The sequence below is a fragment of the Victivallis lenta genome, assembly GCF_009695545.1.
Classification (GTDB): domain Bacteria; phylum Verrucomicrobiota; class Lentisphaeria; order Victivallales; family Victivallaceae; genus Victivallis; species Victivallis lenta.
The window spans coordinates 1-57,671 of record NZ_VUNS01000026.1; the positions used below are offsets into that span (position 1 = coordinate 1).

Genomic DNA, 57,671 nt, shown 5'->3' on the forward strand with positions numbered 1-57,671 from the left:
CGAAGCACGAACTTCATCATCATTGAGTTCATCGATCTTCAACTCCTCTGCTACATTTTCCAATGTCAGAAACTCCAGTTCCAGAGCGTTCACGGCTTCCAGAACCAGACCGTTCAGTTCGATCCGGGAGGTATGCCGCCGCTTCAGAACCATACTACCGCCGAACATGAGGTTCGCGCAGACTCGAACATTAAGCCCAGCAGCCAGGCCGACGGCAATCGTCCGGTCGTGGCTGTTGCGGATTCCGATGCAACGACTCCATTCTGTGCTTGAACTCCGGTTGATTCGGATCACCCCGAACATCCGCTGGCCGTCGCGGGCCAGACCGTATTGTTCGTCGAGAATCTGCCAGTCGTGCGCCTTGACCACGTCGGTTACTGCGTCGATCACCTCACTGTGCGGCACCGGCTTCCAGCTCGCGGTAGCGGTCGGCGTCGGAACCATTGCGATTTCATCGCGCCCGACGAACTTCCCTTCACTCATCATCAGTCCCATGATTTCACCTCCATTTCTTTAAATGCCACTGTCTGCAACGGTCCCGATACGGACACTCGTTACAGGCGAATGATGTTTCATTGGGCAGGAACACGCCTTTGTTGATCGCATACTGCGCTCGGTTCGCCAGCACCTCGAAGCGCCGGAAATCGTGAAATCCGCGACTGGTATAGTGCGATTCACAACCCGGATTCTTCGTCTTGGTGATGACATCGAACCGAAAGAGCGGAACCGTACCGTTCTGTTTTTCGTAGGCGTAGCTGAACAAGGTCGCCTGAAGATCGCGGTCGGCTTTCCCGGCAGGCCAGCGGCTCATCGAGGTTTTCCAATCTACGATACAGGCGTCCCGTCCGTCCTGAACAATGAGGTCAAACTCACCGATCAGGGGCTTGTCCAAACCGGGAACGTCAATCCTGAACGCCTGCGCAACGCCCTTGACAGTGTAGTAATCCGACCAATTCGCCAGCGCCGCATCCAGCATTTTCGTTGCAAGATCGATCACCGTGTCGAAGTTCTCGCCCTCCTTGTAGATCAGGTTCGGCGTCGCTTCGGCTTCGATTTTGAACGCCTCTTCAAACCGGTCAACGATTTCATCGCGGGTCAGCGAGCCGCCCATCATGCACTCCCACGCCTGAGCGGTCAACGCCGAATGAAACGCCTTGCCGAACGGGAAGCAGACCGAAGTCCGTTCGACTTCGGCCTGATCCACGTAGCGGTACATGAATTGCGCCTGACAGATGTTGAGGTACGTATTCAGCGCCGAATACGACCAGTGCGGTTCCTGCCGCAGTTCGCCGATGGTCGCCATTACGCCGCCCTCCATTCGTCGATCTGATCCGAACACTGCTGCCGGGTCAGATGCTGGATGTCCGGCACCTGAAACCGGGCCGCGATCTGCTGCGGAGTGATGCCGCGCTGCCGGGCGAGGTCAAGCAGATATGAGAGCTGTTTCGGACTCGCCGGAGCGTCATTCTGACGGCCCCCTGACCGGTTACCTTGAGGCCCGTTTTTACTGGGCTTTTCCGACCATTTTCTCCCGTAATTCGCGGGACTTTTTCCGTGTAATTCGGCTTCGACGGAATTCCGTACCAGATCGAACGTTTCGTGAATCCGGGCCTGAAGAGCCTCGCCGGACAACCCGTCCGGCAGTTCCACTTCGACTGACGCATGATAGCTCTGGCTGGAATATTCCTCTCCGGCCGGAACCTTCTTTGAATATGACGCATTGAGTTTCAACATAATCATTCCTCCATAAAAGACGGATAGCCGGGAGCCTCGCAGCTCCCGGCTATCCGTCCGTTTGTATTTGTGTTTTTATTTGGCTAAATCGCCATCCTGATCCGCTCGATGGCGCGTTTCGCCTGAATGAAATCCCGCTCTTTCTGCTTTTGCGCAAGCTGAACTTCCTTGACTTTGCGCACCAGCAGGGTTGATTCATCCAGAGCAAGTTTGAGTTTATTCCGGAACGTATCGATGGTATTGCAGAGTTCATCCAGCGGATTGGTTTCGGGTTCATGGTTCGGGGCGACCGTCTGCACCGGGGCAGACACCACTTTGTTTTCGACGTTTTCCATTTTCGTTTCCTCCTTTTCGGGTTGATGTTTGGGTAATATGTGAATCGGCATCGCGAGATACCGGCCGCTGCCGCCCTCGGCAATGACCGGTATCCTGCCGTCCGAATGTGCCCGGAGCTTCGTGTAGCCCTGCTGAAGCATCCGCAGCAGGATATACTTGTTGAGCGCCAGCACAGCACGGGGCTGGGCGCCGATCACCGTAGCCTCCAACCGCAGTTCTATATCCGGGAAGTTGTTCGGAATCACAGTGACGCCACCCGAAAACACGTTCAGCTCGATCGCGTGAAACGGCGGGCAGTCGGGAACTGTTTTCAAAAACGTGATGAGCCGCTCCGGTTCATGAATCTCGATCTGATAATCCAACGTCTTGTCGGCTGGAATCACCTGCTTCCAATCGGGGAAGTTGTCCGGCAACGCGTTGCCCTGCCACTGGAAACCGCCGATTACGATGCGGAACAGCCGCTCGTTCCGGCAGCGCCAGATGTGCAGCGTTCCTGCTCCCTCCGGTCGAGCGGTCAGCAATGCCAGCGGAAACGGCAACGTCATATCTTCCGGGATTTTCAACGGACACGGCAGGTTGAGCAGTTCTTTACCGTTCGTTGCGGTCACACCGTCACGGGAAAGGTTGATCCCCCGCAACGCAAGCCGCGCTTCACGCAGATCCACCACCGGGGCCGCCAATGCCAGCAGTTTGCCGAAATCCGGTGGCAACTCGACCGTCACTGCGTCATCCGGAACGACCTCCATTTCCGGCCATTCAAGCTGCTTGCCAGTCACTTCGACCTCGCCACCGCGCGTGGAACGGATCAGCTCACGCAACGCCTTATACTCGACCGTGAACTCCTCCATCTCCCCGGCATCGCTAGCCACTTCGACCGTGACGGATTCCACGCCGTCAGTTGCAGTCAGCCAGACCTGTTCCCCGACACCGAGGAACCGCACCGACCGCTGTACCTCCACCGGCGAAGTCTGCGACACCACCTTGCCGAGCACCTTCAATACATCCAGTAACACACTCTTTCTGATCTTCATTTTCATACCTCCATGATGTTAAAACACAACCGGCCCCGGCAGTTTCACGACCGCCGGAGCCAGTAACGAACAGGATTGTCCTGATTGCACGAAGGTAATATATAAGTGAAAATCCGTTGAAATACATGAAACTGAAGCTGTTCATTCCCGTATATGTGCTATGTTGAAGGAGAATATTGACTGCGTAGTTTGGGTGAAAATGGGGGTTTAGCAAAGATTGCCGACAGGCGATTGAGCACCCGATGGCATTTCCCAGTTTCAGAATAATAAGCAGGAACTCATTGACTACTTTTGTTTTTCTTTTTGGATTAGTGATCAATTTCACGGATTTAGGAGAATAGTTATAGACTTGGAGCCTCAGCAGCTATAATCGCTTTTGAACGACATATGTGATTTGCGGAAGCGACTTGGTGAGTTGTGCTGAAGTTTGGCGAATGTCTTGGAAAAACAGTACTGATCGGCAAAACCGAGCTCCTTCGCAATCTCCTTGATGGAAAGATTGCTGAAATGCAGAAGATAACAGGCACATTCGATTTTCCGGCGACGAACGAATGCCTGCGGACTCTCTTCCATCGTCGTGGAAAAGAGCCGGACAAACGCATTGCGCGCCAGGCCGCAATGATTCGCCAGCATATTGTTGTCCAGCTTTTCATTCAAATGCTCTGAAATGTATTTCAACGCGGCATGAATCCGGCGGTTGATGGGCAGTTCCTTGATCTCCATCTCCTCCGGGCAGCGCAACAGTACATGCCCCAACACCGTATGCGCAATCATTTCGCAGCGGATTCGCTTTTCATGCTGTTCATACAGCTGAATAAACTCCTTGATATGCTCCACCATGATCGAATCTTCGGCGATCTCGTAAATCTGCGTACCGGTGACTTTCGCAGAATCAATGAAGTTGAAATGAATGAAAAACTGTTTGAACGGTTTTTCCGCATGCGTTGAAAACTCATAATAAGCCGGAATCAGGTAAAAGCGTTTTTTCTGCATCCGCAAACAGCCGTCTGCGCTTTCGATAATTCCCCCTTCCTCCATATTATAGAAAAGGCGCCAGAAGGGAGTATGCAGCTTAAATTGCATCCAAGGATAAATGTTGGTCATCCAGCCGCAAAACTGAATTTCAAACGGACAAGTTAATGTCCTGATGTCATCTGGCGCTAACAAACTCATCTCATGTCTACCAATTTATTTTAGTTTTGTTATAAGAATATAATGTACTGGTAGAATTTTTCAAGACTTCCATAATACCAAAATCTTCATATTGCGAAATGTTATGTTACAATTAGACATCTTTTTTATCATCAAGCCATTGGAGGAGCTTTTATAATTGTGTATAATATAAACAGTGAAGAATATAAATTTATTCTATTGAGAGTGTAATCCTCCCGCAACTTGCGGTGAGGTAACTTGCCCAGAGTTAAAGTTTAGTTCAACTAGCGTTTGTAAAGGTAATAAAATAATGTCTTTTTTGATTCTACGTCACATGCCGTCGCTGAATCATTCGTTAGAGCTTGCACGCAAACTGTTTGAATTTCATGATCGTTATCCCAACTCAATTGACGAAATTTGGTTTGGTTGTGGCGCATTTGACGGCGTAGAGGAAATTCGCCGTCAGTGCGATGAACTTCTGCCGCTTCGGGAAGAATGTCGCCGCCGAGGAATTGCTTTTTCGCTTCAGCAGGGCGTAACGATCGGTCACGGTGTTGCCGGACCGATAGCCATCAGAAAAGGAATTTTCATCGATAACGACACACTGGTCGATCAAGAAGGAACATTTCTTTATGGTATGCTCTGCCCGACTTCGCCAAAAGTCTTCGACTACCTTACAGAACAAACCGCGATTTACCTTACTGAACTTCAACCGGAGTCCTACTGGCCGGATGATGATCTGCGCGTAGGAACTTTCAAGCCGGTCGGCTGTTTCTGCAACCGCTGTATAGCACTTTTCAATAAAGAGATTTCAGGCTCGTTTACTCGTGAAACGCTCGCGATACGGCTTTTTAGCGACAAGCCGGAACTCAAACTGCGCCGTACATGGCAACAATTCAATGCTCGAAACATTGCCCATCTTGCGACAGCATTCCGCAAAGGGTGCGACAAAACCATGCCGGAGTGTCATCTTGGAATTCAGTCGACCTTTTCAAGTCGTCTTTATGATATGGAAACGCCATATCAGCTGCTTTATGCGCTCTCCGACAACGGGCGCGCGAAAGTAGGGATCCGTCCCGGCGCCCTCTTTTACAGCGAAAGTAATCCGCGTGAACTACTCTCCAAAATGCAGGAGACCGCGCGTGAAGCGGCGCGTTGCCGCAAATACGGTTTCGTTTCGCAAATCTGTTACGAGCTGGAGAATTATCCGCATATTGCGATGCTCAAAACGCCCGAAGCGATGATGACCGAGGCGGCGATGGCACTCTTTGCCGGAGCGGATTCGCTTGCACTCTACTATCATGACGTGAACAACCGCGAAACCGATGAAAACTACCGTTACTATTTCGAAACGGTCGCAAAATACCGCCCGTTTCTCGAAAAGATCCGCGATATCGGCAACCGGAGCGATCTTGCGGGCGGCGCGTTTTACCGCGGCAAAGATGCGGTTGGTCAGCCGGAGTGGCACAGTTGCTCGTGGACTCCGCCTGAGGAGCGCGATGAACTTCATTTGATGGAAAATGCCGTGCCAATCACCCAGTCTGAAGCTGTTCCGGAATTCTATATTTTGAACGAACACTGCGTCCGCACGCTTGCTGCGGACGAACTTGGAAAGCTCTTCGCCTCTACGATTCTGATGGATATTACGGCATTCAGCCGTTTATGTGAATGTTTCCCTGAATTGCAGGCGACAAAGAAAGTTCGGTTGCATCCCGATGTTCCCGCCGCAGTCGGTGTATCGTGTGAATTCTATGAAAAAAATTCCGCAATGGGTATGACTACCCCGATCGAGATTCTGAGCAATGATGTCAGACCGTTCAGTACAGTTTCGATGATGATGGAGGCTGCTGGAAGCGTCATCATTCCGACGGAGTTCGGCGGCAACATTGTCCTCATCCAGCAGTTTGAAAACTGGACAGGGTTTCGCCGCATGGCGATCCTTGATGTACTCGACACGCTCATTCCGGGTAAAATGAGTGTGCGGCTCGATGCGCCGGGATATGCAGTCAACGTCCAGAGTCGGGTTGATTGCGAAAAACGATGCATTGCGGCAATGTTGCTCAATTTGAGCATTGGCGCAATCCCCCCCGCGGAACTGCGGTTGCGTCGTCCGGCGGCGAAAGAATACGAATTGGTCACAGCGGCAGGAAGTTCCAGCGCTCCGGTCGTCCGGCAGAGTGCCGACGAGATCGTCATTGCAGTTCCGGCGCTCGCGCCGTGGCAGATTTTATTGATTCAGCAAAAAGCAACCAACTAGGAGGGTATATGAATTTGAGCCTGAAAAAAACGTTTTTGATGATGACAGTGTTCATCGCGTTGCTACCATTCAGTAGTCCAGCTGGCGAAGTTTCTGATCGACACATGATCTGGGCGCATAATACGCCGTGGTTCAACCCGTCGGATTACTCGGTATACACGCAGGTCTTCTACAACTTCCCCCTGCAGCGTGCGTTGGAGACCGGAAACAAGTGGGAAGACGGACTTCGCGATGAGATCAAAGTGGCATTGAATTGCGGCATTGAAGGATTTTTTGTCGACTTCGGCGGTGACCCGAATAAAGGTCCGGCGCACTGGAGCCATACGCTGAAATTTTACCTCAAAGCCGCCGAGGGTACGCCGTTCGAGGTCGCGCTCTGCATGGATACCAAGATCAGCAAGGAGTATTGGGTCGGCGAACTGAAGCGTCTCTTGAAAGAGAACGGCGGCCATCCGAATTATCCGAAATTCAATGGGAAATATGTTGTTTGCACCTACCAGTTTCTGCAATGGGAAAATCAACAACCCAACGGCTGGACGATCGGAGAGTGGAAAGAACTCCGCGCCGAGATGAAAAAGGCGGGGTTCGATCTTTATATTATCGCCAACTTTGCCCCGCTGCCGAATGAGAAGCTGAATATTGACCGTCTCGAACGTGCCAAAGAAACCTTCGACTGCGTTTATCTATTTGATGCTCCGGGACATTGCGATGAAACACCCGAAGTGAACAACAAGAAACTTGTAAAGTTCTGTAAAGAAAACGGTAAACTTTTCATGGGCTGTCTGCATCCCGGATACTACGGTGCGTGGCTGTGGGGATTCAACGACTTCTATAATCCGTTTCGAGGAACCGATATGCTCCACCGCATGTTCATAGACGCGATGAAGCACAAATCGCAGTGGCTTCACGTCACCACGTGGAACGACCTCGTGGAAACAGCGACACTGCCGCGCGTTTTCACCTTCGGTGTCGCGCATACGCTGAAAAACTACAATACGTGGATCAAAAATAAGCCGGAATTTTCCGACACGCCCGATCTGACCGCAGCATATCTGCGCGAAGTTCTGCCGGGCGAAGTGCTCCGTCTCGAACTGCTCAATCTGCCTTCCAAGGTCAAAACACCGCTGACGGTCACCGGCAAACTCTACGACATGAATGGCAGAGCGGTCTGCAACCTGCCTGCGAAAAAACTTGCACCGAATCAGTTTGGTACCCTGGAGTGGGTCGTGCCCACGGCGGAACTCGCCTTTACCCCGACGCTGGTGCCGGAATTCACTGTGGCGACCGAAGGCTATACCCGTACCGTCCGCACCCCGGCGGTTTATCTGGTCACGCCGTGGTTGCAAAACGCGGTGACGGTCAACGTGCCTCTGTCACAGATGCTTGAAGAGTTCCCGAATACACTGACGGTCAGTCAGAAGGACTCGATCCTCGAAGCAAAGGTCGATTTTGACGCGCCCGAAGAGATCGCGAACATTCTGCTTTTCCGCAATGACCGCCCGATCGCGACTTTTTCGCCTGAACTGAAGGATGGCGAGATCCAGCTTGTCACCGCGCTTTCCGGCTGCCCGAAGGCGGTCAGCGTCACCGTTGAAAACGGGCGCATTTTACGTGCGATCAAAAAAGGTATGCAGAACAATTCGATCTGGCAGGGTGAAGTACTCTTCCGCTGGACGTCGGAAAAACTCGAGACTAGCAACTCCAACTTCGGCGGGCACGGCGTCACCTTTGCCGGTTCTGAAAATATGAAGATCATCGTCACCAACGCCAAAGGCGAAAAGAGCGAATTTTCTCCTGTTAAAATCGCAAACAAACGCCGTGTTTCCAATGCCGACGCGCTTTTTACTGCCGAACCGGAAATGACCTGGTTGCTCGATCCTCCGCTCGCGATCAAAAAGGGTGAAAAGACGCTCCAACTTTTCATGCGTGCGCCGCAGGAAACGGATAACTTCTATGTCCGCATTGAAACGATGAGCGGAAAAGTCTACTTCAGCAACCCCATTTATCCGTTTGCCAAGGAGAACAGGATCGAAAAACGCAAGATCCTCGGCACCAATAATACGCTGGAATCGACCTCCGGCGGCAGCGGCTACGCGTTCCGCAACGAGCCGGAATTTAAAACGCCGCGTCAGAGACTGCCCTATCAGAAGAATCAGCTGTTGACCCGCCCGGTTTCCAGACTCGTTGCGCGCACCGGCATCTGGCACTTCGACGGCGCGGTCAATGGTGTGGAGATCGATCACTACGGCGACCGCGACCTCAACATCAAGCCGGAGTTCTACGTTGACGGCGGCTTCGACGGCAAAGGCAAGGCTCTCTCGTTTGACGGCAACCGGACGATCCTCTTCCCGGCGCGTGTCTGGCCGCTCTCCGGATTCGGCACGATGAGTGTTTATCTGAAGCCGGAAATGATCGGTACGAAGCAGTCGGTGATCTTCAAAGACGGCTGGTATGACGGTCTGCACCTCAACATTCTTGCCGATGGCCGTGTGGAGATCATGCGCGCCTATCTGCAGGATCTCACCAAGCAGAACCAGCTTTCGTTCGAGTACCTCACCAGCAAGACGAAGCTCAAGGCAGGCGAATGGGTGAAGGTCGAAGCCAGAGCGGATGCCGAAAAGTTCCAGCTCTACATCAATGACAAACTGGAAGCCACGGAAAAACTGGGCCGCTTCCGTTCGCATGGCAACGGGCGCGTCACCCTTGGCGGTAAGAAGCACATCGACTATGTGCCCTACCGCGGTCTCATGGATGAACTGGTGCTCTACGGCTGGTAAGCAATCTGGAACATGAAAGAATTTCCACTCTCTCCATTACCCTATGTAGAGGGGCGGGAAGCACAAAAAGGATTTTTGGGTATAGCAGGAGACATTGAGGCAACCAGCCGGCATGTTCGTCGTCATATTCTGACTTGCAGCGAAGAGTATTTTTATGAAACCGGCCATAAAAATCTTACTTGTTTTTTCGAGGAGGAAAAGAGTGTAGTTATACCATTCGATCTAGGATTTAGCGTTGCCGAATATCGCGGACAGATCGTTCTCGGTGTTCGTCCGGGAGAAAAACCGCAATCATTATGCGTCTACTGCAATACGATTCATTGTAAACAGACGGAACAGGGAGTTTTTCCGTGGTTTATTCCGACACATGGAGTTGATTCCGAAGAATTGGAACTGGTGTAATATTCTGCATGACCGGATAAACACCTGCGAAATTGCAACAGATGTTCCAATGCACATCCTTTGGATGGAATTAGATTTACGGTAGACCCATTGATAGGCGAAAAAAAGGAGGCATAGCGCCAATTGTTCACCGTTTATAATTTATAACTTTACAAAAATTCAACATTGGAAAATCGACATCTATGTGGAAAAATCATGCTAAATTATTTCATCTGCCGCTGGGCGCAATCACGGCAGAAGGGTGGCTCCGTGAACAACTGCTCCGCAATCGCGAAGGAATGGGCGGTCATCTCGATGAACTTGAACCGATCATGCTGCTTGCGCCTTACACCACGAAAGATACTGATGAAAAATGGGGTGATGTCAAAGCGGGCTGGGGTGCAGAAATTTCCGGCAACTACTGGCTCGGTGTCATCAAACTGGCTTTTACGCTTCAGGATCACGAACTGATCGCAAAAGTGACCGCGTGGGTCGACCGGGTACTCGAAAATGCCGAACCGGAAGGATACCTCGGCGCCTACCGCCTCGAAGATGACCGGATGGAGGATTTCAACGCCTGGGGGACCTCCGGCGCGATGCGCGGTTTGCTCGATTTTTACGAAGCCACCGGACGCAGTGAGGTTTTCAGTGCCGTTTACAACTGCATGCTCTGGTTCACACGCCACTGGGCGGGCGACAAAAAAACACGCTATGCCGGACAGGCGATCATCGACCCGATGATGCGCTGTTATTACAAAACTGGCGACAAGCGTCTGCTTGATTTTTGCGTCGATTATTTTGATTTCCTCGACCACAACGATCTTTATCAAAATTCGCCAAATGCATTTCTCGCTTCAAAATTGCGCTACAACTCCAACCATACCGCCGGATATTCGCTTCAGGTGCGTCTGCCGTCAATGGTTTACTGCGGCAACGGAGATCCACGGCTGCTCCGGGCTTCAGTCAACGGTATCGCGAAACTGCGCAAATTTGCGATGCACACCACTGGGGCTCCGGTCTGCAACGATGAATATCTCTCTCCGGTCTCGCTCTATGCAGAGAGCGAATATTGTTCCTTCGCCTACCTCGGAGCCAGCTATGGCGCGATGACGGCGGCAACCGGAGATACGGTTTACGGCGATTATCTCGAGGAGATTGCCTTCAACGCCGCACAGGGGGCGCGCAAAAAAAATGAACGCGCCATCGAATATAACAGTACGCCCAACCAGCTCTGTGCCTCGATCCACTCCTCGCACTGTCAGCCGATTCACGGGGCTTACGCGCCGATTCATCCGGTTGCATGCTGTGCGGTCAATTCGATCGTTGTACTGCCGGAATTCGTTTCCAATCTCGCTTTTGCCGACGCCGAGGGCAATCTTCATATCAATGCTTATGCGCCGTGTTCGATCCGGCACCACGGCATGACACTGACAACGGAAACGCTCTACCCTTTCCGCAACACGGTGACATATACCGCGCATACCGATGAACCGCAGACGTTTGCGATCTATCCCAAGCGTCCGCGCTGGAGCCGGAGTATCCGGATTCTCGTCAATGGCAAACCCGCCGCCGAACTTTACCGGACATGGCGCGATGGCGACACGCTGACCGTTGAATTTCAGGCGAAAGTCGAAGTCGAACGAGTTCAGGATCTTGCTCACAACGAACCGCTGTCGGTTCGTTACGGCGCTCTAAATTTCTCGCTCCCCGTCCCGGCACGTTGGGAGAACATCGGCAACGGCAGTGCCCGCACACCGCTTCCGGCAGGGTGGGCCTGGTACGATGTCTGGGCCGATTTCAAGGATGCCGATGTGTCAAAGTTCGATATCATGGGGCTCCGCAAAGATCAGATCAGCTGGAATGTCGCTCTCGCCGAACGGGAACTCGAATTCGAGATCGAGGAGCTTCCGAAAACAGGATACGTCTGGGAGAATCCGCCGCTGAAACTCCATGTTGCAGGGGCATACAAAGCGCCGTATGCCTACGCGCCCTACCCGATCCGGACCAGTGAAATCTACGAACCGGAACTGGAAGTCACCGATCCGATGCCGCTCGAACTCGTTCCTTACGGCTGTACAAACCTGCGCATCACCTATTTCCCGCGCGCCGCAAAATAAGAGAGAAAGGAGGTGTACAAATAATCTCCCCGTTTATAACTCACAAAGTAAAGATTTATCCTCAAAAAGTTGAGGCGTCAGTGAATGGGAGACTGGGGGCGTTCCGCTCGCACAGCAACGGGCGCGTCAGCATCGGCGGGCGCGAGCATCTGGGATACGTCTCCTACTGCGGTCTGCTCGATGAACTGGTCATTAGGGGGTGGTAACGGCGACGTCGCCGGGAGGTTTAATCAATGCAGCAAAAAATAAACATGTAACATTCAATCAAATGAAAGGAAGTCATCACATCAGAATTTATTATCGTTTGCAGTTTTACAACTCGTAGAATGAAAGGATTCAAGATGATTTATCGTAAATGTTTTACTCTTATTGAGTTGCTTGTTGTTATCGCAATTATCGCAATTTTAGCGGCAATGTTGTTGCCGGTATTGAACAAGGCGCGCGCTTCCTCCAAAAGCATCAGTTGTCTGGGAAATATCAAACAATTCGGAGGGGCAGCTGTATTTTATGCGAATGATCATAATGATTATTTTTTAACCAGTGATAATTCCTGGGCCGGAGACCGTGCTTTGAACCTCTACTTCAGGTATTTGGGGGGGGATGCTTCCGGTAGTAATATTGGCTCTCTAAAAGTTGGCTTCTGCCCAGCCGATTCAAGTGCGAGCAGAAAGATGGGCATACCTTCTTATCGTGCGTTCGACTGCACTTGGAGCGCTTGGGCTGATAATGAGGGGATTGGTTATTCACCATTCGCTCAGAGCTTGCAATATTGGGCTCTTAATCCAGCCTATCCGGATAGTAGGGCTAATGTTCGTACGGAAAAACTCAGCAAGCTGTCAGCATATCCGAACTACGCCAGAGATCTTCGGTTCAAGCTGGCTCTCTTTGCCGACGATCCTGTTTTACCGAATCATTATTCCGGCGAATCATCATTCCACATCAACGCTGCTCGAGCTGACGGCAGTGCCAAAAGTTGTCGGATTACTCTCTGGAAACCCAATCCTCTTTCCATAGATGATTGGCTGATACGTCTGGAGGGCAGGACAGGCCATTCGTTACAGGCTTTCATGGAAGCCTCCAATCCGCAGCTTAATCCCTGACCAACCAACTCCTGGGAAATGGCGGCAGAGAACCATTTCCCCGGTATTTTGTATTATCATGTCTATTGCAACCCTAACTCCTGGAATCTTCTGGTATTGGAATTCTGATCCTTCCCCTGCGGGCATCAGAAAACAGCTTGCCCATATGCGTGACGTCGGTTATCGTTGCGTTTACCTGCACCCGATGCCCGACAACTATCACAAGTATTTTTTCTACAAGGGCATGAAAATCGCCTATCTAGGGAAACGGTACTTTGAATTGGCCCGCGTGATGCGGGATGAATGCCGGAAACTCGGCTTGACCATGATGCTGTATGATGAAGGCGGCTGGCCCAGCGGCGGCGTAGTCGATACGCTGGTCGTGAAATATCCCCGGGCCCGGGTATGCGCTTTGCGCAAAAAGCAGGATGGCTCTTTGGAAGAATTCCGGCTCGATGTCCCCGACCTGACCGATCCCGCCGTCACCGATCGTTTCATCGAAATGACCTATCAACGGTATTACGAAGAACTGGGAGAATCTTTCGGAAAGGAGATCAGGGGAATCTTCACCGATGAGCCTTTCTGGGAGTGTTATCTGCCCAAAGCTTACGTCGCCATTCCGGCCGGACTTGAGGCCGAACTGGTCAAATGCTACGGTATTCGGCTCCCGGACATTCTGCCGCTGCTCTTTGACGATGCCGCAGACACTCCCGAAACCAGGCGGGCCAGACAACAGTATGTGGACTGCTGTACGGCGCTTTTCGCCCGTAATTACACCGGAAGGCTGGCGGCCTGGTGCCGAAAACATGGTCTGGAATTCGAAGGGCATTTCCTTTTTGAAGACCTCTATTTCCGTACCGGATTTTTCTATGATTTTCCGCGAATCCTCGACGCGATGGATGTACCCGGCGTTGATGCGATCTTCCGCATGGTATATCCGCACGGCGGACGCGGCAATTTCGCCCGTTTCGCGCAGTGTGCCGCTATCCGGAACAAACGCCCGGAAGCGCTGGCGGAATGTTTCAACGTCTACGGCTACGCGATGAGCACCCCGGCCATGGCGTATGTGGCCAATCTTCTGCTGACCAAGGGAATCAACCGCATATTGACGATGCCGTATCTGTACAGCGACCGCGGCTTGTGCAAGGTGAGCTGTTCCACCGATTATTCACCGCGCACCCCGATCTGGCGTCATCTGGCGGCACTGAACCGTCATCTGGAGTTCGCCGGGCAATATCACGCGGGCATGCTCGAACCGGTAATCCGGGTGCTTGGCGTCACCAACTGCTTCGGCGGCAGCGACTATCAGAAACCGACGCCGGAAGCGGAGGCTTTTGCGGAAAAGGTCGAGCAAATGCAGGAAAACTTGGACGATGCTCTGGTCTTCTGGCGTATCTGTTCGGTCGACGAACTGAAGTCGGATGAAAACCGCCCTGAAGTTCTGATCGTGCCGGGTGAATTGGAAATTCCGGAGATCAAAGCCGCGGTGGAACACTGGCGGCAGGCCGGTACGCAGGTTATAGACGGCTTTCTGCAGCGGGATTTCCATTCTCTGAGCTATCTTGCGACGGATACAGCTTACCGGGATGTCCGGATTCTGCCTTGTCTCCGCGAAGAAGGCATGAGTCTGCTGGTCTTCAACGCCGGCGACAAGGATATCACATTCTCTTTCGCCGCCGCCGGAAAACACTACCGCGAATTGCCGCCGCCGGACGGAACGCTGGCGGTGTTTGCGCCGCTCCGTTTTGAAAACGGCCGCTATCATCTCCCGCTGCCGGCCTGGAACATGCGTATCCTGACCGTTGCGGACACCGCGCCGGCGGCACAACCGGCACCGCGCGAGTTCCGGAAAATCCGTCTTGACTGGAAACTGAAAAAGGTCGAGCGTCTGCGTTACAGCAAAGACGGCATCACAAAATATGAGAAAATCACCGAAAAACGGCCGCTTCCGTCAAGCGGCATGTACACAGAACTTGAACCGGAGTTTTCCGGTTCGATCGAGCTTGCGGCTTCATTTGAATCCCCCCTGGCCTTTTCCGGCTTTTTGAAATTCGACGATATCTGTTCCGGCGGTGAACTGTTCTTCAATGGCGTCAGCGCCGGAATGCGCGCCCAGCCGCCGTGGCTCTGGCGCGTCGAAGTCAGGAGGGGAACCAACCGGATTGTTTTGAACATCAATTCCACCGCGGGCAATGAATGGAAACGCTGCTTTCGTGAGGAACTTGAACCGGCCGGATACTATAATGATTATATCAAGGAAATCAGAACCTATGAAAACGATTTTGCCGAATGCGGAGCGGCCCCCCGCCTCACACTCTATTGCTGAAGCCGCCCCGCTGATCATCGAAAAGGAAAAATTACCATTTTTCGCAGCCTGGATCACCCACCCGGAAGTAGCGAAACGGTGGCAGAAAGAGCAGACCTGCGAGGAAAACTTCTTTTGTGAATTTTACAGGGAATTCAACTGCGACCAGCTCCCGGAATCCATTCTTCTGCGGATTACGGCGGACAGTTGTTACCGCTTGTCGATCAACGGGAAAGAAGCCGGTTTCGGCCCGATCCGGGGAAGCGCCGCGCTGCAATATTTCGACACCAGGGAAATCGCCGGACTTCTGCGGCGCGGACGCAATGAGATAAAAGTCCTCGTCCACTCTCCCGTCCGGGAGAATTTTACTGCCGTAACCCGTTTCCCCGCACTGCTGGCGGAAGCGCCCGGATTATTCAGAACCGACGAAACCTGGCAGGTTTCCCTGTGCCCGGAATTCCGGCGCGACGTGCCGGTTTATACGATGCAGATCGGTTTTATGGAGATGTGCGATCTGCGTAAACGCCGCGAACGGGAATATCTGCCGGCTGCTGCCCTCCCGGAACCGCTCCCCTTCGGCGCACTGACGCCGCGCGACATACCGGCACCGGAAATCACGGAATGCCGTCCGGAAAAACTCACCGCCATGGCCGCGCTTCCGGCAGGCGACGCCCCGGAACTTTCCCGCCTTGCGGAATTTCTGAACCATGAACAATGGACTGCGCTGAATCCTGAAGATTTTAACGGAAAAATCCTCCCCTCCGGCAACAGTACGGCACTGGTCTGGGATTTCGGCAAGGTACTGAACGGCAGAATACAACTGGAAGTCAACGCTCCCGCTGGAACCGTCGTCGACGTGGTTTACGGTGAAACCCCGTATCGGAAAGACGGGCGGTTGCGGGCGGCATTCCCCGGCGAATTTTACCGCTTTACTGACCGCTATATTCTCGATGCCGGATGCAACCGGATCGGCACGACTCTTTTTGAGCGCGGTTTCAAGTTTGCAGAGTTCATCTTCCGCAATGCCGTCGATACGATTGAAGTGGTCGACGTCCGGGCGGAAAACAGAGTTTATCCGTTCCGGCAGAAATGCTTCTTCCGGTGCAGCGATGAACGGCTGAACTGCATTTATCAACAGTGTGTGGAAACACTGCGTGCATGTACGACCGATGTTTTCACGGATTGCCCGTGGCGGGAACGGGCGTTCTGGATCAATGACCTGCTTGTGGAAAATCGCACCTCACTCGTTCTTTTCGGCGCAACACCGGTACATGCCAGAGCGCTCAGACTGGCGTTTTCCCAGCAGCGCCCCGACGGGAGTGTCCCGAGTCTTTGCCCGATGCCGAAACATGAGAATTTCGTATTCCCGGCAACCGAACTTTTTCTTGTGTTGATGCTTATGGATTATTACCGTTACGGCGGCGATCCTGAAACGGTCGGAGAACTTCTGCCCAAAGCGGAACGTCTGCTGGAGCACTTCAATACTCTGCTGGATGATGAAGGATTGATCGGAATTACGCCGGGAATCTGGAATTTTATCGACTGGAGTTTTGAGTTGAATGGTTATTCTTTCAACGATTGCCGGGAATCCATGGTCAATTCACTTTACGTTCTGGCATTGCGGACGATTGTTGCGCTGGCGAAACAAAGCGGTTGTCGATTAAAGCGGAACCCCGAATTCTATCTGGTGCAGAGTGAACGCACGGCAGAGGCGATTGCCGGAAGGTTTTATTCTTCTGGAAAAGGTTTCCTGACCGATGACGTGCTGTTTCATTCGGAAAAAAAGCAGCTTTCGAGCCTGATCGCGCAGGCTTTGGCATTGCTCGCCGGAATCGGCGATGCTACAGTACGGGAAAAATTGAAAATTTCTCTGGCCGATGAATCACTGCTGAAACCGGAACTCTATTTATATTCATTTGTTCTGCAGGCGATGGCACGGCATGGCATGATCCGTGAAGCGTTGGCAGTCATCCGCCGTTATTGGGGGAAAATTCTTGACAGCGGTTATCCCACCGTCTTTGAAGCGGGCGTTCACCAGTTCGGCAAGGATGCTTTCGGCGGCGCCGGAAGCATGTGCCATGGCTTTGCAACCGCTCCGGCGGCGTTTCTGCCGGAAAACATACTGGGCCTCACTCCGGGCGTCGAAGGTAATGGAAAAAAATTTGCATTTCACCCCGCTCCAGGAGATCTGGAATGGGCGGAAGGGGAATTGCTCCTCTCCGAAAATACGTCCGTACAAGTCAGATTGACCCGGGAAGAAATCCGGCTTACCCTGCCGGAAGAACACTCGGCTGAACTGCCGGACGGCCGCATACTCGAAGCCGGAACACATCTACTCAAATGGGAAAACATAAACGGAGGACTTATATCATGAAAAAACTGAAATTCGGAATCATTGGGACCTGCTGTCGCGGCGAATTAGGAGATTACGCCCATCAGGCGGCAAACGGAGTGGAGATCGTCGCCGGTGCGGATATTTATGAAGAACAACGCCGGAGCTTTGCCGAACGCATGAAGGCAAAGCAGGCCGTCGTCAATATTTATGCCGACTATCGGGAGATGATCGAAAAAGAAAAACTGGACGGCGTATTCATCACTTCGCCCGATTTCTGCCACGAGGAACAGGCATGTTTTGCCTTGCGGCGCAAAACCGCGGTTTATCTGGAAAAACCGATCGCCATCTCCATCGAAGGCGCCGACCGGATTCTGCGGACGGCCAAAGAGAACAGAACCCATCTGATGCTCGGCCACAATATGCGCTACATGGAATTTACGAATCGGATGCGAGAAATCATTCTGTCCGGCATGATCGGTGAAGTCAAGGCGATCTGGTGCCGGCATTTCGTGAGCTATGGCGGCGATGCCTATTTCCGTGACTGGCATGCCGACCGCAGGAACACCTGTTCGCTGCTGCTGCAGAAAGGCGCACATGACATCGATATCATCCACTGGCTGGCGAATTCCCGCTCCGTCAAGGTGAACGGCATCGGTTCCCTGAGTGTTTACGGCAGCATCCCCCGGCGTCCGGCCGGATGCGAGCGGCTTGACACTTTGACGGTTCAAGGCGTCTGGTCCAATTCCCACTGGCCGCCGGAGGCGCAGAAAGATTATTACCCCGAGGTCAATAACGAGGATCTCAATATGATCAATCTGCAGCTTGCCAACGGCGTGCAGGCATGTTATCTGCAGTGCCATTTCACCCCGGACACCTGCCGCAATTATACGGTGATCGGTACGCGCGGCAGGCTGGAAAACTATGGCGATTACGGCAAAGACTGTTCCATTCAGGTGTGGACAAGACGCACGGACCGTTTTCAGCTCGAAGGCGATATGACTTACCGTATGGCTTCCCCGGAAGATCAGCCCCACGGCGGCGCCGATCCGAAAATCGTTCAGGGCTTCATCGATCTCCTGCGTCATGGGACCCCGCCGGAATCGACTCCGCAGGGAGCCCGTTATGCCGTTGCCGCCGGTGTCAGAGGGGCGGAATCCATCCGCAGCGGCGGCATGATGCTGGATATTCCGGCATTGCCGGATGATCTGGAGAATTATGATTTCGCCGCGTTGCAATAATGGATGGAACCGTTTTATCTATAAAGGATTGAAAAATGGCCCGAATTGAGAAATGTTATGAATTGGCGCGTGAGATTTACGCGGAGCATCAGGTGGATGTCGACGCCGCGGTGGCGCGGCTTGAAAAAGTGCCGGTATCCATTCATGCCTGGCAGGGGGATGATGTCACCGGTTTTGAAAACACCAGTCATGCGCTGACCGGCGGCTGCCAGGTCACCGGCAGTTATCCGGGACGCGCCCGCACAGCCGATGAACTGCGTGACGACCTTGATGCCGCTTTAAAGCTGATTCCGGGACGCCACCGGGTCAATTTGCAGGGGCATCAGGTGGATAAAATGCTTCCGGGCGTTGATCGTGACGGCTTTACTCTTGAGAATTTTTCCGGGTGGCTGGACTGGGCCGCAGCACGGAATTTGACGGGGCTTGACCTCGCTCCGGCGTTTTATTCTCATCCGAATCTGAAAGACGGGCTTTCGCTTTCGCATCCTGACGCAGGCATCCGCCGCTTCTGGATCGACCACGGCAGGGCCTGCCGGAAAATCGGCGCCGATTTTGCGAAAAAGCTGGGTTCTGCCTGCATCTGCAATTTCTGGGCCCCGGATGGTTTCAAAGACACCCCTTCGGATCGCCTGGCGCCGCGGCGGCGGCTGCTGGCCTCGCTGGATGAATGCTTTGCCGAAAAAATCTCCGGTGATCTGGTACGCGACGCCATTGAGTCAAAACTTTTCGGCATCGGGGCGGAATCCTGTACCGTTGGTTCGCATGAATTCTGCATGCTTTATGCCATGCGCAAAAAGAAAATGCTTTGTTTTGATTCGGGGCACTTCCATCCGACGGAATCGATCGCCGACAAACTGTCCGCCATTTTCTGCATGATGGATGAAATCCTGCTGCATGTCAGCCGGGGCGTCCACTGGGACAGCGATCATGTGACCGTGCTCAACGACGAACTGCTCTCCATCGCCCGCGAAGCAGCGGTTTACGGTTATCTGGATAAGGTTCATCTGGCGCTTGATTACTTTGATGCCAGCATCAACCGGATCGCCGCCTGGGTCATCGGCTGCCGCGACCTGCAGAAGGCGCTGCTGATTGCATTTCTGGAACCTCCCCGCGCCTGTCAGTTGGAAAAGCAGGGAGACTTTACCGGACGGCTTGCGGCACAGGAAGATGCCAAATCGCTGCCCTGGGGAGCCGTCTGGGATTATTTCTGTTACAGACATGACTTGCCTGCCGGCATGGGGTTCATGGACGAGATCAGAGCTTATGAGAAAAAAATAATGGAAATACGCAAATGACTTTTATCAAAGGAGAAACCGTGCTGTTCGCCGCTTCGGCCGATGCTTCACTGGCATTCCCGCCATTGAAAATACGGCGAATGTACAACTCGGCAGCCGGAATCGATTTTCAGATTGGCAGAGATATCGAGTGGACGCCCGGCAGTCTCCGGCTGACGCGCCCCGCAGGGTCGGCGGTGCCGTATCTGACGCATGATGATTTGTATCCTCCTGCCGATCAAGCCGTATTTTATCCCGCGCAAGGAGCGAACGCGGTTTCCGGTGGCCCGAATGGTGCGGCCATTCGCTTCGACAGTCGTGATTTTTTCGCCCGGCATCAGCTTGAGGTCGATTACTGGACGGAAGCCCCCATTCCGCCCCTGACGGTGTTGACCGGAAAATTACCCCGTTTCCGCAGCAACCCGGCTCTGAAGCTCGCATTCGTCGGCGACAGTATCACCGAAGGTGCAAATGCATCGAAATTTGTCGGTGTTCCTCCCTTCCAGCCATCCTATGCGGAATTGACTGCCGCAAACCTGCATGCGGCGGAAACGCGTAACTTTGCAGTGGGAGGGACCGGCTGTCTGCATGGAATCATGCATCTGGAGTCATGGCTGAACGATTTTCTTCCTGACCTGATGTTCGTTGCTTACGGCATGAATGATCTCACCGGAATGACTCCTGCAAAATTCCGGTCGTCGATCATGGAACTTATTTTGATTGCCCGCAGGTACAACCCGGTTATGGAATTCGTGCTGATCGGTTCCATGCCGGGCAATGCGGAGTGGAAGTGCACGCCGCCCGCCGCGACACGGGCTTTTGCGGGGGAACTTGACGCGCTGGCAAAGACAGATGCCGGAATCGCCTTCATCGATATCGGAGGATATTGGGAGAAATATTTTGCCAATAAAAAATTCCGGGATCTGACAGGCAACGGCGTCAACCATCCGAATGATTTCGGGCATCGTTTTTATGCAGAGACGATTGCCGATGCCCTTGCTTTGAATTAAAACCGGCTACTCTTCCCGCCATTCCCGACAGGAGTCACTGGGAATGGAGTGGCACCATTTCGGCTTCCTAGAACTCAAATCAGGAGATAACGTAATGGAACGGGAAAGGCATGGTCGTGATACTGGCGAGAACAGTTGTCGGAATATTAGGATGACGGTTTAACGATCCAGAAATATTGTGAGCTGAAAGATTTGCTGTATGAGAATGTACGTTGCTGGATAGGAGAACATGAAGGGAAATCATCCCTCCGTGCTAGAAGAAAAATATGAGAAAACAAAAAAGGAATGCAGAGTTTGCTGACTTCTGGTAAAAGTATGGTCCATGATTATTTATAATAAAGTCACAACATCTAGGAGGTATGACAATGGCACAGAAGACGCCAGGAGCTTCTATCCCCATTACAAATTACAGGCGAAATATTTGCCCGTCAGAGAAGATGCTCTTTGCGAAGGTTGCAGAAGATTTTTCAAAACAGAAGTTGACCTTGTTAAACTGCGACTGGAAACAATCGGCAAAAATTATTCAAATGTCGCGTGTGAACGAGCGTCTTTCGAATCAGCTATATCAACAAAATACAAATCCACTATCGGAACCAACTTGCTTAGAAAATTATAATGTTTCTATCAGCGATGTTCCCCAGGCGTTAACAGTACTTTGCCATTTTCCATTTACCTATAGCTTTAGCGAAAACCTGATGATATCACAGGTCGATCAAGGTGGAAATTATTTGGCAGTAACTCTTCCACGCTTGCTGCATACTCCTTTTTATTTTTTGCGTTTATTTGTTCATGACAAGACAATAACAGAATATAGTTATGACGAATACGGATTTCAAAAGTCAGAATATCTGATGGCTGAAAAACTTGCATCCGAGTATGGATATGCAGGAAGTTGGGGAGGGGATTATCCCGAAATTATGGCAGGAGGCTTCCTGGCTTCGCCTTATTTGTTGGCTGAACATAGCGAATATGGTCGCCTGTTTTATATTTATGATTGCAGGGATAAGATAAGTTGTTTATTTGAAATGATTCCTGTGGGGAAAGATGTATTAGTCTTGCCGTGCAGTTATCGAAACCGAAATGGTTTATCAGGACTTTCCAAGGTATATTTTCAACAAAGTGCCAATGTTTTCATTTGGGGCATGGATAAAATCTGTACTCCTGCGACTGGGCATGTGATCCTCTATCATAACCCCGGCATTATGCGTTTGAAATTTCCGAATGATTCAGTAGCAACAGGATGTATTCTCGGTGGACTTGATTCGATTCCCTATGTATCCTGTGAAGGGCTGCATAAAAAACAAAATCATATTTTGATTTCTGAAAATACATTTGATCTTGCTTTTGCTTTGAACCTTGCAGTTACCATGAAAAGACAAGGCGTTCCTGTGGTTCGCTTTATGAAAATTGAATCTGCCAACCGGAACGAAACAGATTATAACTGGGACGGGATAATGTATCCGGCAACGCAGTTAAGCGATATGCAAATTCAAAAAATCACTCCTGCGGAATTGCGGTTACTGGCTGAATCCAATGGAGTTCAAATTCCGGAAAATTTTGTAAATTACTTTGAGCAGGTTTACTGATGGATACACAAAATGGACTGAAAGAGTTCTTTGTAAATTTTTTTGTGCCGATTGACAATATTCCGGAGGATACAGCCTGGCGTAATTCTATCAGCATGGAAGCACGTGCTTCCATGCTGATAGATAATGCTTCTCTGGAGGATTTGTCTTCGCTTTTCAATGTATGCATCAATGAAAATGTTCTTACTCTTAAATTGCCTGCCCCACTGTCGGTTCAAGTTACTGCACCGACGACTTTTCCCGCACCCACGACAGTCGGATACACCTACGTAAATGTATGTTATTCTTGGAATTTTTCCAGTTACTGCATAACGAGAACAGAAACAACAACTGACTACTTCCAGATTAGTGGACGCTGGCATATAAAAGATTCATTGTTTGAGAGAAGTAAATGCGAAAATCTCTTGACGCTAAATTTACACAATGCAAAACCCTCTTTTTACTGGAATGACTCCGGAGCTGTAAATATTTTGCATGATTGTTCAGGTAAACTTCAAGAGGAGTTGAAAAAGCATTTTGCTGAGCATTCGACTTTCCAGTTGGCAGAATCATTAACTTCCTATAATACTCCGGGGAAAATCTGCCGTTTCTTTCGTAAGGAAGCATTGCCGCTATCACCGATTTCTTTGTCTCATCATCTCTCACAGCTTGAAGAGGGTGTTTCGACAATACCATTCGAGCCTGTCATTTCTGGACAAAGTGAAGCTGAAAGTGTTCACGATTCCTTAAAAAGCATGTTCTCGGCAAAGCGATTGCCAAGTCCATTATTAGAATATCAACCCAAAGTGTATGAGAAATCGCAACAGTTTCTTTTTCCGTTCAAGGATGAAGATAACTATACGGTTATGACTGTATTGAAATGTTATGATGATACTTTTCAGCGGAAAAATTTCCTGCCTGTGACACGCTGGCGGGTCAAGCATACTCTTCAACGATATTGTATGGCTGTTCCGGGGGAAAAGAAATTATCCTTATTCAATTTGCAGGAGCTGGCTGCTTATCCGGAGGCCCCTGTCATATTGACCGACAGCCTTGAAATAGCCGCCCTTAATCAAGCAAAGATAGAGCCGGAGAAATTGATTTTCACCAGTTTTATGTGTGATGATGGACATTATGATCAGGTGGATTGGAAGCCGTTAAAAGGTCGTCTGCCTTATCTGCTTGTCACGAATCATTCAGGCAGAACATTCGAAGAAGCCTGTTTGAAAACCGGTAAGCTGGCAGATTATTTGAAGGAATCTCAAGCAATAGAACTTCAGTTCGTTCGCGTTCCTGTCTGGTATCGTCCTCTTCCTGTTCTGCATAGTATTCAAGAGTTGATCTCGGCATATAAAGCAGCTCCCCCGCTGCCTTATAAAGAAGATATACGGATATTGACGTCGGAAGAGTTTGAAACGATTCGAGAAACGGCAGAGCAGAGGATTGACATACCGCCGGAAGCATGGTGGAAAACAGAACGGGAGCGGCTTGCCTTATCGCCACAAGCTTCAACAGATATTCTTGAAGTGACAAATATGAATCGGTTGGACTACATTCTCTGGCCTTTTCTTGTCCGCGGTAAAGGAACTCTGCTGTATGCGAGCAAGGGGATCGGTAAAAGTGCGTTAGCTCACAGCATTGCTGCTTGCTTGAGCAGTCGGCAAAAGAGACGGTTGTTTATAGAAAACAGCTGGGGAGCAAGCAAGGGAAACTTTGACTCTTATAAAGTTCTGTATCTTGATTTTGAAAATCAGCCTAATGAACATCAGGATTTTTTAAAACGGATGTGCCGAAAGTATTGGCATACTGAAAAAAACGAAACAGAGAAAGATGCAAAGAACTTTCTTTGGAAAAACATGCCTGAAATAGGGTTGTCAGGAATCAATTTTACTCTTCCCGAAAATCATCAGAAGTTATTGGATTTGCTTGATAAAGCTCAGAATGAAGGAGAATCAAATCATCCGGTGGATGTACTCATTATCGACACTTACCATGAATTTACGAGTTTGAGTGATGAGGTAAACACTCATCGCGGTTTGCGGGCGCTTTTGCGGATACTCAATGAGCGTAATTTAGCCACTTTGATTTTAAACCATGCCAAAGCGTCAGACTCGCAAAAAATGTCGGGTTACAATATCATCAAAGAATCTTTTGCATATGTGATGAAACTCAGGCGGGAAGGTGAACAATCCCGACCTCTTTCGGAACCGATAACAGTCAGCTTCGACGCTGTCCGAACAGGCTGGCTGGGACGGGAACAAACGGTGTTTAAAATATATCAGCCGGAGTCACCGGGCAGATGGCATCTCTACTCGCCCGGATGTTCTGCAACGGAAGAACGGAATCGGATAAGAGACTACTACATCAAGGTAGAAAAGTTTGGAAAAGAGGAAATGGCAAAACTACTCGGAACATCTCCAGCTTCGTTATATCGTGATGTAAAAGATGCTGATTGATCCGATTGCATTTTTTTGTTGAGATGATATAGTATTTATAGTTGTTTGATTTCAGGATTGGAGCCGGGGTACCACTCTTTTTAAAGGGTGCCATCGGGTGCCGTTTACAAGGGAAAAAGTGCCGAAAAGTGCCGTTTTTACGATCTTGGAAGCCTTGCAAAACCATCAGGTCAGAACGATAGTTTTTCGTTTCAGACCAATGGGTTGTAACTTATTTTGAGCTCAAGCTGCGGGTAGTTGGCTCTACACTTTGGGTGTACCACCTTTGTGCAAGCTTTGTGTAACTTCCGATCTTTATTGTCTCTCTGCGTGCGACTAACGTAAGGACAGCGGCCGTTTTTGTGCAGGTACGGCAATTTCTGCTGCGAGGGCTGCCGGGGCGCGCCGGTTTCGCGGTTCAGGCACGGGGGGCGGCCGGAGGGAGCGCGTTGGAATTGTGCCGGTATTCGCGCGGGGAAAGTCCGTATTTCTGCCGGAACACCCGGGAGAAGTAGGCGAGGTTGGAGAAACCGCAGCGGAATGCGGTTTCCGTGATGGAGCACTCCGGGCTTTTCAGCAGCTCCGCGGCGTGTTCCAGCCGTAGCCCGGAGAGGTAGGCGGCCGGAGAAACGCCGGTGTATTTCCTGAACAGCCGTTCCATGGTCTTGAGCGTCATATTGTTCTCCGCCGCGATCCCGGAGATCTGCAGCCGCGGATCGGGGTAGTTCGTTTTCAGAAAGCCGATCAACCGGTTCAGCCGCGGTTCTCCGGCCGGCCGCGCCGGTTTCGAACCGAGAACGGCACGGGAGAGATTCAGCAGCAGCTGCAGGAAATTCGCATTCATCGCCAGCTCGAAATCGCTCTTTTTCTCCAGCCGTTCCCGCTTCATCGCCAGAAGGAGCGGCCGGATTGTGTCGAAGGCCCCGGCATTCAGGCAGGGGGGAGCCCCGGGAGCGGAGCTTCCGTCTGGGGAGGGGACGGAGTCGAGCAGCCGGCTGATCCCCGGGTCCGCCTCCGCTTTTTCCCAGGAGAACAGCAGCAGTTCCGGAAAGAAGAGCACATTGACCAGTTCAAAATTCCGGCAATCCGCATAACCGTGCGGACTTCCGGGGCGGACCACGAAGAAGTTTCCCTTGCCGAGCGGACATGAGCCGCCCGGATAAAGATGGCGTCCCGTTCCCTCCCGCACGATGACCAGCTCGTGAAAATCATGATAGTGCATCAGCTCCGAATCCGGGTTCCCCGGGTAACGGATCGATGAAATGGAGACGCCGCACCGGCCGTAGAAGTGCCAATGCGTCTCAACTTTCATGCAGGATGGGCTTTTACTTATCATGAATTGTCTGAAAAATCCAAAAGTATGGCTGAAAAAGTAAAGATTTTTGTTTTTACTCTAGTATAATATATAATAACGCCGGTATGAATTAAAAGCAAATAACGCCGGTATGAATTAAAAGCAAATCTTTATGGAGACATTCCAGCAGGGACAATTAGGGCGTTCAGTATAATAACGACTGTTGTTTTATAGACCTTTACCATAGGATGATTTGATTGCTATGAATCCATTCTCTATTCGCAATTACCGAGGCGCTCCGACTTTCTTCAAAAATAATACCCCCATTTTCCCATTACTTTTTTGGCAGACAGAAATCGAAGAAGAGGATGCAAGGGCGTTTTCTGCGGCAGGAATTGAACTCTTTAGCTTTTTTCGTTCTATTCCGCATTATGACCATCCATACTGGATTGGAGAGAATCAATACGATTACTCCAGAATTGACACAGCTTTGCGCCGCTTCCATCAATTACTTCCAAAGGCATACTGTATTCCACGTATATACGTTTCTGCCCCTGATTGGTGGTTGCAAGAACATCCGGAGGAGCGTTGTCGTTTTTTCAAAGAGGCGCCGGATTCCCGTTACGAAGGCCTTTTGCAAGGGACGTTGCATGAATCTTTTGCTTCAGAACGTTGGAAAAAAGAAATGGGAGAAGCGTTTAGACTTCTTATTCGCCATATTGCAGAAGCTGATTATGCCAGCTGTGTAATTGGAATTCATATCTGCAATGGCATTACCGGGGAATGGCATTGCTGGTCTCCGCAATTGCGGCCAGATACATCTCTTGCAATGGAACGTTATTATGGGCATCCCATTCCTCCGCCGGAAATGCGTGATCCGCAATATTATCGTATCCAGCAGAATACTGCCGTAGATGCGATTGATCATTTCTGCCAGATAGTCAAACAGGAAAGTGATTTTTTGACCGTTGTTTTTTACGGTTATATGCCAGATATGCCCAATTCAGCACAGTGGGGTATTGAAGGAGATCATCGCGCAGTATCCCGGTTGCTCAACCTGAAAAGTGTTGATATCCTTAGTGCACCACATTCTTATGAACGACGCGCGGTGGGTCAAGATGGGTATTTTCGCCATTATCCTGCAAGTGTGGCGCTCCATAACAAGCTTTTCATCGATGAGGGCGATGATCGTACTTGGCTTGACGGAAGAGTGAATAATGGTGTCGAATATGTTCCGGCGAAGGGTAGTCCTGTTGATTGTGAGGAGTCGCTGGCCATTCTCCGCCGTGAATTCGGAAACATGCTTACACATAATATCGGAATGTGGTTTATGGATCTGAATGGCGGTAATTTCCATGATAAAAAATTGATGGAGGAGATTGCCAGATTGAAGCGTTGGGGCGATTACAGTATGCGTCTCCCTCGGAAGCGTATCGCGGAGGTTGCAGTAATTATTTCTCCCGAAAGTGAATTCAATCTTCCGCCACGTGGTTGCGAAGGTAACCTTCTTTCTGAACAACTTTATAATATGCAGATCGGAGAACTTTGCCGCAGTGGAGTACCCTTTGATCTTTACCTGACCAGCGATCTTACTTCATTAGAATTAAAGAAGTACAAAATCATCGTTGGTTTGGATGTTCGTTTTCTATCTTCACAGGAGAATGCTCAGCTTACACGCCTGCTGAATTCTAACCAGTGCACATTTTTTTACTTCCGCCCTCCCGAAAATCCTCAGGAGGCATTCGTTTCTCTGCCGCCGGGCACAGAATTGATTCCGACAATTTCTGCGCGTGAGTTACGTACGCGGTTCGCCGAGGCAGGAGCTCACGTTTATCTCTCCTGCGATGATGTATTTTCCGTCTCGGAAAGCGCTATCATGATCCATGCAGTTACCACTGGAGATAAATGCCTGACTCTTCCGAGAAAACGACGACTCATTGATCTGATTTCGAATGAAGTGCAAATCGTAGATCGTCTTATGTTTCACATGCAACACGGCGAAACCAAGTTATTTTTACTGGAGAATCCATAGTGAGTCGTGACCGCGCAAGTAAAATGATCGGAATACGAGCATGACGATGGGTGGACAACAAAAAAACTCCTTACTGTAACGATTCACCAATACCGGAGCATGGAGGGACTACTGACAAAACATATGGAAATTATCAGTAACGTCGTTATCGGCGTTGGAAATTACAAATGTGTCTCACAACCTTTGGGACAATAACCAATTTTAAGGAGGAATACGAAATGTATCAGGTAAATAGAAAAGAATCCGTATGCTTCAGATCATCGGCGTTTCGTTTTTTTTACATTTTCTCCGCCGGGCGGGGAGGCGGCGGACACGCCCCCGCATACTGTCGTATAAGGCAGTTTACTCTTATTGAGCTGCTCGTTGTCATAGCGATCATCGCGATTCTGGCGGCGATGCTGCTGCCGGCGTTGAATAAAGCGCGGGAGAACGCCCGTACCACACAGTGCGTCAGCAATGTCAGGCAGCTCGGCACGGGCGTAACCATGTATGCGAACGACAACCGTGAACAGCTGCCCAAAACCGGTAAAAATTCCGACGGCGGCGCGACGCCGTGGAGTCTTTACGCCAGTGAAACCATCGGCCTGGGGCGCGTCAGTTCCTATGTCGGCGGGCCGCAGATCTGCGACGGAACGGACTCGCGTCCGCGGCCGCTGATCTTTCGCTGTCCTTCCGGCAACGGCGATCCCGAAGCGTGGATGCACAGCAGCAGACGCCGCACCGATTACCTGTTTCTCCGCGACAGCCAGACGGGCAATGTCTGCACCAGCTGGAGCTTCACGGGGCTGGGCAGGCCGTTGAACAAGCTCTCCCGCGAGATGCTGATCATCTGCTCGGCCGGAACCACGCTGTTGTGGCGCGATGCGTATATCTCCCACTCCAATCGGGAGGCGCCGCTCTTTCGCGCCAACGGCTCCGTGCGGAAAATCCGCGCAGCGGAGTACCAGAACGGCACCGGCAACGGCGGCATGGCCAAAATCGACGAACTCTGAGAAAAGGTGTTTCCATGCAAAAATTCTTCTGTCTTTTTATTCTTCTTCTGGCCGGAGCGCTTTCGGCTGCCGGGACGGCTCCGCGGCTCAATGAATTCGGCGCCCTGGAACTGGACGGCACTTCCTGGCTCGTCACTTTCGTCAACAAAAGCTGGACTGCGTTCTCCTACGACGGCCGCTGGCGCGATGCCGTTTTTCACCGCCGGGAGGGCGGAACTGATTCCGCCGCCTTCCGGGTCACGATCCCGGATTTTCCGGCCGGAGAACTCAAACTGGCGCTGACGCCGGAAGGGGAGAGTTTCCGTTACCGGGCCGATGTCTCCTTTACCGAACCGGCGGAACTCGCTTCGCTCAGCCTCGAAACACGGCTGCCGGTAAAAGAATACGCCGGGAACACCCTGAAAATCGATGGAAAGCCTTTCATGCTGCCCCGGGAGGAGCAGAAAGGGCTTATTGTTCACCGGCGGGCGGCGATGCTGGAAATTCCGGCCCGGAACGGCTGGATTTCGCTTCGCGGTGACTTTGAACTGCATATTCAGGACAACCGGGCCTACAAGCTGCCGAGCTATACCGTGCGGATTCGACTGACGCCCGGTTTCGGCAGAATCACTGCCGCTTCGCTGGCGCTGACGGTCCGATGCGGCGAGGGGAAAGGCATTCCCCTCGACCTGCGCAGGGTGGTGAATGCCGGATTTGCCGACGACGTTGCCGGTGACGGCAAAGGCGGCTGGACCGATCAGGGGCCGGAGAATGATCTGCGGATGCTGACGCCCGGCAGGCAGGTCATGAAGGGGATTACGTTTGACGTCATCGACCCGGCAAAAAACGGCGGCAGAAGCTGCATCATGCTCGCCGGCAAAGCGCGCCCGAAGTTCCCGGATGCCGCCGCATGCGAGGTGCCGGAGAACGTTTCCGGTACAACGCTTTATCTGCTCCACGCGATCGCCTGGCCGGGACCGCAGGTCGGCAGCGTGAAGGTGACTTACCGGGACGGCTCCGCCGACACGTTCGAGGTGCGCGGCGGCCGCGAGGTCGGCAACTGGTGGGGGCCGGCGCAGTATCCCAATGGGGAGGTGGTCTGGACGGCGGAGAATGCTGTCGCATACGTCGGGCTTTTCCGCTCCCGTTTCGCACTTCGTCCGCTCCCGGTCGCCCGGGTGGAGTTCCGTTCCGCGAAAGAAGCTGTCTGGGGGATCGTCGGCGCCACGGTGAGCGACTGGGAGGCGCCGCGCTCGGAGGTGGCGCCGTACTTCATCATCGCCGGTGACGAATGGCGCGAAATCCCATTTTACAAGGAGATCGAAAAAGGGTCGATCCTGGACTTCTCCGACACGCTCGACGCACCGGCCGGCAAGTACGGTCCGCTGGTCCGCCGCGGCGACAAGCTGGTGTTCCGCGATCGTCCGGAGACGCCGGTCCGCTTCTACGGCACCAACATCAGCGGGACCTCTTTTTATCTGGACAAGGCGCAGGCGGACCGCTTCGCCGACCGGATGGCGGCCTGCGGATTCAACCAGATCCGGATTCACCATCACGATGAGCCGCTGACCGATACGGTGAGCACCCGCCTCCAGCCGGAGCGGATGGACCAGTCGGAGTACCTGATCGCGGCGCTGAAGAAGCGCGGCATCTATGTCTCTACCGACCTCTATGTCTCCCGGGTCCCCGGCCGGGGAGAGATTCCGGAGTTTCCCGACCGGGTGATCGCATACGGCGAATACAAGGGGTTGTTCTGGATCATGGACTCGGTGTTCGAGAACTGGAAGGAGTACTGCCGGGCGTTCCTGAACCATGTGAACCCTTACACCGGGCTGGCGCTGAAGGATGACCCGGTGCTGATTTCGATTAATATCATCAACGAAGGCAATATCGACAAGACGGCCGAAGCTTCGCCGCTGGTGAGGGAGCATTACCGGAAAGCGTACCTCGAATGGCTCGCCGCAAAGAAACTCCGGGAGCCGGACGACAGAGACGGGCGGCAGCGGCTTTTCAGCGCCTTTCTGCTCGAAACCTACCGCCGCCGTTCCCGGCAGATGGTCGAGTTCGTCCGCGAACAGGGAGTGACCTGCATTCTGGCCGATTCGAACATGCTTACCGGGCCGATGCTTTCGGTGATGCGCAGCGGATACGATTTCGTGGACAACCATGTCTACTGGGCGGGGCCTTCCGGTACTTACGATGTACCATCAGCGTGCAGCCAGCGTTCGGCGGTCAGCCACGGCACATCGCCCGATGAAATCTTCCTGACGCGACTTTTCGGCAAACCGTTCAGCGTCTCGGAATTCGATTTCTGCAAACCGAATGTCTTCCGGGCCGAGGGGCCGCTGATGATGGCCTCTTATGCCGGACTTCAGGGGTGGGACATGCTCTGCCAGTTCGCCTGGTCGCATTGGAATGGAGACATCACGAAAGATCTTGTCGCCAACCACTTCAATATCGCCAACGACTGCGTCAAGGCTTTGTCGAACCAGCTGGGGGCGGCGCTGTTCCGCTCCGGTTCCGTCCGTCCGGCTCCGGCGGCGCTTGTCACGGTGATCGGCAGTGCGGATGGCCTGATCGCCGGACAGGAGTATTCGATGTCGCTGAGCCGTCTCGGCCGGGTGGTGCGGCTGGGAGGCATCGTCGGAAACGGTACGGACGATCCCATGAAAAGTCTGCCCCCCGATACGGTTGCGCTGATCGACACCGGCGACAACTTCCCCGAATATCGCGGAAAACTGCCGGTTCTGGATGCGCGGCGGAAAGGGAACGATTTCCTCGCGAAACTGAAGGCGCTTCGTGTGGTGCCGGACGATCTGATCGATTTGGAGTCGGGGCGGCTGGACGGGGCAAACGGTCAGATTTTCTCCAATACCCGGAAACAGACTTTTTCCGTGCTGACGCCGGAGTGCGAGGCGTTCATTCTGCCATCCGGAGAGAACTGCTCCGGTAAATTCTGGCAGGTAAGAAACCTGAAAGGGAGAGGCGTTTTCGCCGCGCTCTCCCGCGACGGCCGGCCGCTGGCGGAGTCCCGGCGGATTCTCCTTTTCCACCTGACCGACACGCAGGCGTTCAAGGCGAAATTCTCTTCGCCGGAGATGACCCTCATCGAACGCTGGGGGCAGCTGCCCCACATGGCGGCGGCCGGAACGGCGGAGGTCTCTTTCCCGGCCGGGGAGGGGGCGGAGCTTTATGCGCTGGATACGGCGGGGCGACGGCTGGCTCCGGTTCCCCTCACGCTGCGCGAGGGGCGCGCTTCCGCCCGGTTGAATGTCTTCAATCCGTTCGGCCAGACCATGCTTTACGAACTGGTCCGGAAATAAACGGCCCGGCGGCGTGTCGAACATCAGATTGACACTCCGCCGGGCGCAGCGCTGACGCGCCTTGACGGTTATTTGAACACGAGAACGCTCGGATCGTAATCGGCGGGCGGCTCGTAGCCGAGCAGCTCGATGCAGGTCGCGGCCAGCGAGCTGATGCCGAGCCCTTCACGGAGCTCGGGCTTGTATTCGTTCTTCGATTCCGGATCGAAGACGATGCACGGAACCGGGTTCAGCGAATGGCTGGTTTTGCGGGCCGGGGCGCCGGCCTTGTCCAGCTTGACGTTCCCCTTCTTGTCGTGCTCAAGCATATCGTCCGCATTGCCGTGGTCGGCGCTGATGACGAGGACGCCGCCGGCTTCTTCCACCGCTTTTTTGATCCGGGCGAGGCAGAGGTCGAGAGACTCCATCGCGACGATGACCGCTTCCATATTGCCGGTGTGCCCGACCATGTCGCCGTTCGGGAAGTTCAGGCGGATCATGCCGTACTTGCCGCTGCCGATCGCTTCGACGACGCGGTCGGTGATCTCGGCGCACTTCATCCACGGGCGCTGCTCGAACGGAACGATGTCCGAGCGGATCTCCTCGTAGTCGTCGAGCGTGTCGCTGAATTTTCCGGAGCGGTTGCCGTTGAAGAAATAGGTCACGTGGCCGAACTTCTGGGTTTCGCTGACGGCGAGCTGCGGAACGCCGGTGGCGCAGAGATATTCGTCCATCGTCCGGTCGATCTCGGGCGGATTGACGAGATAGAGCTTCGGCGCGTGGAGGTCGCCGTCATACTCCATCATGCCGGCGTACATGACGTCGGGACGGATGCCGCGGTCGAACTCGGCGAGCTGTTCGGCCTCGAACGCCTTCGTGATCTCAAGCGCACGGTCGCCGCGGAAGTTGAAGAAGATGACCGAATCGTGATCTTTCATCGCGCCGACCGGAGTCCTGCCGTCGTCGGAGATGACGAAGGGCGGCAGGTCCTGGTCGATCGCGCCGGTTTTTTTGCGCAGGGCCTCGACCGCTTCATGGGCGTTCCGGAACATTTCGCCGCAGCCGTGGACGTGAACCTCCCACCCTTTGCGGACCATGTCCCAGTTCGCGCCGTAGCGGTCCATGGTGATGACCATGCGGCCGCCGCCGGAGGCGATCCGGGCGTCGAAGCCGTCTTTATTCAGTTCGGCCAGGAACGCTTCGAACGGATCGATGTATTCGAGCGCCGAGGTTTCGGGCACGTCGCGGCCGTCGAGCAGCGCGTGGATGCGGACGTGCTTCACGCCGGCCTTCTTCGCCTCTTCGACCATCGCCTTCAGGTGATTGATGTTGCTGTGGACGTTGCCGTCCGAAAAGAGGCCGAGAAAATGCAGCGTCGAATCGTGCCGCTTTACATTTTCGATCAGCTTTTTCCAGACTTCACCGGCGAACAGCTTCTTCGATTCGACCGCCTCTTCGACCAGCTTCGCGCCCTGCGAGAAGACCCGGCCGCAGCCGATCGCGTTGTGGCCGACTTCACTGTTGCCCATATCGTCGTCGGACGGCATGCCGACCGCGGTGCCGTGCGCCTTGAGCTTCGTGACGGGGCAGTTCTTCATGAACGCATCGAGAACGGGCGTGCGTGCCAGCTTCACGGCGTCGCCGTCGGCGTATTTGCCGTAGCCGACGCCGTCGAGAATGGCGAGCACCACCGGACCGCGGCGGGGCGTGAACTTCGGATTCTTTTTCAATGCCTGCAACATGGTTCAACTCCTCAAAAATGGTAAATGGTTGTCTATGGTGATCAGCTGCGGTGCCCCTCGACCTGGGCCGAGATGACGCCTTTTTTGCTCGTTTCGCAGAAATGGATGAATTCACGCACCTCCGGGATCTGCGGCAATTCGGTCCGGATCCGTTCGAGCGCGTTGGTCGGGATGAGCCCGCTGCGGTAGTAGATCCGGAAAATCTGCTTGATGACCGAGATCGTCTCGGTCGAAAATCCGGCGCGCTGCAACCCGACCTTGTTGATCATCTTCACGCCGCCGTTGCGCCCTTCGGCCATCATGAAGGGCGGAATGTCCTTCGAAAAGACCGAGCCGCCCGAGATGATCGCGAACCGCCCGACCCGGCAGAACTGGTGGATGCCGACCAGGCCGGAGATCAGGACGTTGTCGAAGATTTCACAGTATCCGGCGGTGCCGGCATAGCCGACGTAGATCACGTCGTTGCCGACGATGCAGTTGTGGGCGACGTGGGTTGCGTTCATGAACATGTTGCGGCTGCCGATCCGGGTTTCGCTTCCGGGCTTTGTGCCGGTATGGATCGTGCAGCCTTCGCGGAAGATGTTGTTGTCGCCGATGTTCAGGTAGGTCGCTTCGCCTTCGACGACCGCATGGTCCTGGGCCGGCTGGCCGAGCGCCGCGAACGGGTGGATCACGTTGTTCCGCCCGAGCGTCGTATGCCCGTCGATGTTGCAGTGACCGATCAGGCGCGAACCGGCGCCGATCCTGACGTTCGGACCGACAAAGCAGAACGGACCGACTTCGACGCTGTCGTCGAGCTCGGCGCCGTCGGAAACGATGGCGGAGGGATGAATTTTCGGCATACGCAAGACCTCACATTTCAAGGGCTGATGATTGATATGATGTTTATTTAATATACCATCAAAATCCCCGAGTATCAAACCCGGCTGCTTGCAAAACCGGACAAAAGCGTTATTTTAACAGGCGGGGCGACCGCAAATCCGGTTTTTCGGAGCATTTTCACGCACTCTCCCCGGATAAAGGATTTTACGGGAATGAAAATCTGCCTGATTCTCGACCGGCTGCGCAGTGCGCACAATACCGGCAACATATTCCGCATCGCGGAGGCGCTCGGCGCCGAAATCATCGCCTGCGGCTACACCCCGGCGCCGCCGCACCCGAAGCTGGCCAAAACCGCGATGGGGGCGGACCGGATGGTGCGCTGCCGCACGATGCCGGACGCGGCCGGCGCCGTCCGTCTCCTGCGGACGGAGGGATATGCGATGATTCTCGCGGCCGAACCCGGGCCGGAGAGCGTATTCGCATGGAACATGCAGTATGAATTCCCGCTCGGCCTCGTGTTCGGCAACGAAGCGCTCGGCGTTTCTCCCGAGGCGCTGGCCGAGGTCGACGGCCTGGTCGGGCTGCCGATGCTCGGGGAAAAAGCGTCGATCAATGTCGGCAACGCGGCGGCGGCCATTCTTTATGCGGTCGCCGCCACGGCCCAATACGGAGTGAAATTATGAAGATCAGACTGGTCGGCAAAAACCTCGAAGACATCCGTCCGCTGCTGGCTCTCGCGGATTTCGCCGAAGCCGGGGAGGGGGAGACGCCGGAGCTCGTCGTCACGCACGGCGGCGACGGCGCGCTGCTCGGCGCGGCGCGCGATTACCCGCAGCTGCCGATCCTGCCGGTCCGCGATGCGCGCACGGCGCCGCTCTGCCCGCGCCACGAGTGCCGCATCCAGCTCGAAGCGTTCCGGGCGGGCCGGACCCGGCTGCTGCCGCTGCCGATGATCTCCGGCGCGGTGCGCGATGTGACGCTCCATGCGCTGAACGACGTTTTTCTTCATAACATGGACCGTTCGAGCGCGCTGCGTTACCGGGTCCGCATCAACGGCGAACTTTATGCGAACGAGGTGGTCGGCGACGGCGTCGGGCTGGCGAGCGTCCACGGCAGCACGGCTTATTACAAGAGCATTACGCACAGCATATTCCGGGTCGGCATCGGGCTGGCGTTCAGCAATTCGACCGAGGAGGTCAGCCACCTCGTGCTCTCGGAGAGCTCGGTCATTGAAATCGAAGTCGTGCGCGGTCCCGGCATTCTGATCGCCGACAATTCGCCGGTGCGGCCGGTCGTGAACGAGGGGGAGATCGTGACGCTGCGGCAGTCGGACCGGACGGCCCGGATTTACGGGCTCGACAACTTCATGTGTCCGGCCTGCCGCGCGCTGCGCCATCCCGGGGCCAACCCGCGGCCGGTCGGCTGGACGTTCTGACCATGCGGGAGAGGAGTGCGGCAAAACTGCTGCTCTGGGGCGCGGCCGGAGTCGCCGCGGCGGGGGCGGCGGTGCTGCTTTACTTCGTCGATCCGGCCGAAAGCGCCTGGCTGCCGGGCTGCCCGCTCCGCACGCTGACCGGGCTCAACTGCGCCGGCTGCGGCGGCACGCGTGGAATCCACGCGCTGCTGCACGGCGATGTCGCCGGGTGTTTCCGGATGAACGCGCTGCTGCTTCCGCTGCTGGCGCTGGCCGGGCTGCTGGCGTGGAAGCCGCGCCTGGCGGCGAAGCCGTCCGTCGCGCTCTGCGTCGCTGCCGTGATCATTCTCTATTCGGTTGCCCGGAATCTGCCCTGCTTCCCATTCCTCGCTCCGCACTGACCCGGCGGGACGGTGCGGATCAGTAGATGACGCCGCCGAGCTTGCGGTAGAGTTCGAACGGTTTGCGGGCGGCCTCCCCGAGCAGCGGCCCGCATACGCGGATTCCGCGGAATTCGAGCGAGTTGTGCCAGTCCGGAACTTTGTCGCCCTCATCGAAGCCGGTTTCCGCGGCCATCCGGCCGGGAGCGCCGTACAGGAGAGCTGAGACGCCGCTCCAGAGGATTCCGCCGAAGCACATGACGCACGGCTCGCAGCTCGATACGAGTTCGAAGCCGGCCAGGTCGATCCGCCCGGTTTTCCGCTGGGCGGCGGCGATGGCGGTCATCTCCGCATGGGCGAAAGACTGCCCGGAACTCAGCACGACGTTGATTCCGATCGAGTGGAGCCGGCGGTTTTCGCAGTCGAAGAGGGCGGCGGCGAACGGGCCGCCCGTACCGCGCCGGACATTTTCCGCCGCGAGCTCCACGGTCAGGCGGACCCGCTCTTCAGGGGAGGGGAGCGGCTGGCCGTAAAGTTTTTCCGCATAAGTTTCGAGCCACTCCGGGATCCGGATTTCCGGGACGAAACACTCCATCTTTTCTTTCATGCTTTTCTCCTCTCCTGGCTGACGGAGAAATATAGCATGCGCCGGGCCGCCTGTCAATGTTGCATTCCGCCCCGGTACGTGCTATTGTAAGCCGGGCGCCGGAGAAGAGACGGTTTCCCGGCGGAAAAACAGAGGAGGAGGAACGGATGAAACTGAAGAAAAGTCTGGTCGTGCTGGCGGTTCTCGGAGTCATGGCGGCGGCCGGGTTCCGGATTTACGCGCATTGCGAGATCCCGTGCGGCATTTATGACGACCCGATGCGGATGAAGATGATTCACGAACATATCCGCACCATCGGCAAAAGCATTCATGAGATCGGCCATCTTGGGGCGGCGGAGAAGCCGGACGCAAACCAGCTGACCCGCTGGATCATCAACAAGGACGATCATGCGGACCAGCTCCGGGACATCGTGACTCAGTACTTCATGACCCAGCGGCTGAAACCGCTTGCTCCAGGCGATCCGGGGTATGAGAAATACATCCGGGAGCTCACGCTGCTGCATGCGCTGCTGGTCGAGGCGATGAAATCGAAGCAGGGTGTGGACCCCGCGACGGCGGAGAAGATGTCGGTGCTGGCGGCGGAGTTCGAAAAGAGCTACTTCGGTGAAGGCGGCAGGTAGGCGGCAGCCCTCCGGCGGCGTCTCCGTGAACTGCGGCGTGCATTTTGCGGAGATTTTTTTCATTCCGGGCTGGAATTTGCCGAATCCGGGATTATACTTTTTAAAACCCCGGAGAAAATCATGAAATTCTATTATTTCAACTCGACCCATTGGGACCGCGAATGGTACCAGCCGTATCAGGAATTCCGCAAGTATCTGGTGGACGCGGCGCGTGAGCTGCTGCGGATTTTCGACACCGAGCCGGAGTTCCGCCGTTTCACCTTCGACGGGCAGACGATCGTGCTCGAAGACATCACGGAGATCCGGCCGGACTGGAGACCGAAGCTTGAGGAGCTGATCCGGAGCGGCCGGCTCAGCGTCGGCCCGTGGTACGTGATGCCGGACGAGTTTCTGGTTTCCGGTGAAGCGATGATCCGGAATCTGCAGGTCGGCCGCCGGATTGCGGCGGAATACGGCGCCCGGGCGTGGCCGGTCGGCTATGCCTGCGATATCTTCGGACACATCGCCCAGCTGCCGCAGATCTTTGCGGGATTCGGCTTCGAGGGCGCCGTGGTCTGGCGCGGAACGCGCGGTGAAGACGGCGGCCATTTCGTCCTGTGGGAAAGCCCGGACGGGACGCGGCTGAAAACGCTGAATTTGTCGAGATGGTCCGGTTATTCGGATTTTACGCTGAATGTGCGCGGCATGCTGCCGGTGCCTCTCGACGAGGCGGCGTTCAAGGAGAAGTTCAGGAAGTTCGTCGAGGAGGATACCGAAAACTGGGGCGATGTCTTCGTCCTCTCCGACGCATTCGACCACGCGACGCCGTTTGGAGAGACGGAGAAGATGTTCCGCTGCATCCGGGAGCTCTATCCGGAGGCGGAGATCATCCATACCGATTACACGGAGCTCTTCGACCGCGAATTCGGTGCGGAGGCGCTGCCGGTGATCGTCGGCGAGCAGATCTACCCGGCCGACGGGATACGCAACGGCGGCGGGCAGATCAGCTCGACGTTGAGCTCCCGCTGCGACCTCAAGCGGGCGAATGATTTGTGTCAGAATGAGCTGGAACTCTCCGTCGAACCGGAAATGGCGATCCGGACGGCGGCGGGGGATGTGGAGTCGCTGCCGCTGCTGCGTTACACCTGGAAGCATTTTCTGCAGAATCATGCGCACGACTCGATCTGCGGCTGTTCGGTCGATCAGGTTCACCGCACGATGCTCTGCCGCTACGACGAAGTGCGGAATCTGGACCGGATGCTGGACGAAGAGTTCCGGCTCATCGACCGCGCCCGCATCACTGGGAAGCATATTTATGCGAGCATCCGGCAGAATTTCAAGGACGACAAGGAGTGCGAGGCGGTCGCCGCGGACGGCTGCTACACGCTGCGGCTGTTCAACCCGCTGCCGCGTCCGGTCCGGCGGACGATGGAGCTTGAGCTGCCGTTCCCGGCCCATGCGTCCTATCCGTATCCGAAGCGCCGGGGGGAGCTGTTCGGGTATGAGTTTCTGAATTGCTTCCGGCTTTACGATGCTGCCGGGAATGAAATCCAGTATCAGCTCAAATCGGTGCGCAGCAATCAGCTGCGTGCATTCTACCGGCAGGACAGCCGCCGGTACGACATCTATACGGTCATCTGCGCGCCGGAACTGCCGCCGTGCGGCTGGTGCGGCATCGAGGTGCGGCCCACCGACGCATTCATGCGGAGCTTCGACACGCTGACCGTGACGCCGCTCTCAGCCTCGAACGGATTGATCCGGCTCGATGTCAACCCGGACGGCACCTTCGACCTGACCGACCTGCGGAGCAAACGCAGTTATCGGAGGATGAACGACTTCCGCATCGATCGCGAGATCGGTGACGGCTGGAATCATGTCCGGCCCGTCGGCAACCGCCGCGTGTGCGGGGCCGGGAACGCGCAAGTCGTTCTGACCCAGGATGGTCCGATCCGTGCCGAGTTCGAGATCACCCGCCGCTATGACGTTCCGCGCGCGCTTCGCTGCGAAGGGACGAACCGGGAGGCGTATGCCGGACTTGCGGAGAGCGACGAAATCGTTACGCTTGAAATCGTCACCACAATCTCCATCGACCGCGGCAGCGAAGTGGCGAACTGCCGGACCGTGGTTCGGAACAATCTTTGCGATTACCGGCTCCAGCTGCTGGTTCCGACCGGGATTTCCGGCGACTATTTCCTGAGCCAGAGTTTTGCGCACTTGGAGCGTCCGGCCGGACGGACGGAAGGCAAGTGGTCGGAGTCGTTCGGAGAGCCGGAGATGATCGAAAAGAACTTCGACGGCGTTCTCGGCAAGCGCGACGAGAAGGGCGGGATCGCGTTCCTGTCGCGCGGCGGCATCCATGAGGGCGGCGCCCTGACCGATGAAAACGGGTCGCTGGTCATCACGCTGCTCCGCGCCTTCGGGCGCACCGTCCAGACCAACGGGGAGACGGAAGGGCAGGTGCAGGGCGACCGCTGTTTCGAATATGCGCTCGACTGCTTCGGGCCGGAGAGCTGCTTTACGGAGCTCTTTTCGCGCATGCAGGAGCTGCGCGCGCCGGTGTCGAACTATATGCTCAAAACGGAAGAGATCGCCGGGCGGAATGAAGAGAGCTTCATCACCGTCTCCGGCGGGCTCGCCTTCACCAGCCTGAAGCCGGCGGAGGACGGTGCGCCGGGCGCGGTGATCCTGCGTCTGGTCAATTTCGAGCGCGGGATGCGTTCGGCGGCGGTTTCGACGGCGCGCCCTGTGAGCCGCGCGGTACTCTGCCGCCTCGACGAAACGGAGGTGAGCGAGCTCGGCGGCGGCGAGTTCGCCGTGACCGCGAAACCGGGCGAGATCGTCACGCTGAAGCTCGAATTCGGGCAGTGACGCGTTGGCCGGAAAGAGCCTCCCGCGCGCCGGCGGCTTGATTTTGCCTGTTTCGTTGCGGGAGCGGGGCTTTATCATCCGGACCCGGTTGCTCCCGTCTGCGGTTTCCCGCCGCATTCAGGAAAGGGCCGAGACGCCGGGGCCGGTGATCCGGCTCCGGCCGCTTCTTTCTGCCGGAGCGAGCCTGATCTGAAGCGGCACAAAGGTCTCGATGTTCGGAACATGCGTGATGATGCCGATCAGCTTCCCTTCGCTTTGCAGCGACTGGATCTGTGCGAGGACGTGCGACAGCGTTTCCTCATCCAGTGTGCCGAAGCCTTCGTCGAGGAAGAGCGTGTCGATCCGCAGCTTTTCGCCGGCCGTCTGCGACAGCGCCAGCGCCAGCGACATGCTGACCAGAAAACTTTCGCCGCCGGAGAGGTTCCGCACCGAACGGATCTCGTCGCACTGATAATGATCGATGACGTTGAAATCGAGCGGTGAATCCTCGATGCTGACCAGCCGGTAGCGGTCAGTGAATTTCCGCAGCGAGCGGTTCGCCAGCGCGATCAGCTGTTCGAAGATCAGCGACTGCGCGAACTGCTGGAACTTGCCGCCGTCCTGTTTGCCGATCAGTTCGTTGAGCAGCCGCCAGCGCTCGACTTCGCTGCGGAAGGCGCCGATTTTCGCCTCTTCGGCCTGCCGCCGCCCCCTCGCTTCACGGTCGGATTCGAGTTTCTGCCCGAGCGCGCCGGCCTCCTCGTCGAGCCTGCGCGCTTTCTCCCGGAGTCCGGCGGCTTCGGCGCTTTTTTCCTCCGGGAGCCGCGAATCGGCCGGGAGCGCGGCCAGCTCGGCTTCGGCTGCGGTCAGCCGGCGTGTCGTTTCCTCGAAACGGGTTCGGAGGACGGTGTGGAGCTCGCGTTTCCGCTGAAGCCCCGCCTCGGCCTCTTCGAAGGCGCGGCGCGCGGCGGCGACGGCGGTTTCGTGCTGCCGCTCGGCCCGGTCCGCCGGGAGCCCGTCGAGCATCGCGGCGCGTTCCTGGCGCAATGCAAGAAGCTCCGTTTCCTTTTTCTCGTGCTCCGCCGCCGTTTCGGCGAGGCGCCTGATCCGCTCTTCGCGGAAGCCGGAACGCAGCTGAAATTCATTCTGTTCTTCGCGCAGGCGGCTCGCCGCCCCGGATGCCCGTTCCTGCATGTCGCGGCTGCGGCGGAACATCTCCTCCACGGCTGCGACAGCATCCGGGAGCTGCGACAGGTCGTTCCATGAAAGGTGGAAACGGGTGAATTCGGCGCGCAGTTCATCCAGCGACTCCTTCTGCCGGCGCCGGGTCTCTTCAAATTGGCGGCGGAGCGCGGCCAGCTGCTGCTCCGCCAGCGCCGTTTCGTGTTCGGTGGCGATGAGTTCGTCCCGGTTCTTCTGTTTTTCAATTTCCAGTTTCCGGAAGGCGTTTTCGAGGCGGGTCCGCTCGTTTTGAAGGCGCTGCGCGGCTTCGAGTTCGTCCGCGCAGCGTTGGAGCTGTTCCGACAGCTTTCCGGCGAATTCCGCGGGATCGGAAGAACCGCATTCGGTTCGGAGGCGTTCCGCCGCCGCTGCTGCTGCGATCCGCAGCCGGACCGTTTGCTCGTCGAGCGAACGCAGTTCGCCGGAGATCGCCGCGAGCCGGATCTGCTGCTCCTGCAGGTTCGTCCGGATCGCTTCCGCACGGGCGCGGGATGCGGTCGGCGCCGGTATTCCGGCATGCGGATGATGGGTGGCGCCGCAGAGCGGGCAGGGGGAACCCTCCCGCAGCGCGGCGCGTTCGGCCGCGAGGTTCGGGATGCGGTTTTCGGCGTCGAGCCCGGCCAGCTCCGTTTCGAGTGCGGCGCGGGCGGGGGCGATCTGTTCCTGTTCCGCCGCAAGCTCGTTTTTCCGCCGCGCCGCTTCATCGAGCTGCCGGAGGCGCTCCGCCTGCTCCGCCGCGAGGCGGGAGAGCTCTTCGAGCTTGAGTTTGCGGACGGTCAGCTGCAGAACCGTCCCGGCACCGGCGTCGGCGTTGCCGCCAAGCTGCTCCCGTTCCGCCCGGAGCTGCTCAAGCCCGGCCTCCGTTTGGGCAAGCCGCTTCTGCAGCGGATCGCGGCGCTGAGCAAGCCCGGCCAGCGCCGTTTCGGCCTCCCGGACCTGCCGAAGCTCTTTTCGGAGGAGCGACTGATTGTTTTCGGACGCTTTCAGGCGGTCGAGCCAGACCGGGTAACGTTCGAGGCGGAGATTCTCTTCCGGGCGGGCTTCGAAGTAGGCAGTGACGGTGGCGAGCTCGCTTTCCGTTCCGGAGATTTTCTGCCGGAGGAGCTCGAGTTCCCGGTCCGCCTCCCGTTTCGCCGTTTCCCCGGCGCGGCGGGCGTCGGCCAGCTTCCGGAGTTCCTCTTCGCCGCGCAGCAGGGCGGCGTCGAGCAGCCGCGCCGCGGCGATGGCGGGACGCGCGGCCGCCTGCCGTCCGGCGGCGTCGTCGTAATGCTTTTTGGCTTCCACGGCTGCGGCTGCGGCTGTTTCGAGCTCCGGATCCGCCGCTTCGAGTTCGGCTGCGAGCTTCGAACGCTCCGTCCGGAGTCCGGCGAGGCGGCCTGCGAGGTCGACGGCGCGCTCCAGTTCCCCGGCGCGCGCGGCGAGGCCGGCGGCCTCTTTGCTCAGCCCGGCGCGTTGCGCGGCGAGGGCGTCGCGCTCTTCGTCCGGCAGCAGCCGGATCGCCTCCGCTCCGGCTGTCAGGCGATCGAGCTCCTCCTGCATCAGATGATATTTCGCATAGGCTTCGGCCGATATCTGCTTGTAGACCGTGCTGCCGGTGATCTGTTCGAGAATGTCGGAGCGCTCTGCCGGAGGGGTCTTGAGAAAAATCGCGAATTCCCCCTGCGGCAGCAGCATGGCCCGCGAGAAGTGTTCGAAGTCCATGCCGATGAGGGCGCGGATCGCTTTTTCGGTCTCTTTGCGCCGCTCGGCGAGGAGTTCGAGCGAGCCGTCCGGTTTCATGCGCTCGAGCGTGTGGCGGTCGGGCTGAAGCCGCCCGTCGGCCCTGCCGCGCGAACGGGTCTGGTGCCAGGTCGCCACATAACGGCCGCCGGGGATGCTGAACTGAATCCGCGCCATGCATTCGGCTGTGCCGCGGGTCATGATCTCGTTTTCCCCGGCGAAGCTGTCGAGCCGGTTCGTGCGGCGGAAGAGCGCGAGGCGGATCGCATCGAAGATCGTGGTCTTTCCGGCACCGGTCGCGCCGGTGATTGCGAAAATACCGTTGCGGGAGTAGGCCGGGCCGGTCAGGTCGAGTTCCCACTCCCCTTCGAGGGATGCGAGGTTTTTCAGGCGGATTTTTTCGACTTTCACGGCTGTTTCTCCCGTTCCCTCATTTCGGCCAGCAGTGTCCGGAAGGCGTCGATGAGCTGTCTGCGTTCGGTTTCGCCGGTGATGCCGCGCCGGTCGAGCAGCAGCCGGAACACCTCGGTTTCGGTCATGGTCCGCAGCTCTTCCACACTCCGGACTTCGCGCTCCGTTTCGTGCGGCGCGACGAGGGAGCGGGCGACCAGCGGGTAGTTGTGCCGCCTGTCGGCGAACATGTTGCCGAGCGCCGCGGCGAGCGCGTGCGGCGGAAGATCGGCGGCCAGTACCCGGCAGAACACTTCGTCGGGCCGTTCCCGGAGCGCTTCGAGTTCGGGGGCGATCTGTTCCCAGTTTCCCCGCAGCGTCAGGATCTCCCGGGTTTGCGGCACCGGAACCGGCGTCACTTCGGCCTGCCGCCCGTCGAAATCCACCAGCAGGAGCTCCCGCGGCTTTGTGTCGGCGAAGCTCATGCGCAGCGGCGATCCGCAGTAGCGGATATGCTCTTTTCCGCCGATGCGCTGCGACTGGTGGATGTGTCCGAGCGCGATATAGTCGGCCGACGGCGGCAGGTCGCTTTCGTCCGCCTGCCGCAGCCCGCCGACGAACTCCCGCACGCCGTCTCCCTCGAAAACCGGAGCGCCCGCCGCCGCGAAGTGTCCGGTCAGCACGAACGGAATCGGCCTCCCGGCGCGGAGCCGTTCGGCCGCTTCGGCGACCCGGGCGTAATGTGCGCGGAATCCCCGGCGCCGGGCGGCGTCTCCTTCGGCCGGACTCTCCTCCCAGTTCGAGATATGCAGATCTGCGTCCCGCAGGTACGGCACGGCGCCGATGATCAGCGCCGGAACCCCCGCATCGTCAGGCACCGGAACAACTTCATCGGCAGGATCTTCCGCCGCTTCACCGAACACCTTGATGTCGAATGCCGCGTCGAGCAGCCCGCGCGGCGCATTCAGGAATGAGGGGGAATCGTGGTTGCCGCCGGTGATGACGACCCGGCGGCAGCCGCTTTCGCGGCGAACCCGGGTCAGGAAGTCGTAGTACATTCCGGCGCAGGCGTTTCCGGGAGTGTTCGTGTCGAAGAGATCCCCCGCGATCAGCAGCACGTCGACCGATTCCCGGGCGATCAGCTCCAGGAGCCAGGCGAGGAAGTCGCGGAACTCCCCGTCCCGGCGCCGGCCGCAGAACAGGTGGCCGAGATGCCAGTCGGACGTGTGCAGCAGTCTCATATCAGATCAGTTGAAGCTCCGTTGCGATGACCTTCGCGCGGTTGGTCGTGATCGAGTCGACGCCGATTTCGACCATGCGCTTCGCCTGAGCGGGATCGTCCACGGTCCAGACGTGGAAACCGAGGTTTGCGGCGTGCAGCGCATCGCCGTACTCGCGGGTCAGGAAATCCGTCGCGCAGATGTCGACGCCGTCGACGCCGAGCTCCTGAAGCTTGGCAGCCAGTTCTTTCGGAGAAAGTTCCGCCTCTCCGTGATTCTGCCAGTCGCCGGTCCAGTTGCAGGTCAGCCAGTAGGCTTTATGGGCCGGGAACAGTTTTTTGACCTCGCAGATGGTCGCTTCGTCGAAGGCGATGAAGGTCAGCTGTTCCGGCCGCCACGGGCCGGAGGCGAAAACCGCTTTCAGGGCGTCGACGATCGGTCCGACGCTTTTCAGTTCGATATAGATTTCGCCGTATTCCGGCATGGTTTCGAGCACCTCGCGGAGCGTCGGGACCCGGGTGTATTTCCAGACTTCGTCTTTCCTGACGCCGGCGTCGAGCGCCTTGATTTCCGCGAGCGTCATCGCCGAGACCGGGCGGTCCACGCCGCAGGTGCGCAGCGGATTGTCGTCGTGCATGCAGATGATTTCGCCATCCTTCGAGAGGTGGAAATCGCCTTCGATGCAGACGGCGCCGCGCGCCCAGGCCAGCGTGAAGGACTCCAGCGTGTTTTCCGGCGCGATCAGCGATTCGCCGCGGTGCGCCACGATTCTGACAGCCATGATCGGTCAAAGCTCCCTTGGTTATTTCAGACAATCACAGGAAAATATAACATCGATTCCGCTGTTTTCCACGTTGCGGATCAGGACTTCGCCCTTTTTGACCGGAATTTCGACTTTGAGCCGGTAGAGCCGGTTCAGCAGAGCGTCGATATGCCGTTTCGGCAACGCCTCGCTCGTCCGCACCGGGATGCGCGGCATGAGCGTCGAATTGCCGGACACCGTCGCGGTCACGACCCGGCGCGGATCGGTGAGTTCGTTCTGCGCATAGACTCTGCCGCGCGGGCAGCGGTTGCCGGAAACGCTCCATTCGCCGGAACCCTCTTCCCGGACCGCCGTGAGACGGCAGCCGATCGGGCAGCTGATGCAGATCAGTTTCTTTGCCATACTCTTACGCCTCCTCCTTCAGCCGGAACACGAGCGTTCCGGGTTCGTTCAGCTGCTCGGCGGAGAGGTCGATCTTCAGCATCTCCGCCGGCTTGATGTACGTGAATTTGCGTTTCCAGATCGGCCGGCCGTTCAGCTCTGCTTCGAGTGTGGCGGCGTCGCTGACGATGAGCGGCCGGAACGAGAAGGTGCACTTTTCGCCGTGGTTGAACCGGTTCGGAATCACATATTTCAAATTCGACTCGACCGCGGCGCGGTTCTCCTCGCTTCTGAGTTCGCCGGCGAGGTACTTCACGATCGACCGCCCGGCTTCGGCGGACTCCTCGGAGACGAAGTCGACAAGGTCGTGCACGTGCAGCACATTGCCGCCGGCGAAGACGCCGGGCACGCTGGTCTGCAGATTCGCGTCGACCACCGCTCCGCCGGTCGCCGGGTTGAGTTCGACACCGAGCCGGACCGAAAGCTCGTTCTCGGGGATCAGCCCGACCGAGAAGAGCACGGTGTCGCAGCCGATGCGGAACTGCCGGTCAAGCTGCGGGATGCCGTTGTCGAGCGGGGCGACGTCCACATGCTGAATTCGTTCCCTTCCGGCGATGTTGACTACGGCATGCTCGAGGTACAGCGGAATTCCGAAGTCATTCAGGCACTGGACCACATTGCGGGTCAGGCCGGACGGATACGGCATGATCTCGATGACGGCTTTGACCTCGACGCCGCTCCAGCGCAGCCGTCGCGCCATGATGAGCCCGATATCGCCCGAACCGACGATGACCGCGCTCCGGCCGGGCAGCATTCCTTCCGTATTCAGCAGCTTCTGGGCCGCCCCGGCCGTGAAAACTCCCGCCGGACGGCTGCCCGGAATCGCAAGGTTGCCGCGGTTTCGCTCGCGGCAGCCCATGGCGAGGAAAACTGCCCGGGCCTTCAGGTACGTCACTCCGTCGGCCGCCGACAGCGTCATGAGTTCGAAGCTGCTGTCGGGCAGCCGCCTGATCTCCGTCACAGTGCATCCGGTCCGGAACGCGACATTCGGTTTCGAAGCCAGCTCCACGACCCGGTCGGCATATTCCGGCCCGGTCAGCTCCTCCCTGAAGTAGCGCAGCCCGAAACCGTTGTGGATGCACTGGCGCAGGATGCCGCCGAGCTGCTCCTCGCGGTCGAGGACGACGGTCCGGTACGGATGTTTCGCAATCTCGGCCGCGGCGGCGAGTCCGGCTGCGCCGGCTCCGACCACGGCGACGTCGCAGGTTTCCTGCTGGATCATTCTGCCTTCTCCTTTTCACTGGTGTCGACGGTGATTTCACCGAGCCTGCCGCCGAGGAGGCGGCTGTTGCCGCCCTTCTTGGTCAGCTCCTCCATCGGTATGCCGCTTTCGCGGCTGATGATCTTCATGATTCTGGCCGAACAGAAACCGCCCTGGCAGCGGCCCATCCCGGCCCGCGTGTAGAACTTGACGCCGTCGAGCGTCGTGTGCCCCTTGCGGACCGCTTCGACGATTTCAGCCTCGGAGATTTTTTCGCAGCGGCAGACCATGTGGGTCCAGGCCGGATCGGCGTCATGGAGCCGGTCGAGCGCCTCGGGTGTCTCGTTGCGGAGCTCGTGGCGCGGCGGATTCCGGTACTCGATCCGCTCCTTTTCGACCAGTTCGAGGCCGTCCTGCTTGAGCAGGTCCTTCACATACTCCCCGATGGCGGGGGAGGCCGTGAGCCCCGGCGACTGAATTCCGGCAACCTGCACGAAATGAGGAACTTTTTTCGACAGGTCGATATAGAAGTCCTCGCTGTCGAGCACCGGGCGCAGCCCGGCGAACGAGGTGATCACGTCGCGGGTCGAAATGCCGTTGACCATCCGGCTCACGAGCGAAACGATCCGCTGCATATGGTCCGCGCTCGTCGTCGTGTCGAGCTTGTCTTCGGCCGGATCGGCGGTCGGGCCGATCATCGTGGTGCCTTCGGCGGTCGGAATCACGAGGATTCCTTTCGACTCCCGGCTCGGAACCGGGAACACCACCCGCTGCGGACGCGCCTTCGAGTTGCGGTCGAGCAGATACTCTTCGCCCTTGCGGGCGTGGATCTTGAACTCCTCCGCGCCGCAGATGTGCGAAACATTGTCGGCGAACAGCCCGGCCGCATTGACGACGTAACGCGCCTTGACCGTCCGTCCGTCCGCGGCGGTCAGCGTCCAGTGGTTGTTTCTGTATTCGCCGGAGACGGCTTCGAAATTGCAGAAGAGCTCCACGCCGTTCCGCTTCGCGGCTTCGACCAGGCTGAACACATAGCGGTACGGTTCGATCGTACCGCCGTTCGGCGCGTAAAAGCCGCCGACGACCTCGGGATTCAGCTTCGGTTCGAGCTCGAGCAGGCGGTCGCGGCCGCACATTTCGAGATTCCGCACGCCGTTGTCGAGTCCCTGCAGATAGAGCTTGCGGACGGTCGGCATCTGCTCCTCCGAAAAGGCGACGACGAGAATTCCGTTGCGGTGGAACGGAAAATCCAGCTCGTACTGAAGCTTGTCGAACATCAGGTTGCCGAGAATTTCGAGTTTCGCCTTCAGCGTCTTCTGCGCCGAGTGGTGGAAACCGCCGTGGATGATCCCCGAATTCGCCTTCGAGACGCCGAAGCCGACGTCGGCCCACCGTTCGACCAGCGCGACCTTCAGGTCATAGCGCGACAGCTGCCACGCGGTCGACGCGCCGGAGACTCCGGCGCCGACAATGACTGCATCATACATGTTCCCAGATCCTTTTGAGTTCACCGAGGTTATTTACCTGATAATCGGGGCGGATTCCCTCCGGCACAACGAGATCCGCGCCCGGGGCGAGAATGTGGCAGGTCAGCGCTCCGGCGTTGACGCCGAGCGCGATGTCGGTTGCCAGCCGGTCGCCGGCCATCAGGCACTCGCCGGTTCCGACGCCGCGGCGGGCCGCCGCTTCGACGAGCATGCCGGGATCGGGCTTGCCGAGCACTTTGAGTTTCACATTCGTCGAAGCTTCGAGACATTTCGTGACCGCGCCGCAGTCCGGCAGCCAGGTCGGGAGGTCGGTCGGGCAGAAGACGTCCGGATGGGTCGCATAGCCCGGCACCCCCTGCCGCAGAAACCAGGCCGCCCGGCAGAGATCGCGGTAGTGGAAGTCGCGGTGGAACGCGACCACGACCGCCTGCGGCTCCGTGTCGGTCAGTTCGAAGCCGGCCGCTTCGAATTCGGGCCGGATGCAGGGCATTCCGAAGAGGTGGAGTTTCCTGATTTCCGGACACTTGCGTTTCAAATAGTCGATCGTGTAGCAGGTCGAGGTGTAGAAATTCTCCGGCCCGCTTTCGATGCCCATCCCGCGGAGCTTTTCGACATACTCCGCCGTGCTGAACGAGGAGTTGTTGGAGAGGAACGCATAGCCGATTCCGCGCTCCTTCAGGAAATCGAGAAACGGGATCGTGGTCGGGAACAGCGTCTCGCCGTGGTAGATGGTTCCGTCCATGTCGAGAAAGACCTGGCGGACCTGTTTCAGCCGTCCGGGCATTTCAGCGGCCCTCCTTCAGCTTCAGCAGCCGCGCGGGGCAGTCCGTGTAGAAGCGGTAGACGCCCATGTCGAGAAAGCGGCGCATGGCGGTTTCGTCGTTCACCGTCCAGACGCCGGGCTCAAGCCCTGCTTCGGCGATCGCCGCAACCCGTTCGCGGTTCAGGCTGTCCTGATGGGCCACGAGGCCGTAAAAGCCGGCGGCAACCGCTTTCCCGATGCCGGATTCAAGTTGTTCGACATCCCGGGTATCGTAGAAAATCAGCGCTTCCGGCAACCGCTCCTTCGCCTCCATAAGCAGCTCGAAGTTCCCGTCGTTGAAGGCGATGCGGCCGGCGAGCCCGGCGCGCTCCACCGCTGCGCAGATCGCACCGACCGCCGGGCATTTCGGCTGGAGCGAAAGCCGGATGTGCGGATTGGCCGCGACGAGCGCGAGCAGCTCACCGAGCGTCGGAATCGGCGCGAAACGCTCCGACGGGAACGAATGGGCGGCATTGAGCTTCCTCAGCTCGGCCGCTTCCGTTTCTGCGATTGCGAGGTCGGTGCCGCAGGTGCGCCCGGTCGTGGCGTCGTGGCAGAGGAAGAGCACGCCGTCCGCGCTTTCGTGCACATCGGTCTCCAGGAAATCGACCCCGAGCGCAATCGCGCTTGCGAAGCCGGCCAGCGTGTTTTCCGGCGCCGCTTCGGGATTTCCGCGGTGGCCGGTCACTCCATTGTTCAGAACAGTCACGTCGATACTCCGTTGTTTACATTGAAGTTTACTCAATATAAACTTTGTTGTGAAGCATGTCAATGCCGGTTCCGGAAAAAAGCGCGAAAACTTTGCGGATAACTTCTGGCCGCAGTTCGGCTGACCAGGCTCGAATAGATAACGACTGCCGGTTCCGTCCGTCTTGAAGGCGCGCCGGCGCTGCGCCCGGTTTGGTCGGCAGTCCTGGTCTCGATTTCCGGGTTGCCGGGGGATAAAAAAGCGCCGTTTCCAGGCCGCATTGCCGCGGCCGGAAACAGCGCCTGCCGTTCTCCCGCTTCCGTCAGGAGCGGACGGGGGAGAACAGAAGCTTCCACTCCGGCTGCTTTCCGGTGAGGACGAGTTTGTAGAGCCGGCTGCCCCACGAATGGATCAGCCGTGAATCGGTCAGCTCGATGACTTCGACCGATTCGACGGCGATCCCTTCGGTCCGGAGCTCGACGGAACCGAGGCGGCAGCTGCCGTCGGGCCGTTTCACGGGTTCGACGGCGGAGTAGAGCGGCAGGCGGACCGTTCCGGCGATTCCTGCCGGGCGGAGCGTGTCGGTGATCGTCGCGGCGCCGTCCGGGCAGAGCTCGGCTTTGCGGATCAGGCTTGCGATGCGGGAGCCGGCCGGATAGGCGTCGCAGAGTTCGAGTTCGACGCATCCCGGCTCCGCCGCGAGAACCGTTGCCTTGTACTCACCGCCGTCAAGCTGGACCACTCCGTTGATCTGCGGCAGGTTGTGTCCCTCGGCGTTGTAGCACCAGCGCTCGTAACGCCGTTCGTTGAAGGTGAAGCGGTCGTAGCACATGGTGCCGGTGTCGACGATGACCGGCGCGCCGTCGCGGAACAGCTCGAACTGGCCGACGTCGATGTGGTTGTGCCCTTCCGCGTTATGGCCGCCCTTCAAAGTCAGGATGGTTCCCCGGAACTCATTCTCCGGCTGCTCGCGGAGTACGAAAAGCTGAAGGTCGGGCAGCGCGCCGAGCGCCGGATAACGGACCTTCCGCCGGGCGTCTCCCGCCGGAGCCCAGCAGAAGTTGCGGATGGCGTCGTTCAGCTTGAGGGGACTCTTCTCTGCTCCGCACGGAAGCGGCTCCCGGCGCGGCCCGAATCCGTAAAGCGCTTCCCGCGCATAGGAGGCAAGCAGTTCGCTGCCGGAGAGTTCCGCATAGCGGGCGAGCAGCCCGGCGTTGGCGTTCGGCGTCATCTTCGCCGTCGAGTCGGAGGGACTCAGGAACCAGGGGCCGGTCAGGTGCGCTTTGACGATATATTCGCCCATGTTCCGCAGCTTCGGCTGCCGCATGACGTCGAGATAAGCATTGTCGGTGCGGCGGTTCAGTTCGTCGAGGAACTGCATGAGGCAGAGCGCCGAAACCTGGAAATAGCCGGGGCCTTCGTCGCAGCCGCCGTCCTCCGGGTAGTTCGCGATGAACCGGTCGTTGGGGCCGAGCAGCATTTCGATGATCTGCGCCTGCCTGACGGGCTCTCCGTTCAGGAAGGTGAAGGCGGCGTCGAGCACGTTCGCCGAACACCACGGAGTCCAGTTGTTCGCCCCGCCGAACCACCACGGTTCGAATTTCAAAGGGTCGATGACCCGTTCGATCACGGTTGCCCGGAGCCAGTTGACCAGCTCGGGGGACTCCTCGGCCAGTTTGCCGCCGAGCAGGTTGACGAGGTCCGCGAGGATCGCGCCGGTCTCCGCCGCGAACAGGTCGGCGGCGGGCTTGTCGCGCCGCGGCATCGGATCGCCCGGCAGGTAGCTGCAGTGGGCCGGCAGCGCCCAGTAGAGTTCGCCGAGAAGCTGCCAGATCCCCTCGATGATTTCCGGAAGAAATTCCCCGCTCCAGGAGATGCACTCGGCCATCGTGAACAGCGAAAGGCGCGACCGGCGCAGGAAATAGCCCGCTTCGTAATCGACCCGGTTGCCGTTGCGGATGAAGGCGAGCGCGTCGGCCGCGCTGAGCTGCGGGTAGAGCGGTTCGCCGCCGTGCCGGTCCTTCAGCTGCCGGGCGGCGCGGAGATACTCTTCGGCCCACGCCCTGCGGACCGGCGAATCGAGCAGCCGCGCCCAGCGCGCCCGGTCGGAGCCGGGCGGATAGCAGCGCGGGTGTTCGGGAGCGTTGAGCCGTTCGATCAATTCCGTGCGAGACAAGATTTCCTTCAGCATCGTATTCCCTCATCGGTCAGGTTGTCGGTTGCCGGTTGCCGGAGAATACTATAGCACGGTCCGGAGGAATTGCCACGGCGCATCCGGCTGCCCGGTTGATTTTTCCGGGCGGAGAATGTATATTGTTTTCATCGGGCAGGGCCGGGTCAGGAGGATATCGATTTGAAAACTGGGATCAACGGCGGTTTTTATTACCGGGGCGGCAGCATGCTCCGGGTATTTCGCGCCGGGGACCGGCTGCTGCCGGTACCGAAGCCGTTCCGCTCCTTGAAGCGCGGCGACGTGATCTGTTTTCTGCCGCCGGGCTCCCGCACCCGCGTGGTGCACCGCATCGTCGGCTGCGGGGAAAACTCTTTCCGCACGCAGGGGGACAACAACGCCCGGCCGGACCGGCTGCCGGTCACGCCGGAGCAGATGCCGATGCTGGTTGCGGCCAGAGTCCGTCGCGGGCGGCGCAGTCGGGTGCACGGCGGTGCAGTCGGCCGGATCGTTTTCCGCATCAATCGGTTCCGCCGTTTTTGCCGTGGCGTCGTTTCCGCGCTCGGCGGACGGCTGCGCCCGCTTCTGCGGCCGTTCCGGCCCGGCCTCCGGCTGGTTTCGCGCGCCGGGCGCGGGCTGCTGTATGCCGGGGATACGGTTGCGGCGGTGCGCCGGGCGGACGGCGAAGGCTGGCGGCTCCGGCGCGGCTGGCGTTTTTTCTATTCGGCGGATGAACTGAACCGGCTCTATCCGGTTCCGGGAGACGGGGCGGAGCATGGACGGCAATAAGAATTCCGGACTGCCGGAGCCGCCGCCGCCCGCCGCCGGCGAACTTTTCACCTTTCTGAAACCGTATCTGCGGCCGCATGCATGGCGGATCGCCGGAATCGGCGCCCTGCTGCTGTTCGGCGCGTCGTTCGCTTATCTGGAACCTCTCGTGCAGCGGCAGTTCATCAATACGCTCACCGCGCTCGAGCGTCCGCAGGTCTGGTTCTGGGGAATTCTGACCGTTCTGACCGGGGCGCTGCTCCGGCTCTGCACCGCCGGGGAGTCGATCGGGGAGAATTCGATCGGCGCCCGGATCACCATGACGCTCAAAACCCGGCTGAGCCGCCGCCTTCTGGATCTGCCCGTTTCGTTTTTCCATCGCCACGGCAGCGGCTATCTGGCCGGGCGTCTGACCCGCGATATCGACGAAATGCAGTTTCTGTATTCGGCGGGCATGACCGGCATTCTGTCGTCGGCGCTGCGGCTGCTGGGCGGGCTGGCGCTGCTGTTCGTGCTTGACTGGCGGGTCGGCGCCGTTGTCGTCCTGATTCTGCCGCTGTATCTTCTCGCCTACCGGAAATTCCGCGGCGATCACTATCGGGTCGGCCTGGCGGTCAGCGAGGCGAATGCCGCGAACTCCCGCACGCTGCAGTCGACCTTCTCGGGAATCCGGCTGCTGAAGAGCAGCGCGGCCGAGGAGAAGCGCGGAGAGCGGCTCGGCCGGGAGTTCGAACAGCAGATGATATTGCGGATCAGGCGGTTCCGTCTCGGCTGCCGGTTCCGGGTTCTGCTCCGGGTGATTCCGGGCGGCTGCCGCGGCGCGCTGCTGCTGGCCGGCGTCTGGATGATCCTCGAAGGGCGGTGGACGCTCGGCGGGCTCTGGGCGCTCCTGCGGGCGCTCGACTATGTGTTCACGCCGTCGCAGCTGCTGTGCGGCGGATTGATCCAGTTCCATTCGGTCTCCGCGGCCGCTGCCCGGGTCATGCAGCTTGACCGCCTGCTGCCCGAGGAGAACCTTGAAAACGGCGTTGAACCCGGAAAGCTCGAAGGGCGCATCGAATTCCGGCACGTCAGCTTCGGCTACCTGCCCGGAGTTCCGGTGCTGCGGGACCTTTCGTTTGAGCTGCGTCCGGGGGAGGTTGTCGCGCTCTGCGGCCCGAGCGGCGGCGGAAAAAGTACGATTGCGGGGCTGCTGCTGCGCTTCTTCCGGCCGGAATCGGGCGAAATCCTGATCGACGGCCGTCCGGCCGGGGAGTACCGGCTGCGGGCTTTGCGCCGGCGGATCGGCTATATCGGTCAGACCGGCGAGTTTCTGACCGGCACGCTCGCCGCGAATCTGCTGCTCGGAGTAGACAGGCCGGTTCCGGAAACGCGCCTGCGGGAGGTGATCGGCCTTGTCGGCCTCGGGGCGAGGCTGAATGCGCCGGAGTGCGACCGGGATGCCCCGCTGGAGGAGAACGGCGTCAACTTTTCGGTCGGGGAGCGGATCCGGCTCGCGGTCGCGCGCGAAATCCTGCGCGATCCCGATATCCTGATTCTGGATGAGACGACGGCCAGCCTCGACGGCGAAACGGAGGAGAAACTGATGGATTTTCTGCTGGAGCTGCTTGCCGGCCGCACCGTGCTGGTCATATCGCACCGTGAGTCGACGCTCCGCCGGGCGCAGCGCCGTCTTGAGCTGAAGGAAGGACGGATTTATGAGAAATGATTGTGACGGATTTTTCGCCGCACTCGGCTGGATGGCGTTCGCCCCGGACCCCGCCGCCCGTTTCGAACGGCTTTCCGCCGAAGAGAAGCGGAGGCTCTGCCGGGAGGCCGGGGCGCATCGGCTCTCGCACTGTTTTTACTATTTTTTCCGCAACGCGCTGCCGTCGGAGTTCCGGGAGGAGTTCGGGCGCTCCTATCATGCCGTTTCGGCCTGGGAGCTCGGCTACGGCGTCGCGCTGAACCGGCTGCGGAAGAGGATTGCGGAGCTCGGCGGCCGCCCGGTGGCGCTCAAGGGGGCGTATCTCGCCTACCATGCGTACCCGTCACCGGTGCTGCGGGCGAAGGGGGATTACGATCTCTGGCTGCCGGAGGGCGTGCGGGAGATTCACGCGGCGCTGCAGGCGGAGGGAGAGTGGAGAACCATGCCGGGGATTGCGCCGGACCACCATCTGCCGGCGCTGTACAACAGGGACGGCCGCATGGCCGAGATTCATCTGAACCCGTTTCATCCGTACCGGAACCGGCCGGAGCCTCCGGCCTTCGGAAAGTTCGTCCGCGAATTGCCGGACGGGTCCGCGAGTTTTGAACCGGAGCTGCATTGGCTGATTCTGCTTGAACATTGTCGTCATGACGGCTGGCTGGGGCTTCCGAGGCGGCTGCTCGATCTCGGGTTTCTGCAGAAGAAACACCGCCTTTCGGCCGGGCGCATCTCGGAGCTGCGCCGGGAGCTGCGGCTGCCGACCGACCCGGCGCTGATTTTCGAGGCGTTCCCGGATTTTTTCCCGGAAGGGGAGCGGCTGTTCCGGGGAACGTTTCCGCGGCAGCTCCTCGACGATCTGCGGCAGCTGGGCGGCAGCTCCTTTTCCGCCCTTTCGTCGAAACGGCAGCTGAGGCTTGAGCTGACGTTCCGGCCGCTCGGCGCGTGGGGGAAGATTCGTTTCCTGGCGCGCCGGAGTTTGATTACTCCCGCCTTTCTGCGGGAAAAGTACGGATTGCCGGACCATGTTTCGCGCCGGGAGCTTCTCCGCTGCTACCGGCGCGATGTCGGCGAAAAGCTGCTGCTGCTCTGCCGCTTTTTCGGAACCGTCCCCCCGGAGGCCGTACGCGAGGCGGGACGGATCCGGCGCCGCCTCGCCCGCCGTCTTGACGGGTACGGTCAGTCGGGGAACTCCGACAGATAGCGCAGGAAATCGTCGGCGCGGTTTACGGGCGGTTTGTCCGGCGTCCGGCTGACGATGGTCAGGTTTCCGGCCCGGAGCGCCCAGGCTTTGCCGTTTTCCGCCGCGAGGATGACGGCACCCGGCAGCGGTTTCAGGACCTGGGCGGTTGAGCCGTCCGCGAACCGGATCGTCTCTTCGGTGAAGAAGCGGTCGAGCCGGGGAATCGTTCCGAGGTCGGAACGGCTCCCGACGTAGCTGACCGGCCTGCCGCTTTCGAGCGCCCGCCCGATCTCCTCCGCGTAATAACGCGAGAAGGGCGGATTCGGGCAGTTGATGATGACCGCGTCGAACTCTTCCGGCAGGGTGTTGGTGGAGCTGTACCATTCGAGCGGTTTCGCCGCGAGGCGCGCCGACTGCGGAATCAGATTCTGTTCCCGGCCGTGGAACGCCATGTGGCGCGTGATCCACCACCACCAGGTGCTGCCGCCGGGAAACACGTAATTCCGCGGCGTCGCGGCGACCGGCTTCCGGCCGGGCGCGGCGAATTCCCGGTCGATCCGGGCGGCCCAGGCGAGTCCTTCCGGGAAATCGTGGTAGTTGTGGTTGCTCCAGAGGTTTCCGGGTTTCAGGTCGAATCCGAAGAAATAAAAGCCGCTGACGCCGAGCCGCGCGAGATTTTCGGCCATGCCGCGCAGTTCCGCTTCGTCTCTGAAGAATTTCGTTCCGTCGTTGCCGACCGCCGCGCTGTGGCCGATTTCAGTACCGACCTTCCACATCGTATGTTCCGAGGCTTCGGCTTCGGCGCGCGATGCGCCGCCGCCGGTTTCGCCCGGGATTCCCTGGTTCAGGTAGCATTCGAAGCCGACGCCGTCGTAGCCGAGGTAGCGGCGGCTGACGT

43 protein-coding genes (1 of these 43 running past the window's edge) are annotated in these 57,671 nt (G+C 57.4%); 24 read left to right on the forward strand and 19 right to left on the reverse strand.

Translation table 11 applies throughout. The features are described 5' to 3' along the window. The 5 genes from FYJ85_RS18045 to FYJ85_RS18065 form a co-directional block, all read right to left on the reverse strand. A partial coding sequence (locus FYJ85_RS18045; protein WP_154419968.1) for a DUF932 domain-containing protein occupies positions 1 to 495 on the reverse strand: 495 nt, incomplete at its 3' end. 4 nt (positions 496 to 499) lie between these two features. After that, positions 500 to 1,318, reverse strand: coding sequence for a RecB family exonuclease (locus FYJ85_RS18050; RefSeq protein ID WP_154419970.1), 819 nt, complete (start codon positions 1,316 to 1,318; stop codon positions 500 to 502). Then, a complete protein-coding gene (locus FYJ85_RS18055; protein ID WP_154419972.1) occupies positions 1,303 to 1,734 on the reverse strand; it encodes a hypothetical protein in 432 nt (143 codons plus the stop codon). The genes FYJ85_RS18050 and FYJ85_RS18055 overlap by 16 nt, the downstream gene beginning before the upstream one ends. Positions 1,735 to 1,817: 83 nt before the next feature. Continuing rightward, on the reverse strand, positions 1,818 to 3,101 hold the full coding sequence (locus tag FYJ85_RS18060; RefSeq protein WP_154419974.1) for a beta clamp domain-containing protein: 1,284 nt from the start codon (positions 3,099 to 3,101) through the stop codon (positions 1,818 to 1,820). A 357-nt stretch (positions 3,102 to 3,458) separates the two neighbouring features. Then, entirely contained in the window at positions 3,459 to 4,094 is a 636-nt protein-coding gene (locus FYJ85_RS18065) for a helix-turn-helix domain-containing protein (RefSeq protein WP_206213290.1), read from the reverse strand. A gap of 469 nt (positions 4,095 to 4,563) precedes the next feature. On the opposite strand from FYJ85_RS18065, the gene FYJ85_RS23280 reads away from it, so the two are divergent. The 13 genes from FYJ85_RS23280 to FYJ85_RS18115 all read left to right on the forward strand — a co-directional run bounded on the left by FYJ85_RS23280 (position 4,564) and on the right by FYJ85_RS18115 (position 25,047). After that, the gene (locus FYJ85_RS23280) at positions 4,564 to 6,510 is read left to right on the forward strand and encodes a hypothetical protein (RefSeq protein ID WP_206213291.1); all 1,947 of its coding nucleotides are present in this window, start codon (positions 4,564 to 4,566) and stop codon (positions 6,508 to 6,510) included. A 14-nt stretch (positions 6,511 to 6,524) separates the two neighbouring features. Then, positions 6,525 to 9,287 carry an endo-1,3-alpha-glucanase family glycosylhydrolase gene (locus tag FYJ85_RS18070; RefSeq protein WP_206213292.1) on the forward strand — a complete coding sequence of 921 codons (2,763 nt, stop codon included), beginning with the start codon at positions 6,525 to 6,527 and terminating at the stop codon, positions 9,285 to 9,287. A gap of 12 nt (positions 9,288 to 9,299) precedes the next feature. Next, entirely contained in the window at positions 9,300 to 9,689 is a 390-nt protein-coding gene (locus tag FYJ85_RS18075) for a hypothetical protein (protein WP_154419980.1), read from the forward strand. A 182-nt stretch (positions 9,690 to 9,871) separates the two neighbouring features. Beyond that, complete coding sequence (locus tag FYJ85_RS18080) at positions 9,872 to 11,785, forward strand: beta-L-arabinofuranosidase domain-containing protein (protein ID WP_154419982.1); 1,914 nt, start codon at positions 9,872 to 9,874, stop codon at positions 11,783 to 11,785. An 80-nt stretch (positions 11,786 to 11,865) separates the two neighbouring features. Then, positions 11,866 to 11,991 carry a hypothetical protein gene (locus tag FYJ85_RS24115; protein WP_268878773.1) on the forward strand — a complete coding sequence of 42 codons (126 nt, stop codon included), beginning with the start codon at positions 11,866 to 11,868 and terminating at the stop codon, positions 11,989 to 11,991. 135 nt (positions 11,992 to 12,126) lie between these two features. Then, on the forward strand, positions 12,127 to 12,885 hold the full coding sequence (locus FYJ85_RS18085; protein ID WP_206213293.1) for a prepilin-type N-terminal cleavage/methylation domain-containing protein: 759 nt from the start codon (positions 12,127 to 12,129) through the stop codon (positions 12,883 to 12,885). A gap of 145 nt (positions 12,886 to 13,030) precedes the next feature. Then, positions 13,031 to 15,190: a hypothetical protein gene (locus FYJ85_RS23285; RefSeq protein ID WP_206213294.1), complete on the forward strand. Its 2,160-nt coding sequence runs from the start codon at positions 13,031 to 13,033 to the stop codon at positions 15,188 to 15,190. Beyond that, positions 15,135 to 17,543, forward strand: coding sequence for a family 78 glycoside hydrolase catalytic domain (locus tag FYJ85_RS18090; protein ID WP_206213295.1), 2,409 nt, complete (start codon positions 15,135 to 15,137; stop codon positions 17,541 to 17,543). Before FYJ85_RS23285 ends, FYJ85_RS18090 begins: the two co-directional genes overlap by 56 nt. Next, positions 17,540 to 18,742 carry a Gfo/Idh/MocA family protein gene (locus FYJ85_RS18095; protein ID WP_206213296.1) on the forward strand — a complete coding sequence of 401 codons (1,203 nt, stop codon included), beginning with the start codon at positions 17,540 to 17,542 and terminating at the stop codon, positions 18,740 to 18,742. Before FYJ85_RS18090 ends, FYJ85_RS18095 begins: the two co-directional genes overlap by 4 nt. A 35-nt stretch (positions 18,743 to 18,777) precedes the next feature. Then, positions 18,778 to 20,037 carry an L-rhamnose isomerase gene (locus tag FYJ85_RS18100; RefSeq protein WP_154419990.1) on the forward strand — a complete coding sequence of 420 codons (1,260 nt, stop codon included), beginning with the start codon at positions 18,778 to 18,780 and terminating at the stop codon, positions 20,035 to 20,037. After that, positions 20,034 to 21,026 carry an SGNH/GDSL hydrolase family protein gene (locus FYJ85_RS18105; RefSeq protein ID WP_154419992.1) on the forward strand — a complete coding sequence of 331 codons (993 nt, stop codon included), beginning with the start codon at positions 20,034 to 20,036 and terminating at the stop codon, positions 21,024 to 21,026. The genes FYJ85_RS18100 and FYJ85_RS18105 overlap by 4 nt, the downstream gene beginning before the upstream one ends. Positions 21,027 to 21,391: 365 nt before the next feature. Further along, positions 21,392 to 22,612, forward strand: coding sequence for a hypothetical protein (locus FYJ85_RS18110; protein ID WP_154419994.1), 1,221 nt, complete (start codon positions 21,392 to 21,394; stop codon positions 22,610 to 22,612). Next, a complete protein-coding gene (locus FYJ85_RS18115) occupies positions 22,612 to 25,047 on the forward strand; it encodes an AAA family ATPase (protein WP_154419996.1) in 2,436 nt (811 codons plus the stop codon). Before FYJ85_RS18110 ends, FYJ85_RS18115 begins: the two co-directional genes overlap by 1 nt. A 397-nt stretch (positions 25,048 to 25,444) precedes the next feature. On the opposite strand, the gene FYJ85_RS18120 is transcribed toward FYJ85_RS18115, so the two are convergent. Further along, on the reverse strand, positions 25,445 to 26,338 hold the full coding sequence (locus tag FYJ85_RS18120; RefSeq protein ID WP_158703822.1) for a helix-turn-helix domain-containing protein: 894 nt from the start codon (positions 26,336 to 26,338) through the stop codon (positions 25,445 to 25,447). 244 nt (positions 26,339 to 26,582) lie between these two features. On the opposite strand from FYJ85_RS18120, the gene FYJ85_RS18125 reads away from it, so the two are divergent. The 3 genes from FYJ85_RS18125 to FYJ85_RS18135 all read left to right on the forward strand — a co-directional run bounded on the left by FYJ85_RS18125 (position 26,583) and on the right by FYJ85_RS18135 (position 32,646). Beyond that, positions 26,583 to 28,352 carry a hypothetical protein gene (locus FYJ85_RS18125; protein WP_154419998.1) on the forward strand — a complete coding sequence of 590 codons (1,770 nt, stop codon included), beginning with the start codon at positions 26,583 to 26,585 and terminating at the stop codon, positions 28,350 to 28,352. Positions 28,353 to 28,570: 218 nt separating this feature from the next. Further along, positions 28,571 to 29,344 carry a DUF1559 family PulG-like putative transporter gene (locus FYJ85_RS18130; protein WP_106052688.1) on the forward strand — a complete coding sequence of 258 codons (774 nt, stop codon included), beginning with the start codon at positions 28,571 to 28,573 and terminating at the stop codon, positions 29,342 to 29,344. Between the two features lie 14 nt (positions 29,345 to 29,358). Further along, positions 29,359 to 32,646 carry a hypothetical protein gene (locus tag FYJ85_RS18135; protein WP_154420000.1) on the forward strand — a complete coding sequence of 1,096 codons (3,288 nt, stop codon included), beginning with the start codon at positions 29,359 to 29,361 and terminating at the stop codon, positions 32,644 to 32,646. Between the two features lie 68 nt (positions 32,647 to 32,714). Here the strand turns inward: FYJ85_RS18135 and gpmI are convergent, their stop codons facing one another. Then, positions 32,715 to 34,367: a 2,3-bisphosphoglycerate-independent phosphoglycerate mutase gene (gene gpmI / locus FYJ85_RS18140; RefSeq protein WP_154420002.1), complete on the reverse strand. Its 1,653-nt coding sequence runs from the start codon at positions 34,365 to 34,367 to the stop codon at positions 32,715 to 32,717. Between the two features lie 41 nt (positions 34,368 to 34,408). Further along, entirely contained in the window at positions 34,409 to 35,209 is an 801-nt protein-coding gene (lpxA, locus tag FYJ85_RS18145; protein ID WP_106052685.1) for an acyl-ACP--UDP-N-acetylglucosamine O-acyltransferase, read from the reverse strand. A gap of 192 nt (positions 35,210 to 35,401) precedes the next feature. On the opposite strand from lpxA, the gene FYJ85_RS18150 reads away from it, so the two are divergent. Genes FYJ85_RS18150 through FYJ85_RS18160 form a run of 3 tightly spaced genes read left to right on the forward strand, consistent with a single transcriptional unit; the run spans position 35,402 to position 37,004 of the window. Continuing rightward, positions 35,402 to 35,872 carry a TrmH family RNA methyltransferase gene (locus FYJ85_RS18150; RefSeq protein WP_106052684.1) on the forward strand — a complete coding sequence of 157 codons (471 nt, stop codon included), beginning with the start codon at positions 35,402 to 35,404 and terminating at the stop codon, positions 35,870 to 35,872. Further along, complete coding sequence (locus FYJ85_RS18155; RefSeq protein ID WP_106052683.1) at positions 35,869 to 36,624, forward strand: NAD(+)/NADH kinase; 756 nt, start codon at positions 35,869 to 35,871, stop codon at positions 36,622 to 36,624. Before FYJ85_RS18150 ends, FYJ85_RS18155 begins: the two co-directional genes overlap by 4 nt. A 2-nt stretch (positions 36,625 to 36,626) precedes the next feature. Then, positions 36,627 to 37,004, forward strand: a complete 378-nt coding sequence (locus FYJ85_RS18160; protein WP_106052682.1) for a DUF2752 domain-containing protein — start codon at positions 36,627 to 36,629, stop codon at positions 37,002 to 37,004. 19 nt (positions 37,005 to 37,023) lie between these two features. Here FYJ85_RS18160 and FYJ85_RS18165 read toward each other — a convergent pair whose 3' ends face one another. After that, a complete protein-coding gene (locus FYJ85_RS18165; protein ID WP_206213297.1) occupies positions 37,024 to 37,590 on the reverse strand; it encodes a nucleoside deaminase in 567 nt (188 codons plus the stop codon). A gap of 146 nt (positions 37,591 to 37,736) precedes the next feature. Between FYJ85_RS18165 and FYJ85_RS18170 the strand changes: the two genes are divergently transcribed. Together FYJ85_RS18170 and FYJ85_RS18175 are read left to right on the forward strand one after the other, a co-directional pair. Continuing rightward, positions 37,737 to 38,210 carry a superoxide dismutase [Ni] gene (locus FYJ85_RS18170; protein ID WP_206213298.1) on the forward strand — a complete coding sequence of 158 codons (474 nt, stop codon included), beginning with the start codon at positions 37,737 to 37,739 and terminating at the stop codon, positions 38,208 to 38,210. A gap of 120 nt (positions 38,211 to 38,330) precedes the next feature. Beyond that, positions 38,331 to 41,057 carry a glycoside hydrolase family 38 N-terminal domain-containing protein gene (locus tag FYJ85_RS18175; protein ID WP_154420004.1) on the forward strand — a complete coding sequence of 909 codons (2,727 nt, stop codon included), beginning with the start codon at positions 38,331 to 38,333 and terminating at the stop codon, positions 41,055 to 41,057. A gap of 117 nt (positions 41,058 to 41,174) precedes the next feature. On the opposite strand, the gene FYJ85_RS18180 is transcribed toward FYJ85_RS18175, so the two are convergent. From FYJ85_RS18180 to FYJ85_RS18220, 9 genes are all read right to left on the reverse strand, one after another. Further along, positions 41,175 to 44,387, reverse strand: coding sequence for an AAA family ATPase (locus FYJ85_RS18180; protein ID WP_154420006.1), 3,213 nt, complete (start codon positions 44,385 to 44,387; stop codon positions 41,175 to 41,177). After that, positions 44,384 to 45,607, reverse strand: a complete 1,224-nt coding sequence (gene sbcD, locus FYJ85_RS18185; protein WP_154420008.1) for an exonuclease subunit SbcD — start codon at positions 45,605 to 45,607, stop codon at positions 44,384 to 44,386. Before sbcD ends, FYJ85_RS18180 begins: the two co-directional genes overlap by 4 nt. A gap of 1 nt (position 45,608) precedes the next feature. After that, positions 45,609 to 46,367 carry a glycerophosphodiester phosphodiesterase gene (locus FYJ85_RS18190; protein WP_106052678.1) on the reverse strand — a complete coding sequence of 253 codons (759 nt, stop codon included), beginning with the start codon at positions 46,365 to 46,367 and terminating at the stop codon, positions 45,609 to 45,611. A 21-nt stretch (positions 46,368 to 46,388) separates the two neighbouring features. After that, the gene (locus FYJ85_RS18195) at positions 46,389 to 46,751 is read right to left on the reverse strand and encodes a DUF1667 domain-containing protein (RefSeq protein WP_154420010.1); all 363 of its coding nucleotides are present in this window, start codon (positions 46,749 to 46,751) and stop codon (positions 46,389 to 46,391) included. A 4-nt stretch (positions 46,752 to 46,755) separates the two neighbouring features. Continuing rightward, positions 46,756 to 48,012, reverse strand: a complete 1,257-nt coding sequence (locus tag FYJ85_RS18200; RefSeq protein WP_154420012.1) for an NAD(P)/FAD-dependent oxidoreductase — start codon at positions 48,010 to 48,012, stop codon at positions 46,756 to 46,758. Further along, complete coding sequence (locus tag FYJ85_RS18205; RefSeq protein ID WP_106052675.1) at positions 48,009 to 49,478, reverse strand: NAD(P)/FAD-dependent oxidoreductase; 1,470 nt, start codon at positions 49,476 to 49,478, stop codon at positions 48,009 to 48,011. Before FYJ85_RS18205 ends, FYJ85_RS18200 begins: the two co-directional genes overlap by 4 nt. Further along, on the reverse strand, positions 49,471 to 50,262 hold the full coding sequence (locus FYJ85_RS18210) for an HAD-IIA family hydrolase (RefSeq protein ID WP_154420014.1): 792 nt from the start codon (positions 50,260 to 50,262) through the stop codon (positions 49,471 to 49,473). Before FYJ85_RS18210 ends, FYJ85_RS18205 begins: the two co-directional genes overlap by 8 nt. Before the next feature lies 1 nt (position 50,263). Continuing rightward, positions 50,264 to 50,989, reverse strand: a complete 726-nt coding sequence (locus tag FYJ85_RS18215) for a glycerophosphodiester phosphodiesterase family protein (RefSeq protein ID WP_206213299.1) — start codon at positions 50,987 to 50,989, stop codon at positions 50,264 to 50,266. A gap of 301 nt (positions 50,990 to 51,290) precedes the next feature. Continuing rightward, positions 51,291 to 53,159 carry a heparinase II/III domain-containing protein gene (locus FYJ85_RS18220; protein WP_154420018.1) on the reverse strand — a complete coding sequence of 623 codons (1,869 nt, stop codon included), beginning with the start codon at positions 53,157 to 53,159 and terminating at the stop codon, positions 51,291 to 51,293. A gap of 162 nt (positions 53,160 to 53,321) precedes the next feature. Here FYJ85_RS18220 and FYJ85_RS18225 point away from each other — a divergent pair, with 162 nt between their 5' ends. The 3 genes from FYJ85_RS18225 to FYJ85_RS18235 are packed head-to-tail and all read left to right on the forward strand — an operon-like array spanning position 53,322 to position 56,794. Then, positions 53,322 to 53,927, forward strand: a complete 606-nt coding sequence (locus FYJ85_RS18225; RefSeq protein WP_106052671.1) for a S24/S26 family peptidase — start codon at positions 53,322 to 53,324, stop codon at positions 53,925 to 53,927. Then, positions 53,914 to 55,614 carry an ABC transporter ATP-binding protein gene (locus FYJ85_RS18230; RefSeq protein WP_154420020.1) on the forward strand — a complete coding sequence of 567 codons (1,701 nt, stop codon included), beginning with the start codon at positions 53,914 to 53,916 and terminating at the stop codon, positions 55,612 to 55,614. Before FYJ85_RS18225 ends, FYJ85_RS18230 begins: the two co-directional genes overlap by 14 nt. Continuing rightward, entirely contained in the window at positions 55,604 to 56,794 is a 1,191-nt protein-coding gene (locus FYJ85_RS18235) for a nucleotidyltransferase family protein (protein WP_154420022.1), read from the forward strand. The genes FYJ85_RS18230 and FYJ85_RS18235 overlap by 11 nt, the downstream gene beginning before the upstream one ends. Here the strand turns inward: FYJ85_RS18235 and FYJ85_RS18240 are convergent. After that, a protein-coding gene (locus FYJ85_RS18240; RefSeq protein WP_154420024.1) for a hypothetical protein crosses the window boundary here: on the reverse strand, positions 56,770 to 57,671 show its 3' end. Its footprint extends 2,287 nt past the window's final position; the window shows 902 of its 3,189 coding nt (coding positions 2,288–3,189); the start codon falls outside the window, past its right edge; it ends in the stop codon at positions 56,770 to 56,772. The two genes, FYJ85_RS18235 and FYJ85_RS18240, sit on opposite strands and share 25 nt — an antisense overlap.

Excerpts from the sequence above, each read along its gene's own strand:
- FYJ85_RS18050 (WP_154419970.1), bottom strand. The coding sequence starts at position 1,318 with ATGGAGGGCGGCGTAATGGCGACCATCGGCGAACTGCGGCAGGAACCG.
- FYJ85_RS18055 (WP_154419972.1), bottom strand. The coding sequence starts at position 1,734 with ATGTTGAAACTCAATGCGTCATATTCAAAGAAGGTTCCGGCCGGAGAG.
- FYJ85_RS18060 (WP_154419974.1), bottom strand. The coding sequence starts at position 3,101 with ATGAAGATCAGAAAGAGTGTGTTACTGGATGTATTGAAGGTGCTCGGC.
- FYJ85_RS18065 (WP_206213290.1), bottom strand. The coding sequence starts at position 4,094 with ATGCAGAAAAAACGCTTTTACCTGATTCCGGCTTATTATGAGTTTTCA.
- FYJ85_RS23280 (WP_206213291.1), top strand. The coding sequence starts at position 4,564 with ATGTCTTTTTTGATTCTACGTCACATGCCGTCGCTGAATCATTCGTTA.
- FYJ85_RS18075 (WP_154419980.1), top strand. The coding sequence starts at position 9,300 with ATGAAAGAATTTCCACTCTCTCCATTACCCTATGTAGAGGGGCGGGAA.
- FYJ85_RS18080 (WP_154419982.1), top strand. The coding sequence starts at position 9,872 with ATGTGGAAAAATCATGCTAAATTATTTCATCTGCCGCTGGGCGCAATC.
- FYJ85_RS18085 (WP_206213293.1), top strand. The coding sequence starts at position 12,127 with ATGATTTATCGTAAATGTTTTACTCTTATTGAGTTGCTTGTTGTTATC.
- FYJ85_RS23285 (WP_206213294.1), top strand. The coding sequence starts at position 13,031 with ATGCGTGACGTCGGTTATCGTTGCGTTTACCTGCACCCGATGCCCGAC.
- FYJ85_RS18090 (WP_206213295.1), top strand. The coding sequence starts at position 15,135 with ATGAAAACGATTTTGCCGAATGCGGAGCGGCCCCCCGCCTCACACTCT.
- FYJ85_RS18095 (WP_206213296.1), top strand. The coding sequence starts at position 17,540 with ATGAAAAAACTGAAATTCGGAATCATTGGGACCTGCTGTCGCGGCGAA.
- FYJ85_RS18100 (WP_154419990.1), top strand. The coding sequence starts at position 18,778 with ATGGCCCGAATTGAGAAATGTTATGAATTGGCGCGTGAGATTTACGCG.
- FYJ85_RS18105 (WP_154419992.1), top strand. The coding sequence starts at position 20,034 with ATGACTTTTATCAAAGGAGAAACCGTGCTGTTCGCCGCTTCGGCCGAT.
- FYJ85_RS18110 (WP_154419994.1), top strand. The coding sequence starts at position 21,392 with ATGGCACAGAAGACGCCAGGAGCTTCTATCCCCATTACAAATTACAGG.
- FYJ85_RS18115 (WP_154419996.1), top strand. The coding sequence starts at position 22,612 with ATGGATACACAAAATGGACTGAAAGAGTTCTTTGTAAATTTTTTTGTG.
- FYJ85_RS18120 (WP_158703822.1), bottom strand. The coding sequence starts at position 26,338 with ATGAAAGTTGAGACGCATTGGCACTTCTACGGCCGGTGCGGCGTCTCC.
- FYJ85_RS18125 (WP_154419998.1), top strand. The coding sequence starts at position 26,583 with ATGAATCCATTCTCTATTCGCAATTACCGAGGCGCTCCGACTTTCTTC.
- FYJ85_RS18130 (WP_106052688.1), top strand. The coding sequence starts at position 28,571 with ATGTATCAGGTAAATAGAAAAGAATCCGTATGCTTCAGATCATCGGCG.
- FYJ85_RS18135 (WP_154420000.1), top strand. The coding sequence starts at position 29,359 with ATGCAAAAATTCTTCTGTCTTTTTATTCTTCTTCTGGCCGGAGCGCTT.
- gpmI (WP_154420002.1), bottom strand. The coding sequence starts at position 34,367 with ATGTTGCAGGCATTGAAAAAGAATCCGAAGTTCACGCCCCGCCGCGGT.
- lpxA (WP_106052685.1), bottom strand. The coding sequence starts at position 35,209 with ATGCCGAAAATTCATCCCTCCGCCATCGTTTCCGACGGCGCCGAGCTC.
- FYJ85_RS18150 (WP_106052684.1), top strand. The coding sequence starts at position 35,402 with ATGAAAATCTGCCTGATTCTCGACCGGCTGCGCAGTGCGCACAATACC.
- FYJ85_RS18155 (WP_106052683.1), top strand. The coding sequence starts at position 35,869 with ATGAAGATCAGACTGGTCGGCAAAAACCTCGAAGACATCCGTCCGCTG.
- FYJ85_RS18160 (WP_106052682.1), top strand. The coding sequence starts at position 36,627 with ATGCGGGAGAGGAGTGCGGCAAAACTGCTGCTCTGGGGCGCGGCCGGA.
- FYJ85_RS18165 (WP_206213297.1), bottom strand. The coding sequence starts at position 37,590 with ATGAAAGAAAAGATGGAGTGTTTCGTCCCGGAAATCCGGATCCCGGAG.
- FYJ85_RS18170 (WP_206213298.1), top strand. The coding sequence starts at position 37,737 with ATGAAACTGAAGAAAAGTCTGGTCGTGCTGGCGGTTCTCGGAGTCATG.
- FYJ85_RS18175 (WP_154420004.1), top strand. The coding sequence starts at position 38,331 with ATGAAATTCTATTATTTCAACTCGACCCATTGGGACCGCGAATGGTAC.
- sbcD (WP_154420008.1), bottom strand. The coding sequence starts at position 45,607 with ATGAGACTGCTGCACACGTCCGACTGGCATCTCGGCCACCTGTTCTGC.
- FYJ85_RS18190 (WP_106052678.1), bottom strand. The coding sequence starts at position 46,367 with ATGGCTGTCAGAATCGTGGCGCACCGCGGCGAATCGCTGATCGCGCCG.
- FYJ85_RS18195 (WP_154420010.1), bottom strand. The coding sequence starts at position 46,751 with ATGGCAAAGAAACTGATCTGCATCAGCTGCCCGATCGGCTGCCGTCTC.
- FYJ85_RS18200 (WP_154420012.1), bottom strand. The coding sequence starts at position 48,012 with ATGATCCAGCAGGAAACCTGCGACGTCGCCGTGGTCGGAGCCGGCGCA.
- FYJ85_RS18205 (WP_106052675.1), bottom strand. The coding sequence starts at position 49,478 with ATGTATGATGCAGTCATTGTCGGCGCCGGAGTCTCCGGCGCGTCGACC.
- FYJ85_RS18210 (WP_154420014.1), bottom strand. The coding sequence starts at position 50,262 with ATGCCCGGACGGCTGAAACAGGTCCGCCAGGTCTTTCTCGACATGGAC.
- FYJ85_RS18220 (WP_154420018.1), bottom strand. The coding sequence starts at position 53,159 with ATGCTGAAGGAAATCTTGTCTCGCACGGAATTGATCGAACGGCTCAAC.
- FYJ85_RS18230 (WP_154420020.1), top strand. The coding sequence starts at position 53,914 with ATGGACGGCAATAAGAATTCCGGACTGCCGGAGCCGCCGCCGCCCGCC.
- FYJ85_RS18235 (WP_154420022.1), top strand. The coding sequence starts at position 55,604 with ATGAGAAATGATTGTGACGGATTTTTCGCCGCACTCGGCTGGATGGCG.